We start from the raw sequence: 57,671 nt of genomic DNA, 5'->3' as shown, positions 1-57,671 counted from the left end.
GATCACGTACACCTTGTGTGGGGACTCCAGTGAACGCATGGTCATCTCTTTCTGCAAAGCCCTGATCTGATCGATCTTGATCGAGGCTCCATCCGGTCGGACCACGAATACGTCGGGATGATTGCCTCCTGAGATCCGCTGGCAGTTGACGCATTGCTCACATGCATCGTGGGAATGCTGGCGGCAAAAGATCGATTTGGCCAGGTGCATCGCAATGCGCATCTTGCCCGTCCCCCGCGGCCCTGTAAACAAATAGGCGTGGGCCAACCGATCGTTCGTCAGGCTTGCCTGCAGCAGATCCGTTACCCGCGGTTGTTCCGTGATTTGGCTCCAAGTCATATCCATTCACCTAAAAGTAGAGATTGATCAGCATTCCACGGATTTCGCCGATGCGAGCCAGGAGGTCGATTGTCGCACCCTGTTCCTCCAACAGCTCGTCCGCCAGCAGGAGCAACTGCTCGTCCACCTGTTTGACGATCTTGTACAGGCGGCTTCTCCCCCGACGGTTGACACCCCGGCGATCCTCCAACGCGACACCGTATTTCACCGCTTCTTCCATAAAGCGTTTGACCAGGTTTTTGTACGCGTAAAAGTCGCGGACAGAACGGGAGCGAGCAAGCAGTTGAGCCTGCTTGTCTATTTCTTGCAAAAGCTGGTTAAGCCGTTCTTGCGACAAACGTTGGTGTTCGCTTTTGACCAGGTCGCCAAACGAGAGTTTGTCCACCTGCGCCGCCTTCTTGAGATCCGCACCTTTGAACGTGTCAAATGTGGGCTGCAGCCGTTCCCCGATTTTCATCTCCATACCCCCGTCAGATGCTGCCTAATACGAATGGAATTGTTCCACATCCAGCACAAACACTGCCGCTCCGCCTACCTGTACTTCAACCGGATACGGTAAAAACGAGTCAACCGCACTGCCGAGCGGAGATACGGGTGTGACCATCTGCTTGCGCGACTTGCAGCTTTGTTTGATGATATCCATCACTTCGGACACCTGTTCATCCTCGGTACCGACCAGAAAGGTCGTGTTGCCTGCTCGCATAAAACCGCCGGTACTAGCCAGTTTCGTTGCACGAAAACCATTTTTGACCAACGCTTGCGACAGCCGTCCGCTGTCTTTGTCCTGCACCACCGCGACAATCATCTTCATCCCATCTCACCCTTTCTCCTTACATGATTTGCAATCTGCCATTCCCAAAAATCGGCCATAATCTCCTCATGAACTTCATCTATAGAGCGATCGGCATCAACCAGCCGAATTCTCTCAGGGTGCTGGCGTGCGATGTGCTGAAAGCCATCTCTGACACGTTGATGGTAATCCTCACCTTTTTGCTCGATCCGGTCCAGTCCGTCTCGCCGTCCCAGTCGCGAGCGCCCCTCTGATACGGAGAGATCTAATAGATACGTCCGATCGGGCTTTAATCCTGCTGTAGCAAACCGGTTGATCTCCGCGATTATGTCAACCGGCAGCCCCAGTCCATAGCCCTGGTAGGCGATACTGGCGTCGACAAAACGATCGCAGACCACGATCCTGCCGCTCTGCAGCGCCGGGATCACTTTTTCCTGCACGTGCTGGGCGCGTGAGGCGGCGTAGAGCAGCACCTCCGTCGCATCGGTCATCTCTGTATGTGCGGGGTCCAACAAAAGCGACCTGATTTTGTCACTGATCGGAGTACCGCCGGGTTCCCTCGTCACCAGTACATCGTACCCTTTTTGCCGCAATCCCCGGGAAAAGGCCTCTACCTGTGTCGTCTTTCCTGCTCCGTCTGGTCCTTCAAATGTAATAAACAATCCGGTCAAAAAGGTACCTCCTCAAGTGACGATCTGTATCGTTGTCAGTGACGGGTCGTGTACACCGTGAAAACGTATCTTCTGCCGCTTAAGCGCAAGCAGCCACTGCAGCGCCTGCTGATCGATCCGCTCACCCGGTACGAGCAGGGGGATGCCCGGTGGGTAAGGGATCACCATCTCACCGGCGATACGACCTTCCGATTCTTCGAGCGGGATCGGGAAGCGATCGGCGTCAAGCGCCTCGTGCATCGCCATCACCTGTTCCCGCAGGAACCAGGAGGATAGAACGCCCCCTGTCTGTCTTATCCGATATCCTCCGCTGGATGGCGGGAGGTCGATACTCTCAAGTACTTGCCATACTCTTTCGACGTCCTCCGGGGAAGTTCCTGTCGAAGCAGCTAGTAATACGTGTTGGGAGGAAGTCAGTTCCGGAAAAATCGCATACTGCTCCAAGATCTGCTGCAGTTGGTACCCGGTCAAGGCTTCCGTGCGCAGATCAAGCATTAGTTTTAGCGGATCGAGTGTGGTATAGACGCCGTTCTCGGTAAGCTGAGGCAGTGCAAGCCAGGCAAGTGAAGCCAACCGTTCCCTCAATCGCTTCAATAGCGGCAGTACCCGATCCAGTTCCTTCGCTCCCTCTATCAGCATATGCCTGCGGGCCAGATCAAGTGAAGCCAGCAGCGGATAAGAGGGGCTGGATGACTGAATCATCCCCAACGCCTGGTAGAGGCGACTGCGGTTAATCCGCTCCCCTCTCAGATGAAGCATCGAGCACATTGTCATCGCTGTCCCCATCTTGTGTGTGGATTGGACGGACGCGTCTGCTCCGCTGCCCATAGCCGAATCAGGCAATTCCGGGTGAAATCCAAAATGGCTGCCGTGAGCTTCGTCTACCAATAGCGGGATCCCGAACCGATGGACTACTGCCGCCATCCTGCGCAGGTCGATGCCCATGCCGTAATAGGTAGGGTTGGTCAAGAAAACAGCTTTGGCGTCGGGATGTTCCTGCAGCGTCCTCTCCACATCCTCCCGCCGCAGTCCGGCCGCGACACCTGTTGCCGGATCAACAGCAGGTACTACGTAGATCGGTTTGGCCCTGGCGAGAATGATTCCGTGATAGACTGACTTGTGGCAATTGCGCTGGATCACGATTTTTTCTCCTGGCCTGCAGACAGCGAGGATCAAGGCGATGTTGCCAGCAGTCGTACCGCCGACAAGAAAGCGGGTCTCTTCCGCTCCGTACGCCTCTGCCGCCAGTGCTTGTGCCTCTGCGATCACACCCTCCGGCTGGTGCAGGTCGTCCAATCCACTGATCTCTGTCAGATCGAGGGGGAGAAGCGGCAAATACTGTTGTTTTGCCTCCTGATCAAAGCTTCGCCCCATCTTGTGTCCGGGAACGTGGAAAGGATGCGGCCGCCGCTCGGCGTGTTGGATCAGCGCCTGATACAGCGGCGCACACCGTTGTCTCTCCCAAAAGGCATCTCCGCTCTGCAACCGTCGTTCACGTCCTTTTTTCATATATACCCTATTGTAACATGGATATCAAAAAGCAAAAGGGCATCTGCTATACGATAGCGGATGCCTCTTGTGGCGCTGCATGATCAGACAGGCAGCTTACGCATTCTGTTTTAGCCAGATCTGTCGCATTTGCTTGATGAAGAAGGGGTATTTCTCGTCCATAACGTCTGTCTTCACCATCTCCTGTTCACAGGGATAACAGATGAACTGCTGCCATATGGCGATGCCGACAGCCCGTTCTTCTCCACAGACGATGCAGCGCTGACTAGATCGGTCCATCGTTACGTCCACCCTTCCGTAATCTACCAACCATTATATCCTATTATAAGCAGTTGCATTCCAAACGTTCGTGTTTTGACCAAATGTTCGATACATCAGCCGATACGCTTCCGCCTCCGCAAGAGGATAACAGGCACACGTGTCGATTACTGTCGGCTCCTGCATCCGTCGGACCAGTTCTCCCAGGTCCAGCTCGCATACGGATGGGTCCGCTTCCAGGATCAGTAGCAGGTGGGCTTGATCCAGCGCTTCCAATGGGGTGGAAACTCTTTTCCATCCTGCCGGTAGATTGTTCGGCTTTTGTCGGGCAAGCCTATACGTGACATGTACCTGCTTCGTCTGCAGCAGTTGTTGGATCAACCGCGGATAGGGTGTTGGATCGCCCCAGATGGCGATGTGTGAGAGGTTCGTTTTCTGCCAAACTTGTTTCAACTGCCGCAGCAACCAGCGTTCCACCTGCAGCAACAACGCATCTGTACGGGAAAAGGAGGGCAGCAGCCACTGCTGACCTACACGGCGGTCCATCCCGATCCCCTGCGCTACCTGTTCAAAACGGGCACCTGTACGATCACAGTGCTGTGCCATTCGGTAGAAGAACCGCTGTTTTAGCGCCAAAAACTGCACGAGAGCACGAGATACCTCATCTGCTTCGACAAGTCGACAAACAAGAGATACGATACGGCAGTCAGCCAGCCGATGACGCAGCCGATGCAGCCAGACGCCGTAAGGATCGCCCCCGAGAACGGCACGGTCTCCGTCGGCCAGCAGAACCAGCCTCACCACTTCTACGGAATGCCCGGCAAAGCGCTCTGTCAGTTGGCTGGCAAAGCCATAAGGCACCATATCGCCCAGGACTAACAGCAGCAGCGGATGATTACCACTGCGCCCGGTATCCAATAAGTGCTTGACCGTGGCAAAGAGAACGGACTGATCCACCGGCTCGTCAATGAGTAGGCCAGCGACCGGCTCGTCCCACTTGGCTGCCGCCTGAAACAGCCCTTTCTCGATCAGCTGCTCTCGTATCGGTTCTGCACCTCGCCTTTCTTCTTGGTCACATAGCAGGAGAAGCTCGTTCACATACACGCTCTATCCCCCTCTTGATTCCGGCTTGACTCGTTTATCTTTCCCATAAACCGTCAACCCATCACATCATTGGCCCGACTCTCCCTATGTTCGACTCTATCAGCCAAACGTATAATATAGATTAGACTTAGGTGTGATCTGTATAACACAGAACAGGATCATCCTATGAAAAAAGTGCGTAACCTCGCTAGCTGCTGTCTAGTTCTCATCATAAAAAAGGAGGCCTGCCATGAAAGAGCAGACCATCTATAGCTATAAGCTGCTATCCCGTTTTCGCTGGCGGTGGCCCGGCGTTCTGCTGCAGCTTGCCGGACTGGCGGCAGGCCTGATCGTCTTTGCCCTGCCTGTGTCAGACTCTTGGGAGCTGTTATTTTCTCTGTCCATACTCGCCGTTCTCCCAATTGTCCATCACCTGCTGTTTCGCTTTTATGTCTACACGGCTTCAGAACAGGTAAAAACATCACCTGACGCTCTGTTTTCCGTCTGGTGGGGGGCTGGTACAACCTATCCTGTCTCGCTCTCCTTTTTTCGCCGTGCGGAAGCGACTGTCACGCTGGGGAGCGTCCTCACCTCAGCTTTCCTGTTTGCCTGGCTTCCCTTTTCTTATGGGGTTACACTGGCAATCGGATCTGTCGTCTTCATCATCCCGCGGTTGTCTGCGCTGTTGCTCACGTACCGTCAGCCTGGACACTGCCGGGTACGGTACGAACAAGGGAGCATCGCTTTTCTGCAAACAGACGGTTGACACCGTTGGGCATCACATCATAAACAGTTTGATCATCACCAACGCTGCCAATCCTGGCAGTCGCAGGAAGCCGGCAATCAAGGCTGTCACCGGGTTGATTGGAAGGTGGAACCCTGCCATCTCGCCGACTAGGTTGGCGAAAAACAGCAGCACCGCCCCGATTACCAAGTTTAATGCAGCCAACCCTACCCAGCGAAGCGGTGTTTTGACCGACTTGCTGGCCGCAACAATAAACAAAAAACCGGCGATAACGATGGCAATCACGTATTCAATCGGCATCCGGGAATCCCTCCTACGCTTGACGGCACATCTGATGATAGCGGCGGGCACAATCCAACAGGAACATGTACCGCTTCTCCGTCAACCGCAAATGGTAGATAGCTCGGTCAATCGCTTCCTTACCTTCCGACAAGCTGACGTGATGCTGCGCATAGTGCCAGTCCTTTCTGGCCTGTTCAATCGATTGCAGCAGGTCTGCCCACTCATCGGTTACCGCTGCTGGCTTCTTGTTCCGGATGAACCACTTCATCGCAACTCACTCCCGTTTTGATCTTGCCGCTGACAGCCACCCAGGAGTCTGCCCCAACCTAGAAATAATAATAGAGCACACTTGTCAGATTGTTCAGGCTGTGAAGCAGGATCGCTCCCCAGAGTGACTGGAACTGATGGCGAATCACACCCAGCCCCACTCCGATCACGAACAGCGGAACAAATAAGGCGACATCGATATGAATCAAGGCAAACCAAAAGCTGGTCAGCAAAATACCGACAACTGCACCCCATCGCTTCACCAGGTAGGTCTGGATGACACCGCGATACATCGTTTCCTCGGCAATCGGTACCATGATGCCTATGATCATCACAGCCCACAGGCCAGTCAGCCAGTGGTTCTCTTTCGCTTCCACAATCTCGCTCTCAATCCCCTGCTCCCGCTCCGATTCCAACGACAGCTGGAACAGATCGGCGATGGGATTGGTCAACAACGCATCAAGAGCAAACACGATGAAGAGAAACATGACCGCAAGCGTGACCAGCATACCGCGAATCTTCCGAGGCCGGCAAAAGCCGATGAGGGCTCCCCTTCCCCGAAACATGAAGAAGGCGATCAACAAGATAAACAGCTGCAAAGATGCCGACTCCAGCAAGCCTCCGACCGTCCCCTCGGGAAAGAGCGGATAGGGAAGGAAAAAACTGTATAGGAACAACATCACGGTGTTTATCAGATGAAGCCATGCCAGCATGTACAGCACATCGGATCCATCCAGTGTGGAGCGAAGCCGCAGACTCCTGCCGACAGCCTGTTCTCTGATAAAGGAACGGACGAATCCAAACCCCACAATCAAACTGAATGAACTTCCAACCAGCAGCAGCAAGGTCATCAGCGGTGTTGGTTCCTGGAGCGTGGAGGCAACCCAACGACCGTCAGACCCCGGCGTAAAGCGGATCAACGATAGTTCAAAGATGAGTTGATACAGGTATCCCACTACCAGCAATATGGCCCAGCCTCTCGATTGACGCAGCTCTGTCTCTTGATCCAAATAGATTTGTGGCCCTGTTTGCATCGCCTCACACTCCTATCTCCACTCTATGCCCTGTCCACCGGAAAAAGTCGCAAAACTTTTTGCGGAAGGGACAGAGTCGAAAAAAGACAGGATCTCTCCTGCCCTCCTCATCCGCACGATCATGGCCTTTATAGCTCCCGTCGCCCTTCCAGCGCTTTCGTCAGTGTTACCTCGTCCGCATATTCGAGATCGCCGCCGACCGGCAGCCCATGAGCGATCCGGGTGACCCGAATGCCAAACGGCTTGACCAGACGGGAGATGTACATGGCGGTCGCTTCTCCCTCAATATTGGGGTTGGTCGCCAGAATCACTTCCTGCACCTGCTCATCGCTCAGCCGTTTCAACAGGTTGGGAATCTTGATATCTTCCGGCCCGATTCCATCCATCGGCGAAATCGCCCCGTGCAAGACATGGTAGTACCCTTCGTACTCACGCGTCTTCTCCATCGCCACCACATCCTTCGGCTCTTGTACGACACAAATGACAGAGCCGTCACGCTGCTTGTCGCGGCAGATATGACAAGGGTCCACATCGGTAATATTGTTGCAAACCGAACAGTACTGAAGCTGCCGTTTGGCATTGACCAGCGCTTTGGCCAAGTCCAGCACGTCATCTTCTTTCATGCCCAAGACAAAAAACGCCAGGCGGCCCGCCGTTTTGGGACCGATGCCCGGCAACTTCATGAACCCCTCAATCAGCTTGGAAATAGGTTCGGGATAAAACATCTCTCTCTACTCCTTTGACGTCCGGTTAAAACAGGCCCGGGATGTTCATGCCACCTGTAAAACGTCCCATCTCTTTGTTCACCAGTTCGTCTACATTTTTCAAGGCATCATTGACAGCCGTCAGAACCAGGTCCTGCATCATTTCCACATCATCCGGGTCAATCACTTCCGGCTTGATTGCGATATCCACGATCTGCTTGTGCCCGTTCGCCTTGACGACAACGGCACCACCGCCTGCCGACCCCTCGATCACTTTCTCTTTCAGTTCTTCCTGCGCCTTTTGCATCTCCTGCTGCATCTTTTTCACTTGTTTCATCATCTGCTGCATGTTTTTCATCGGCGTACCCTCCTTGCGTTGTTCTGCTTATTCTTTCACTTCTACCAACTGTTCGCCTACCAGCTTGATCGCCTCGGAGACAAATGGATCCTCGGCCTCCTGCTGATCATCCGTTTCCGGGACGGCTGCATCCGCCTCAACGCTTTGCCACTGTTCTTCCATCACGGACAAGAGCTGCAGCGGTCTGCCAGTCAAGTCGTGCACAACCCGCTCGACCACACTTTTTAACTCTGGTTCCATCGTCTTTTCGCAGTGGATGGTGCTTTTAAAGGTGACAATCAGCGTATCGCCGCTGACGATGGCGGGTTGGCCGCTTACCAGCCAGGCTTGATACTGAATCTTTATTTTCTTCAATTCGGCGAGAATCTGTGCCCATGCTCCACGGATGCGCTGCGTCATCGCTTCATCGAGAGAGCTGGCCAGTCTCTGCAGTTTTTGCGTGGAGGCATGAGCAGGCCCTCCTGCAGCCCGAGGTCTCCGGGGTTCAGTCTGACGTGACTCGCCGTTACTTGCTTCGGCTTCCGTCTTTACCTGTCCCCTACTGATCAGCTCCAGCTTTTCTTCGAGTGAGCGCACGCGTTTGACCAGGATTTCCACCGCATCCGCACGCGCCGTCGGCTCCGATGTGGCCGCCGCTCCCGACTGCTGCGGGAGGCCGCCGCCTGCCATCTGGCACAACTTGACCAAACTCAGTTCTGCCAGTACTCGCGCGTAGCTGGACCACTTCAACTGCGTGAGCGACTGATTCAGCGATTCGATGATCTCGTACAGAACCGGCAGTTCATAAGACTCAGCAACCCCGGCAAACTGATCGTCAAGCAGGGTACGATCAACCGCTTCTTTTAGTCCGGGCGCAGTCTTTAGCAACAGCATATCACGATAATAGTGCATCAGATCCTGCAAAAAATGTTCCGGATCCTTCCCCTGGGCCATCACCTGGTTAAACTGCTCCAATACGTTGGCCACATCCTGCTCTGCAATCATCCGGGCTACCGTGGAGAAGTAGGTCTGCGCCACTGAACCGGTAATCTGCAGGATATCGCCTGTTGTAACGCGATCCCCACTGTAGCTGATCGCCTGATCCAACAGACTGAGCGCATCCCGCATCCCGCCTTCCGACATCTTGGCGACCAGCAGCAGCGCTTGCTCATCTGCTTCCACCTGCTGCTCCGTACAGATCTGCTGCAGGCGGCCTACAATCTCCGACAGCGCGATCCGGTGAAAATCAAAGCGCTGACAGCGGGAGATGATCGTCGCCGGCAGCTTGTGCGGCTCTGTCGTCGCCAGGATAAACATCACATGGGATGGTGGTTCCTCCAGAGTCTTCAACAGGGCGTTGAAGGCCTCCGTGGTCAGCATATGCACCTCATCGATGATGTACACCTTGTACTTCACGTCACTTGGAGCAAACTTCACCTTGTCCCGGATATCGCGGATCTCTTCCACCCCGCGATTGGAGGCGGCATCAATCTCCAGCACATCCGTAACGACACCCCCGCTGATCGCCTTGCATGAATTGCAGGCATTGCAAGGCTCCCCATCCTGTGGGTTTTCACAGTTCACTGCTTTGGCCAGAATCTTGGCCGCACTGGTCTTGCCGGTGCCGCGTGGTCCGTTAAATAGATAGGCATGGGAAAGCCGCCCCTCCCGCAGGGCATTGCGCAGCGTCGTTGTCACATGGGACTGCCCGACAATGTCTCCGAAGGTATCTGGTCTGTAAACACGATAAAGTGCCGTGTAAGCCATCCTTGCCAACTCCCAACCGATTGGGTCGCTTTCTGCTTCATCTGTATCCTGCTTATTATACTACATTGCCCTTTGCATTTCCAAAAGCATCGGTGAGAAAAACCGTCTGGGGAAAAGCCGAGCTGGATCTCCTGTGCCGGTGTGACGAACATAGTGGGGGGCGCAAAGAGAAAAACAGGTTCGCTCCGCTCGTGCCAGTGCCTGTGGGGAAGTTGGGATGACCGTCTCCTCTCCATGCCATCCCTTCCAACAGATCAATTGCTCTTCTTATGCTTTGGTACGAGAGCAGTCAGTTGTTGCTGATAAATCGAACAGAGGGGGATGGCAAGAAAAGCGCCCCTTGTCTTGACAGGAGCGCTTTCTCACAGATAGGGGAGCAAGATTTGAAACGTGGTACCGTATCCTTTGGACGAGACCCGGATTTGTCCGCCGATATCGTGGATGATTTTTTGGCAAACGGCTAGTCCCAATCCAGTCCCTTCTTCCTTGGTGGTAAAAAACGGATCAAAGATTTTGTCAATCACGTATGGGGGGATACCTGGACCGTTGTCGTGGATATCAATACTGATCAGGTCCCGTTCGATGTCGATGTGATGATGAATCGAAAGCACGCCCTCATTGCCCATTGCTTCAATTCCGTTTTTGCATATGTTCAGAAACACCTGTTTCAACAGTTCATTATCTCCCACCACCATCGGCAGTTGACCCCGGGAAGCGTAGTTGACGTCAATACCGTGAAGCAGTGCCTGACTTTCCACGATCGGCAGGATCTCTTCGAAGACAATGTTTAAATCAACGATCTGATACTGTACATCGCGCGGCTTGCTTAGGAGCAGGAATTCGCTGACCAGAGCGTTTATCCGGTTGATTTCGGTCAGCATGATCTCTGTGTAGGCACGCTCCCGTTCCATCCCGCTCTCTGTAAATGACTGTTGGAACATCTGTAAAAAGCCTTTGATGGAGGTAAGCGGATTGCGGATCTCGTGGGCTGTGCCGGCAGCAATCTGGCCGATCATGGCCAAGCGGTCGTTTCGCTCAATCTTTTGATCGAGGGAACGAAGATTGGTGACGTCTTTGAAGAGGATGTAGGCACCTGCCACTTGACCCGCCTCATTATAGACGGTTTCCGAATCGACCAGCAGTTCGTATCGTTGGCTGCTGTTCGTCCAAGACATGGCCTTGTTCTGCATCTTGACTCCTTCCAGCAGCTCCCGCTTCACCAAGCGGTGTTCTTCCGGAATGCCGGCAAACGCCTTGTCGATGTGCTGATTGATCACTTTGCCGCGTTCAAGACCGAGCAGTCTGCAGGCCATCTGGCTGATCTCGACGATGCACCCTCGCACATTGAGGACGACCACTCCCAGATTTGCTTCCGTGATCAACTGATCCACCACTTTTTCCATCAGGTTGTCATCCGTGCTCCTGTTCAGTTGAAACAGATTCACCATGTATAGCGGGGGATCTGATTGCGGAACGACGATCATCGCTTTTGTTTTGGCCAGCTTGCCTTCCTTGTTCCGGTATTCTACTTCAGCCGGAACGCTGCCCGTCTCTTCGATGGCGATCAACTCCGAATGAAGCTGCCCAATCGTTCCGCGATAGGGAAGTACTTGGAAAAACGGATGGTTCACCAATTCTTCACGTGTGTACCCAGTGGCCCGAATCAATGCTTCGTTTACTTCGACAATTCGTCCTGTTCGATCTGCTGCAAAAACGGCATGAGGCAAATACTGCATAAAATGCTTCAGTCGCTGGAATGAACCCCAAAGATCTAAAGGAAACGTTATTCCCACCGTTGTTCCCCCCTTATCTTCCGCATACGATCTGCCTTTTTCAAAAAGGTTCGGCAGACAGCGGGGGATGCCCTGCTCTTGCCTTCTACTTTTCCAAAAATATCTTTCGCTATCACTCGCCAGAATGCAACAAAACCCGCCAAGAATCGTCGGCCACCTATCTCGCTGCACAAAAAACGGCAGTCGCACCTAGGCGCGACTACCGCTTAAAACATACCTGATGGATCGTATATGTAATAGGATGCCGTGCACCTGTATTCGACACGTGCCATCCAAGCGTTACTTATGAGACCGGCTCCGCCCAGGCGATTCTGCGGCACACGCGAAAGTCCACTTATGGCTGCTTCCTTCCGGACCTGACCAGGTTCATGGGTTCACGTTGCGCAGGACCCAAGCATCAACACCGCTCTACATAAGGCAGCCTCACATGACAAGGCCTCGTACAGGAATTCAACCCTGCTGTTGCGGATTGCAGGTTACAGGGCACCGCAACCTCCCCGTCTAGCACGGCAAATTTTAAAAACGAATTGAAGGCAACCTCATCAGAAGTTGCCTACTTAGCATATCACATCGAAAAGAATGATCGCAAGTCACAAACCCCACCAACACAGGGAAACCCACCCTTTGCAGAGATCACTTGGTCAAAAACCGTCTGGCCTCGCTCCAGGATTCAGGTCACTTGGTAAACTTGTCAGCTATCGTGGAGGCGCCAAAAGAATCTGGCTTGACATGAGCCTCAAAATCGTTTGCTTTGGCCAACTGCATCAGCCGTTTGACGTACTTGTGTGTCGGTCCGTTATGACCAATGTCAAAATGTAAGCGGATCGGAATGGACAGCATGCGATCCTTCAGGTACTCCCTCAATTCCGCAGCCAAGCATACGGAATGGAACGCTTCCATGTACACCCGCTGCTGCAGCGAAGTAATGCGCTGCTCCTGAAACCGATAGTAAAAAAAAGTTCCTCCGCTGCCCGTCCGAATCACCGAGATCGCGATGACAAATGACGTGTGGCGATGCCGCACCTGAGAGTCGGTTCCTACGACGATCTCGTACGCTCCCGGCATCCAGGAGACGGCCTGTTCGATGTCTGCAAAGACCTGGCTTTTGTCCATCAACCCCTTGGTTGGGCTGCGAAAATAGACCGTTTGCTCCTCTTGCCTGGCTGTGGTACCTCCCACCTACATCCCTCCCTCTTCCCTAAAATATATGGGCAGGATCACAAGATAGAAGTGCTTACCACTACGATATACGATTGGACGGGGAAACGTTCGGAATCCACGAAAAATTTTCAGAAACTTTACCCTGCCGTCATATAGATTTCGATTGGCTCTCGCTGACGAACTGCTCGATTCTTCGCCTGATCGCATCTCGCACCGACCGAAAGCTCGTCATCACCTCTTCTTCTGTCCCCGTCGCTTTAGCCGGGTCCTCGAACCCCCAATGCCATTTGACGACGTTGGGATTAGTGATGACAGGACAGTGTTCATCAGCATGTCCGCAAAGCGTGATCACATAATCAGCCTTGTTCAACCATTCAGGATCCATCACATCAGAGCTCTGTCCGCTAATGTCTACCCCTGCTTCCTGCATCACGAGTACGGCACGCGGATTCAACCCGTGCGCTTCCAAGCCGGCGCTTCTCACCTCGTATTGATCATGACCCAACGCTTTCAGAAAACCTTCAGCCATCTGGCTGCGGCATGAATTGCCGGTACAGAGAAAATACACCCGTTTCTTCTCCATGGTTGATCCTCCTTTTTTATCCGGTTAGGATGTTCTCCCGTTCCTCAGCCAAGCAGGGTGAGCCATAGATACAACCCCGCTAGCGTGATCAACAGAGTGGGTACGGTCAATACGACGCCAATTCGGAAGTAGTACCCCCATGTGATCCGCACCCCTTTTTTGGAGAGCACATGCAGCCAGAGCAGGGTCGCAAGCGAGCCGATTGGCGTAATCTTGGGTCCCAGATCGGAACCGATCACATTGGCGTAGATGAGTGCTTCGCGGACGATTCCTTCCGTCTGTGTCCCCTGGATCGCCAGCGCATCGATCATCACCGTCGGCATATTGTTCATCACGGAGGAGAGTACAGCGGCCAAGAAGCCCATCCCCATCGTCGCCGCCAGCAGCCCCTGTTCGGCAAATGATTGAATCAGTTGTCCCAACAGATCGGTCAGACCGACATTGCGCAAGCCGTAGACGACTACGTACATCCCGATGGAAAAAACAACCACAGACCAGGGGGCTTCCCCCACGATGCGCATCGTGTGGATCACAGGGCTTCTGCGCGCGGCCAGGATGAAGATAAGTGCTGCTGTTCCCGCGATGAGCGATACCGGTACGGGCAGGATCTCGCTCAGCAGATAAGCCAGCAGCAGTACGGCCAGAATCACCCACGATACACGGAAAAGAGTCTCGTCTTTTATCACTTCATGCGGCTGTTTTAGTTGGGCCAAATCGTACTTACGCGGAATGTTCTTGCGAAAAAACAGGTAGAGAACAGCCAAGCTGGCCAGCAGCGCAAAGAGATTGGGCACGATCATCCGGCTGGCGTATTCAACGAAGCCGATCTGAAAGTAATCGGCTGAGACGATGTTGACCAGATTGCTGACGATCAGCGGGAGAGACGTCGTATCGGCGACAAAACCGCTGGCCATGACAAACGGCAGAACCATCTTCTCTTCAAACCGCAGGGCCCGGACTTGGGCCAAAACGATCGGAGTGAGGATCAATGCCGCCCCGTCATTGGCGAAGAAAGCCGACACCAGCGCGCCAAGCAGGATGACGTAGACAAACATGCGGCGGCCATCGCCTCTCGCCATTCTGACCATATGCAGCGCACACCATTCAAAAAAGCCAATCTCATCAAGAATCAACGAGATGAGGATGACCGCAACAAATGTAAGCGTCGCATTCCAAACCATGCCTGTGACCGTAAGTACATCCGAAAACGTAACGACGCCCAGCAGTAGAGCCAGCAAGGCACCCCCGGCAGCCGACCAGCCAATCCCCAGCCCTCGCGGCTGCCAGATGACGACTGCAAGTGTAACGACAAAAATTAAAAACGCACTCCACATAGCTGCATTCGATGCATCAACCATAATTGTCTATCCCATCCCTCTGTACGCTTTTCCCATTCATGACCCGGTCATTGGAGGCTGCTCACAGCTAACCAGCTTTCCTTGCTCGGCCAGCGCGGCAAACCGGTCGGAAACATCGGGCAGATTGTTCAATGATAATCCCACTTGTTCCAACTGCTTTCGGTTGAGCGCATAAAAGACCCATTGTCCCCGGCGTGTTTCTGTTACCAAACCGGCACTTTTCAGGCGGCTCAGGTGCTTGGAGATGGCCGGTTGCGAAATGTTGAAGATCGGGACCAGTTCGCAGACACAGCAGTCTCGATGATTGAGCAGTGCAATGATCGTCAGCCGGGTTGAATCTCCCAGCGCTTTCAGCACTTCAGCCAATCGTGGCAGGTCGAGCATGATATCCCCTCTTTTCATCCGATATCGCTATAGATTATATTATAACTATATGGTTATATGAATCAAGAAAAAGAGCCACTCCATTTCAAGGAGTAGCTCCCCGTGTCAGACACAGCCTTGGAACAAGCAGGAGAGTGTCCCTTTTCCGGAAGCAGAGACGGCAGGAAAAGGATGCTCACTCTCGCGTTAGCCTACACTCCTTCCGATACCAGCACCTTTCGCTCCCAGACTCTGCTCTTCCAGCGATAATACATGCAGATTCCCCGGAACCACTCATCGATCGTCAAAGCGATCCAAACTCCTGGAAGACCCAATTCCAACGAGATACCTAGGAGATAGGAAAGCGGCACACTAATCCCCCACATCGACAGAATCCCGATGAAGACAGGAAACGAAGCGTCGCCAGCGGCACGCAGCGAGCTGATCACCACCAGATTAAACGTACGGCCCGGTTCCAGGAGCAAACAGAGCAAAAGCAGCGTAGAGCCCATCGAGATGATCTGTGGATCCTCTGTAAAGATGGAAAACAGTGGTTCACGGCAGATGGCGACGATGACCGCCACCGAAGCGGTCACCATCAAACTGATTCGCAGGCTTTTCAACAGCTGGCGATAGGCCCGTTCATTCTCTTTGGCACCAACCATGTGACCGATCAGCACCTGCGTTCCCTGTCCGAGCGCCATGCCAAACAGCAGGATAAACGACATGAGGTTAATCGCGTAGATCCTCGTCGTCAGCGCCGCTGTCCCCAACAAAGCGATGAACGCCGTGATCGCGATCTGGCTGGTATGATAGGAAAGAGCTTCGCCAGCAGAGGGAATCCCGATCCGGAAAATCTGTTTAAGGTACTTCCACTTCACCTCTATGTAATCGCTCCATCTGATCGGCACCACCAGGCTGCGGTACAGCACAATCACAATGAACACCAAGGCAATCGCCCGACTGACGGCCGTCGAGATGGCTACTCCCGGCACACCCAACTGCGGTACTCCCCAAGCACCGAAGATAAACAAGTAATTGCCGACCACGTGGATTACATTCATGGCCAATGACACCAGCATCGCATCACGGGTATTCCCGTTCGCGCGCAAGATGGCGGAAACCGTCAGCAGCAGGGCCTGGGTAAACAAGCTGCCGCCAACAATCAACAAGTAAAGGTCAGCCAACTGCCTCACTTCATCTGCCAACGAAAAAAGCTGCAAAAAATGGCCTCTGAACATGATGACCAGCAGACTGACAAATATCCCAAACAGCAGATTGGCGGTGAGGGAGATCCCGGCAATCCGATTGGCTTCCAACGGCTTGCGTGCTCCCAGGTACTGGGAGATCGTCACCGACGCTCCAGTGGCTACAAAGCCAAACAACAAAATGGTAAATGTGACAAGTTGGTTAGCCACACCGACAGCAGCCACCGCTTCGTCAGACACGTGGGACAGCATAAACGTGTCGACGCTTCCCATCATCATGTGCAAAAACAACTCAACCAAGATTGGCCAAGTTAATGCAAACAGACGGAGCGTCTTTACTGACTTTGCGCTCGTGTACTGACGGTCCATCTCTTCCCTTCCTTTAGAGGTCATACCGCTGCCTAACAAAGAAGTCCGAGGATATATCCTCGGCACAGTGAGGCTGCAGCAGCCCTACATAATCAGATCGTAGTACCCATCTTTATTCGTGCTGCCTGGCCTTTTTTCCTTTTCGTTGAATAAGGAGAAAAAACGGGGTGCCGCAACCTTCGGAGAATATAAAGAAAGCACGCCCCTGCCCTACCGGCAAAGACATGCTCCCTGTCACACACATTATGTAGGTGGCGGAGAGAGTGGGATTCGAACCCACGCACGCCTCACGACGCCTAACGCATTTCGAGTGCGTCCCCTTATGACCACTTGGGTATCTCTCCACAAGAGTCAAGCAATACTTAATATAGCAAATCCGCCTTTTGAAAGCAAGTGGTACATTTGGCCAGTCCTTGATTTTCCATCACTCTTCCGTCAAGATGGGATTGATAGGTTTCACCAGATGTAACAGAAATGGGGATGGATCATGAAACGGGAACGCCTGGATAAAGTACTGGCCAACACGGGGTTGGGGACACGCAAAGAAGTAAAACAGTTGGTGAAGCAGGCGCTTGTCACCGTAAATGGAACGGTAGCGACCGATCCCGGCATGCACGTCATCCCGGAGCAGGATGAAATCGAAGTCGACGGGCATCCGCTGGACTACAGGCGCTGGATCTACGTGATGATGAACAAGCCGCCTGGTGTCATCTCCGCAACCGAAGACAGCCGTCACCGAACGGTCGTTGATCTGCTCCCGCTGGAATGGGCAGACAGAGTGCATCCCGTTGGCAGGCTTGACATCGATACGGAGGGTCTGCTGCTGCTGACCAATGACGGGCAACTCTCTCACAATCTTCTCTCTCCGAAAAAGAAGGTGGATAAGGAGTACTTCGCCCGTATCGAGGGGCAGGTACGTCCAGAACACGTGGGCCATTTTGCCGACGGTATAACGCTGGATGACGGATATACGACCAAGCCAGCGCAACTGGAGATCCTCTCCTCCGGTGAGGTGTCAGAGGCAAAGGTGACCATCACCGAAGGGAAGTTTCACCAAGTAAAACGAATGTTTGCCGCACTTGGCCTGGAGGTTGTTTATTTAAAACGGATTCGCATGGGGCCGCTTCTCCTCGATGATTCACTGGTGCCCGGCGAATACCGGGAACTGACAGACGACGAACTCGCTTCTCTCAAAGGATAAAGTTCATAAATCCGAAGCAGGCCGGCCCCTATGCAAAGGCTGGCCTGCTTACTTGCTGCGCAATCGGCGGAAAAACTGCTTTAACAACTGGCTGCTTTCTTCTGCCAAGACACCTGCCGTCACTGGAACCTGGTGATTAAATCTCGGTTCGGAACACAAATCCATCAAGGTGCCCGCACATCCCGCCTTCGGATCAGCCGCCCCGTACACCACCCGCTCGATTCTCGCCTGTACGATGGCACCTGCACACATCGGACAAGGTTCCAGCGTGACGTACAGCTCACAGCCGATCAGCCGCCAGCCGCCCAGACGGGCACTTGCCTGCCGAATCGCGATCATCTCCGCATGCAGGGTGGGATCTTTCTGTGTTTCCCTCAGATTAAAACCCCGTCCAACGATTTCATTGTCCCTGACCACAACTGCACCAATCGGCACTTCGCCGATCTCCATCGCTTTTTGCGCCTCTTCCAAGGCTGCCTGCATAAACTGTTCATCATGTGAATGTCCGGCTGACACCGCTACCGCCATCCTTCCTGCTGCCATTGGCTCCATTTTGTCTTACTTCAGTATACCGATCTCCGGTCCAAGCGCCAAACAGAAGAAAGGACAGAAACAAAGTATGTTTAACTTTTCTGATTTTTCTGTTGACAACACTTACATCATCTAGTATTTTGTTGGTAACCAAATATGGCAGAATATTAGTGTGGAGATGAGGAGATTCACAATATTCCAGGTTAGCTGTATCGGTATCGGTGCGGCTGGGAATAGTGTGGATTTTTTTATTTCTCTTCAATCCAAGTCAAGGAGGCGCATTATGAAAAAGTTTGTCCTATCTGTTCTCACTGCCTTGCTGCTGGTAACCGGTTCTGGAGGGATCGCCGGGGCAGCGCAAGAGAAGATTGTGGTCGCCCACCGCGGAGCGAGCGGTTACCTGCCGGAACACACCCTGGCGGCAAAAGCAATGGCCTATGCGATGGGTGCCGATTACATTGAACAAGATGTGGTGATGACCAAAGATGACAAACTGGTCGTCCTGCACGATCATTACCTGGATCGTGTCACAAACGTGGCGGAGGTTTACCCGGAGCGAAAGCGGGAAGATGGTCGATATTATGTGATTGACTTTACCTTAGACGAGATCAAGCAGTTGGAGATGACCGAAGGATTTGATGTACAGGATGGGGAGAGTGTTCCCAACTTTCCCGGCCGTTTCCCGCTTTGGCAGTCATCGTTTACCGTACATACACTGGAAGAAGAGCTGGAACTGATCCAAGGCTTAAACAAGAGTACAGGCCAAAATGTCGGCATTTACCCCGAGATAAAAGCGCCCTGGTTTCATCGACATGAAGGCAAAGACATCAGTCTGGCCGTACTGCAGGTATTGGAAAACTACGGTTACGACTCAAAAGACGACAAGGTGTACGTCCAGTGCTTCGATCCGAACGAGACGAAGCGAATCCGCACGGAACTATATCCACAATTACAGATGGACCCCAAACTGGTTCAGTTGATGGCAGAAACCAGTTGGAATGAGACGATGGTCTATGAAAACGGAAAGGCGGTCCCATACAACTACGACTGGATGTTTGAAAAAGGGGCGATGAAGGAGATTGCTACCTATGCAGATGGGGTCGGTCCCTGGCATCCAATGATCGTCAAAAGCGAATCGACCCGTGATCATCTAATCATTACCGACCTGGTCAAAGAAGCCCATGCAGCCGGAATGGAGGTTCACCCCTACACATTTAGGCTGGATAGCGGCCAGATACCAGCGTACGCAGCCAGCTTTGAAGAGTTGCTAGACATCTTCTATTATACAGCTGGGGTCGACGGGCTCTTTACCGACTTCCCGGATCGGGCCGTTGAATTCCTGAACCGCGCCCAGTATCACAGCAAAGGGTATGACAAGAAATAAGGATGCTGCTCGCTTGAGACCGAGATGCGTCACCGAAGCTCTGAACAGTAGACTGCATGCAAAAAGCCCTCTCCACAGTGGAGAGGGCTTGCCTGCTTTTTCTATAGAAACGATGGCGTCCCCGAGAGGATTCGAACCTCCGACCTAGCGTTTAGGAAACGCTTGCTCTATCCTGCTGAGCTACGGGGACACGGTTACACACGTCTGTTCCACCTGGGTGTTGTAAAAAAACCGACCTCTCTTATTATAATGAGATTTGCTGCTCTTCGCAAATGAAACCGTTGGATGGGGGAAGACTTCCCTTCCTTGCTTCCTGTTGCCGCTTACCTGCACAGGATAGACCTCTAGCTGTTTTATGCAAAACTCCCCTCCCTACACGGGGATATACTATCGGTGTAAGGAGGGGGTTCAGGGATGTGTTTAGATTCCTTTTTAACTCTTTGTCGTCTTCGTTCCTTGGTCCACTGCCTTAATCCATTCCTGGTACAGCTGTTCCAGCTCAGCCAGGATGTTCTCGCGATGCTGCTGCAGCTGCTGCAGTTTCCCAGCATCGCAGCTGTTTTCCGGAGCCGTCATCTGCTGGTCCAACTGCTTCAGCAGCTCCTCTCGTTCTATAATCTGCTGTTCCAGCACCGTTTGCATGGTTCCATTTGTTTGCAACTTTTGCATCGTTTCCTTGTTCCCTGTCTCGTGACCGCTCACGGTAACCGTACGCTTTGTGTGCTGGGCAAGCTGATCAACGACGGCTCCACTCCTTCTGTTTCCCTCCCGCTCGCTCCTGCTGTCCAGAGAGTCTGCAGACCTCGCCTTTTTCTCCTGGTAATCATCAAAGTTGCCCAGATGAACCGAGATCCCGTTTCGTTCCAACTGCCAAATCTTGTGTGCGATCCGATTGATAAAGTAGCGGTCATGGGAAACAGCGAAAATCGTACCCGGAAAGTCTTCCAACGCCGTCTCCAGCGCTTCTCTGGAATCGATGTCCAAATGGTTGGTCGGCTCGTCGAGCAACAGCAGATTTGGCTTCTGATGCATCAATACGGCCAACCGCAAACGGCTCCACTCCCCTCCGGACAAGTTCTGTACCGACTGGAAAACATCTGCTCCGTAAAAGAGGAAGCGGGCTAGTTGTCTACGCGCCTCTCCTTCTTCCATGCCTACTTCTTCACGGAAATAGTGAAGGACTGTTTTCTTTTCCCCCGGGGGTGCCGCTTCTTGCGCGAGATAACCGATCTCTACCCGCGCACCGAGGTGCAGGTTCCCCTCGTCAGGCTCGATTTCACCCAGGATGATCTTCAACAACGTGGTCTTCCCGGTGCCGTTAGCGCCGATCAGGACGACTCGTTCTCCATAACCCAACCGTCCGCTTCCTTCGCGAAACAACTTGCGCTCACCAAACGACTTGCCGATCCTCTCCAGCACCGGACGTTTCAGCTTCACCATTCGGTCTAATGCTTTTTGCATCGATGCCGCTCTGCGGTGAAAGCTGGGATTAGGAGGATGAGACCGATTTCCCCATTCGATCAGTCTTTTGATCGTTTCCTCCATTTTCTTGATCTTCTTCTGCTGTTCCTTGTAGGCGGCAAACTCCTGCAGCAAGCGCTCTTGCTTTTCCTGTTGGTACCCGGTGTAGTTGGTATGGTAGGTGACAGCTTCCCCGTCCTCCAACTCAATCACCTTGCTCACGACTTTGTCCAGGAAGTAACGATCATGAGAGATGACTACCACTGTTCCTCTGTAAGAAAGGAGGAAGGTCTCCAACCACTCTATCGCCGCCATGTCCAAGTGATTGGTCGGTTCGTCCAGCAGCAGCAGGTTTGGCTGTTCAATCAGAAGTGCAGCCAACCCAACTTTTGTCTTCTCGCCTCCAGAAAGGGAGGAAAACATCCTGCTGTAATCGCTGCGGGAAATCCCCAACCCGTCGGCTGTCCGGTGGATGTGGGCCTCCATCTCATAGCCGCCTGCCCTCTCAAAACGTTCGGTAAGCTGACCGTACTGCTGCAGCAGTTTGCTCATCACTTGTTGGTCGGCTGCCGACTCAGGCCTGGACATCGAGATTTCCAGCTCTTTTTGCTGTGCCTGCAATGCCTTGACTTCCCGGTATCCTCTGGCCAGCACGTCATAGACGCTGGTACCTTCTTCTTCAATAGGAATCTGCGCCAACAGACCAACTTTTGTGCCTTTTGGCAGCATAATCTCCCCTTTGTCCGGTTTGATCCCGCCCGCCAGCAGGTGGAAGACCGTCGTTTTCCCTGCACCATTTCGGCCAATGACCGCCACTTTTTCTCCATCTTGTATCTCAAATGACACGTCCGCCAACACCAGATTGGCCCCGTAATCTTTTTGTACGTGTTGAAACTGTATCATATTGGTTCTGCCTCCTTGGGTTTGCGACCCCCGGAACCAAGCAAAACCCAACAGCAATGATCGCTGGTCGTACCAGGCATGGCTAGAGATAACCATAAGTGAAAGGCACGTTTCCCGGAAACAAAAAAGACCGCAGGGAAACGTCCCTACGGCCCGAACCGTGCCATCAATCCGCTGCGGTTATGGTAGGAGAGTCGCTTCACATTTTTGAACATCCGTATCAGCAAAAATGGACATACTGATCCCGTTGTAGGCCACATCATGCACAATGCCAAACATTGCCATTGGCAGTTGGCTGATACGATCGTTCATGAGCGTGTGACTCATCCTACCTCACCTCCTTTGTCTTGTTACGGTAAAGTTTAGCACAGAGAGGTTTGAAACGCAAAGAAATGAACGATTGCGGGAAGCGATTGGTTGGCTATGTACATAGCAATAGCACAGAACTCGCATTTGGATGCACTTCCAATATTGCCATAATTTTAAAGAATACTGTAAACTATATGCAAACCAGATAATGGCAACCAAAACAAATCACGTAAGGAGGATGTTTATGCGCAAAACCATCTCTGTTCTTTCGTCAGCTGCCTTGTCCTTGTCTCTTCTGTTTTCAGCTCAAATCGTCCTAGCCTCTACAGACCTCCCTGTTACCGATCTTTCGTCTCAAGCGGAGAGCACTGTGATCACAGATGAGCAAAAAGTGGATCTAACCAACTTGTTGAAAGATGAAGATCGCAATATGTCGACCAATGCCATCCCTCCCACTCTGCAGGCAGCGACATACTACAACTTTTCCCCACGTGATTTCAGCCAATCTGTTCAGCAAACCGACGACGGCGGTTATGTATTTGTTGGATCCACTACCGCTTCCGGCAGTGAAGATATCTTGCTCGCCAAGACCGATGCTTCGCTCAATCTGCAGTGGGCGTATGCCATTGGCGGAACGGCGAGTGAATCAGGGGCGGAAGTGCGAAAGACCAGCGATGGCGGGTACATTGTCGCTGGGACAAGCTCTGCCAGCGGTTCCGCTGATATTTACTTGGTCAAAACAGACGCCGCCGGAGCGATTCAATGGTCCAAAACGATCGGCGGCCCTGGAAAGGAAGAAGCACAGGCGATGGAGATCGGGCATGACGGCGGGTATATCATTGTAGGCACAAAAGAGAGCAGCAGCAACAGCAATGACGCCTATATGCTCAAGGTAGATGCGAGCGGCAATGTGCAGTGGAGCAAAACGTTTGGCCAGGACATGCTGGAAGATCGGTTCTACGATGTCAGCCTGACGCCTGATGGCGGATATGTAGCGGCGGGATACAAAACGGTGGCTGACACCCCTAACTCCCAACGACTGTACGGCTTTATGGCGAAAGTATCCGGAACAGGCAGCCAGGTGTTTGCCGCTACCTTGGATCGGTATGCCTCGCTTAACGGAGTGGCCGCTTCATCCAACGGCTATATAACAACCGGCGCGATCTACACGGAAACATCGGCAGGCTACAATATTTACGTAGCCAGAGTAAATACCTCTGGAAGCATCGGTTGGACTCGTCAATTCCATGTCAGCAATGGCGATTTTGCCAACGACGTGATCCTGGCGAAAGACGGCAACTTTGTCGTCACCGGCTTTACTACTCCAGCGGTTCATCAGGAGGATCTTGCTCTGTTGAAGGTAGACCCCTCCGGAAATACACTGTGGGCCAATACCTTTGATTTTGGGGGTACTGGCGAGATCGGCCGAAGTGTGGCGACGACTAGTGATGGCGGTTATGTGGTGACGGGTTCCTTCCAGATGAGTACGAGCGAATATGATGCACTGCTGGTTAAGTTTTCCAGTGATTAAGTTTTGGATCGAGGTTTGATGGGAAAAACGTTTGGTAGGAAGCAGCATGATATATGGAAGTTTTATGGGGTCGCCCGGTTGGGTGGCCCTTTTACATTTGTCGTTTAAAACCTGCGCTCCTTGGATTGCAGGAGGGCTTTTCGTTTGTAACTAGTTAGCCTTTTTTCTAGCGAAAACGAAAAGGAACCCCAGATGAGTAGTTGGTACTCGTCTGGGGTATTGCACTAGTAAACCTTTCCGATTGGACCACGAAAAATGTTGATCAGGTAGTCTTGTAAGGTTTCTGCCTCCTTTATTATTGATTGGGAGTGATCTGAATGTTTTGCCTGATGTAACATGTACGTGTACAAAAAGAATAGCATACCCACCAATTCCCTTGGGAGAAATTCTCCCCTGCTCAGTTCTCCCATAAGAATTTCTCATGCTCCGTTATTTTTGTTATTCCTCCTGCGACCTTCGTATTTGGTTTGTATCGTGGTTTCGTTCCTTGTCGGGTAATATGATATGTCCTTGCTTTACACGTTGATACGGTTTGCGCTATAAGAGCGTGGGGCTGTATGGGTTATGTTCTTGGACTGCTTTGCCTTTCGCTCCCAGTACCTGCGCTCGTACTCTCTTTGCTTTTCTTTGTTTTCAGGTTTTTGCCGCTTTCGTACTGGCGGCGTGCTTCCCATGCTTCTTTGCTTAGTTGTGCCATTCGTCTTATCCTTCCAACTCTTCCAATTTCGACATTCGGGAGCTAATAGCTGTTCCGTTTCCTGTATTCATTCCTCTGCCCGCCGAATCATCGCCGCCGCTTCTTCCTTTGCTACTTCCAATTCCTTTTTCTGGCGGACTAACACTCTTTCGTTATGCGGTACAGTCTCCCTTAACCCAGATGCTTCACGTTGTAATTCTTCCAAACGGCGAATGGCTTCCAGTCTTGGGTATCCGTCCTTTTCGTCAGCCAACTGGTCAAAGTATTCCGCCTGTGCAATTAAACCTACCTTTTCCTGTGCTTGTTTTACCATTTACCTTCTCCTCCTTTGATTTTGAACATGCAAAAAAGCTCATTCCTCCTTATCGTTCAAGTTGGAATAAGCCTTTGAAAGTTGGTCTAAGCGTGTTTGTCAAGTATTTTTGTGTTTGGTTTGTTGGTTGTATTGTATGACTCTGCTTCTAAGAAGTAAATTCAGCAATAGTTTTTCCCTCTGGGTCAAAAAATACATCTTAAATCTTTTCACCCAATGTTGGTGATATTTTCCCTAGGGAATTAGAATCTAGCCCATGTACTGTTAATTGAGATTCAATCAAATCAAGTATATCAAAATATGCGAAATTTGAGCCCAATCTGAAAGATTTGTCCTCGGCGGACTCATCAGTAGGCACTATTAATGTTTCATTGTACTTTTCCTGAATAAGTGTAATCAAATCTTCCAAAAAACCCCTTAACTGTTCATCCATTTTCATCTACTCCTTAGAATGCCTTCAAGAATTTCTTTTTGCTCCAATTGTCTTTGAATGTCAGAGGGCCATTTTTTATTGATTAATGCTTCCTGTTGTCTTGGGTCTAAGTCCCTAAAGTTAGGTATATGTGCCTCAGGATTTTTAATTTTGTCCTGATGTTCCGCTATTTGTTTTTCGATTGATTGAATTCCTTTACGAATCTCATCATCAGACTTGTTAACATACTGTTTATAAAACCCTGAATGCTTTCCTCCGTTCTTGGCAAGCTCGAAAGCATTACCCATCCCCTAAGTTGTAATCTTAAACTTAGGAATAAAGAAGGTGGTAACTGGTTTTCCAATTACCACCATTATATCAGCTTGCTTGACGCTCTGTTAGAGTAGCCGCCGCCCTGTACTCCGTCTTGTTCTTCATCATACTGTAGATGATGTTGACGAGCCTTCTCCAATCGGCGTATATCTCCGATTTCGGCAACCAGTTCCGCCGCTGTGACGATGTTGATACCGTCCATCGATTCTAGTTTGTAGTCCGTTTCAGCCATCACCTGCCGAAGCTGTTCTTCCGTTTGCTTAATCAGTTCTCGACTTCTCCGCATGTCCTGAACCATGTTAACGATAAGGAAGTCTCGGGAGTCTTGGTAGTTCCGCTTTGTCTCCCCGTCCTTCTTCACCAATTCTAGTATTTCTTCTGCTTTCCGTGTAGAACAGGTGTTATGACTTGCCTTACGGAGATATTCAGCCAATTCTTCCGCCCCCACCGACTCCAAGTGATGCGGTGCAGGGTATTTCTCCCAAAAGGCAAGGGCGGCTTTCCCGTCAATGTCACAGAAGAACTTCTTGTATGACGGATAATGATAGCTTAATTGCTGATGCAGTTGATTTTTGAGCGATGCGGCATGTTTGACAATAGCGGTTCGCCTTGCTACCAGTTGCCCGATTGTCCAGTAAATATCCTGCGGATTTGCGTCCGGCAGTTCATCGAGCCTCGCAAGCAATACTTTAGCGATGCAGAAAGCATCCCAACTGTCGCTCTTTTGGGTGGTAGCGTTGCTCTTTCGCTCACTGTAAGACAGGGCGGAATTGACTTCCTTGACGATTTGTTTCTTATCGACTAGGTGAACGGCTAATGCTCTGCCGTTGCCGCCCGTATCTTCTAACCCGTACACAGGGGTAATTCCTTTTTTGCAGAATTTCTTGACGAACTTCATCAACTCAGCGAAGGCACTGGGCTTGTTTTCAATTTGAATATCACCCAATTTCGTATTCCAACAGTCGATGATGACCGCCGTGTGATGGGCTTTATGTAAGTCCACCCCCACGTAGACATGACGCATTTTGTAGTGCATAAAAAAAATCACCCCAGTGTACGCATAGTTTCAGTAGTGTGACGGGTATAGAATGGGGCAACCTCAGTTCAAGCGTTAACCTTTCGGTTCGCAATGGGACGCAAGCCTCTCCATTCATTTCCAATCATAGAATGGCTTCATGCAAGCCATTCGCTTGTATATTTCCATAGCGGTATATGCCGCTATAAAAATTACGTCTGTCCAAGATTCGTTTGATTTGCACTTTCGTAAATAATCTGCCTTGTTGGGTTGTAAAGCCTTCTTCATTCATCGCTTCGGCAATTTGGGTCAATGACCATAACGGATGTTCTTCCTTTAACTGAAATAATCTGCGGACGGTTTGGGCTTGTTTTTCGTCCACTTGAATATACTTCTGCCCTTTCTTTGCCCTGTATCCAAAAGTTGCTCTTCCTCCGGCATAACCGCCCTGCTCAGCTTTCTTATGCCGCCCACGACCTAACTTAAGGGCGACTTCGAGCCGTTGATACTGGTCAAGCAGTTCCATCAAACCGTTAATCAGAAAATCGTTCGGGTCTTTCTTGTAAATGCTGTAGGTTGGTTGTTCGATGCTCCGAACGTCTACCCCATACTTTTTGAACTCCCGATGTACCAACACTTTCACGATGTCAGACCGCCATAAATGGCTTGTGTTCAACACGACAACTGCATCAATGGTTTGGATAGACAGGGCGGCTAACATGCTTTGAAAGCCGATTCTGTCCACTTCAAGGGCTTCTTCATCTACCTTCGCCCCACTGATACCTTCATCGCTGAATATGTTCATCAGATTCCATCCTTGCTCCTGACAAAAAGAGCGGATTTCATCCTGTTGGTACGCTAGACTGTACCCATCCTTGGCTTGTCCACTCGTTGACACTCGAACGTAACCGATGACATTCATATTAATTCCTCCCCACCGTTACAGAAATCACAAATTATGTAACGGTACTCCGTATCATAGTTTAATTATATTACGGTATACCGTTGCATACAACCATTTTCCAGTGATAAGATGAAAGAAAATTAACATCGATGTACGTAACGGTAATGCGTTATTTTAGGAGGACAAAAATGCCTATTCGGTTACGATTAAAAGAAATTCTCGAAGAACGTGGGATTAGTCAACGAGAATTAGCAAGAAGAATGGACGTTCGTCCAAGTACAATCAGTCACCTTTGCTCCGATAAAGTCAATGCCGCTTACTTCGATACGTTAGAGCAGATTTGCAAAACCTTAAACATCAGCTTGCATGAACTCCTCGTACTGGAAGATGACTAACCTTGCCGCAGATTATAGCACATGGGACAGTTATTAACTCCGACCAATGCTGAGCAGCTAGTAGGTCAAAATCAATAGGTTGCTGCAAAGACATCATGTCCTTAATCGCCGCCCTGTGATGCTTTGTAAACTCACTCGGAGTCATCAATCCATGCTGTAAAGCCAACACGATGGCTCGTTTCTCCGGCTTGATACTTTCCAAGCTGTCAATGACGCTGACAGTGTAGTATTTATTAAACTTGGGCGGATATTGGACAATGTTCTCCATTGGTATTCTCTCGTCAGGTCTGTAAACCAGTTCTACCCTTGTTCGCTCCCCGTCTATTTCAATACCTTGCCGATTCAGTTCTGCCTTCTTGTCGTAAATTCGGCAATATGCGTGCTCCCTTCTTTGGCTTTTCCGCCCAAAATAATGTGTTCCCTCGTAAATGTTCAGATTTCGCCCTGTATTGGATGCTACAAACACATTATTCATGGGATACGGAAAATCATATGCCAACTCACAACGGAGAAAGTAAACATCTTTCGTATGCTTGTGGAGTGCATCAAGCAGACTTTGATACTTGTCCAAGTATTCGGGATGGGTTTCAATGCGAAGGTTATACTTCCTTGCCTTCTTCTGCCCCCAAGGTTGGTAGCAGAGATGAAGATAAGCGCTTTCGCTGCCTAAATTCCAATGGTAAACATACCCCTTGTGCCGGATGACTGGTCTAATGTCGTACCAATCGGAAAAAGATACAGCTAGCTTGTTGTAAAACTTGAGCGTTACGTTTTGATACTCCACCGCTATTTTGTCTACGGAAAGTTGAATGTCCATGCGTTCCCCCATCCGGCAAATTTTTGACGGATTTGCCGCTTGTATTATAGTGATGTGGGAGTCGGTGGCTAGCCTTTCACACATGACCTTCCCAATGCCAAGAATGTTCAGATACCTCCTGGCAATATAACCATCGGGGTATCCCTGCATTTTGTTGCGAAGTGGTTGAAGTTGTTTTCAACCTCCTCCACCTTCTATATCGAGGCAGCCCTTCTTACAGTTGCGATAATATTTGAGAAAACTGCAAGAAAACGAAGATAACAAAAAGCAGGTCAATCATGGTGGTATCTGACCATAATCGACCTGTTTCACGTAACGCTTTAGCGTTATATGAGACATAAAATTCAACATCGGATGTGCGTACATACGAATTGGAGAAATTTATATACGGGTATTACATGGGTTATATGTGTTATTGGTTGAATGATGGGTTCATTCGGCACTGGGTAGCCCCACCAAAAAAGAAACCTTGAAGGCGTTTAATCCTCCAAGGTCAAAAGTTTGGTTTTATACTTTTTCTAGTTTAATTCCCCTGCATTGAACTCGAAGCCATGGATTATCATAATCGATTGTGATAATTTCTAGATTTAGGAGATTTCTGGAATCCGTTTGTGCTGACTCTCTAAAATTTACCACTGTAAACCAACTAGGAGGATGAATTTCTTCCTTATCCAACTCAATCAAATTAGTACCTTGATTAAAGTTAGCACGGATACAATCAATGAATGTAAGTTTAAGTATCTTTGTTCCATATCCTTTAGTTGAAGTAGGGTCATCATCCAGATTCCACCAGTAATCAAGCGTCACTGATAAATCAAATAAATTGTTTTCCCATTTCACTTCCGTAATAATACTTTCTGTAAAATCGAAATTCTCAAATACATCTTGTATATTATCAGCTAAAACCATATATTCACCTACTTTCCAAATTCAAAATGTGTCAAGTCGCCAATTTCTTCTTTGGTTGCGTTACTAGGGAATTTTCCATCATCCCCTAGATAATTACCACCTTTATTTTGCACCCTAAAGTAAGGGTTTCCTTCTCCGGGTGTAGCATGTATCCGTACTTTTGTTCCAGTATTTGGGTCGGTTAGGATTGTGGCAGGTCCACTTTTTTTACCACCTGGTTCAATAGTCTTGGTCCATCCAGATTTCTCAAGATTACTTATCAGTTCTTCAGGGGACATACTTTTTCCTATTTGACTAAAGTTTTTACCAGTCCATTGGAAAGCATTACCCGTCCCCTATGTGGTAAAGCTAACTCCCGCTAAAAGGATGGTGGCAGTCAGATTTTCCAACTACCACCATTCTATCATTAGGCAACTTGTTCAGGGAGGGGCGGGGCGATGTACGGGGTCTTGTTCTTCATCATGCCGTAGATGATGTTAACCAGCCGCCGCATGATGCACACTAACGCTTGTCCTTTCGTTTTGCCTTCCTCTTGTTTTCGTTCATAGTAAGCTAGGAAAGCAGGATTGCGGGGGAGCTTGCTTCCTTTGGAGACTTGCACCTGCTGGACTGCAAGGTTATAGAAGATGCCATGCAGGGTGCGGTTGCCTTGCTTGCTCTTTTGTTCCTTGCCCTTCCCGCCCGAACTAAACTTTACAGGAGCTATCCCTGCAAAACGAGCCAGCTTGTCAGGGCAAGAAAATCGGTGAATGTCTCCGATCTCAGCGACTAGAGCCGATGCCGTGACAAGGTCAATGCCTGGCATGGTCTCTAGCTGGAAGCCCAATTGCTTCATCATGCGGCTTAGCTCTACTTCTACCTTCTGAACTTCTTCCTTCTTAAAACGGATGTCTCGGACATGGCTTTGAATTAGGAAATCTCTTGATTCTTGATGCTCCCGCTTCGTCTCGCCATCAGCCGCCACCAAAGCCATGGTTTCCTCGGCTTTCTTAGTCGAACAGGTGTTGTGACTGGATTTCAACAGCATCTCCCGCAAATCCTCCAAACTCACGCGATGGTGCGGGGCGGGATAGGTATGCCAGAACTCCAAGGCACACTTCCCATCTATATCGCTAAAGAATTTCTTGTAGCTTGGATAGTGATGGGACAACTGCATGTGAAGCTGGTTCTTGAGTGCGGTGTGCGCTTTAATCAGCGCATTTCGTGAAGCGACAAGCTGACCAATAGTCCAATAGATGTCTTGCGGATTCGCATCGGGTAGGATTTCGAGCTTGCCAACAAGTATCTTCGCCACACATTCTGCATCCCAGCTATCGCTTTTCTGCGTAGTTGGGTAGCTCTTGCGCTCAGCATACGAGAGAGCCGAATTGACTTCCTTCACCTTCTGTTTATTCTCGACAAGGAACACGGCTAATGACCGCCCATAGCCGCCCACATCCTCCAATCCATAGATCGGGGTCATGCCTCTTTTACAGAACTTCTTAACAAACGGAAGTAGCTCCTCGAAGGCGGCGGGCTTGTTCTCGAATTGGATTTCGCCCAGCTTCTCATTCCAGCAGTTGACGATTACAGCAGTATGAGTAGCCTTATGCAGGTCTACGCCTACGTAAATATGATTTAGTTTATAATGTTGGTTCAAAAGACATCACCTCGATCTACGAATTTATAAAATACAAAAGAAAGTCGGCAACCTCAGTTCGAGCGTTAGTCATTCGCATGACCCGCATTGGGACGCAAGCCTATCCATTCTTTTCTGGTTCAACCTTGTTAAATGGTACTTCTACTTGCTCTATACGATACGGATACATCGCAGTTAAATGATAATCGGCTGGTGTACACCTTTCGCTTCAATCTGTCCATAGCGATACATGCCCCGATAGAAGTCCTCACGGTCTAGGATTCGCTTCACTTGCACCTTCGTGAAGGGCTTGCCCTGAACGGTTCTATAGCCCGCCTGATTCAGTTCTGCCGCGATTTGAGACAATGACCAGGACGGATGCTCGGTCTTAATCTCGAACAACTTACGCACCGCTTTGGCCTGCTCAGGGTCAATGGAGAGCGTCTTTTGTCCTTTGGATGCTGAATAGCCGAATGCTACTCTGCCGCCCGCATAGCCGCCCTCCTGCGCCTTCTTACGCCGTCCTCGGCTTAGCTTCAAGGCGATCTCTAGCCGCTGGTATTGGTCTAATAGCTCCATCATGCCGTTTACTAAAAAATCGTTTGGATCATGGGCATAGATGCTGTATTGCGGCTGTTCAATCGCTTTGACATCGACTTGATGCCGCTTTAGTTCCCTCTGAATCAATACTTTCACGATGTCTGCCCGCCATAGGCGGGAAGTGTTCAGCACGACAATATGCTTCACATCCCGCCATTTCAGGTCGGACAACATTTCCTGCAAGCCCTCGCGTTCTATCGTTATTTCGTCCTCGTCCACCTTTGCCCCCGAAATGCCTTCATCTTTGTAAATGTCCAGCAGTTCGAGGTTATGACGGACACAGTACCGCTGAATCTCCTCCGTCTGATAGGCAAGCGAATAGCCATCCTTTACCTGCCCTTGCGTAGAGACGCGAACATAACCGACTACACGATTTTTCATGTAACCATCACCTCGTTTCAATAATTCCAGTTTTCGTAACGCCTTCGGAATCCTTAGCTCCCGCCACGCATCCTGCAAACGTCAATCAGGCGGGCGGCGGGGCAATTCACAGGCTTCTATATACGGTTGTCAAAGGGCGAAATCACCTTGCTGTGGGAAATACAGAACCATATCACGGGAAGCATGTAAAGGGGCACCGAAGCAAAATGAATATATATTTTTATTCGTTTCGGGGATTTAGGGCAGGGAAACCAAGAACCCTCCCAGTGTCTAGGAAAAGCAGGAACCGCCCTCGCGGGCGTAGGGGCGGCGTGATTCCTACGGAAAAATTTTTGGAGAAATTTGATGCGGTTCGCTTAACTCTATTCAATCCATATCGTATAGGGAAAGTAACAGGTCCAACAAGATATTGAATTGAATATCGAAGCTCAATCCGTGGTCGCAGAAGAACACGTTAAAAAATGCCTCGGCGTTCATCAGCCGATGTATGTCACTCGTTATAGGAGGATTGGCTAACATATGTCATCCCGACAGTGTTAGCTAAGTCCTACAAGTGATTCTTGTTAGGCAACCTCCCAGATTTTCCGTCGTAGTGTCCGAATGGACAGGGAACCTTGACAGAGTGATAGTTCCGACTATCCGCGCAGTAAAGCTACACCTGGGTGCGCCAGATGTCTTGTAGGCTCGGGATACCTCACCTTCACACAGCCTGGTCGTTCTCCCTCGCAAGAGGGGGAACGCTCTGTTGTCCTCCCTTCACACAAGCGAAATCCCCGCCTGCGGAGCCGGCGGGGGGTGAGACTGAAATGAACGCTGACACTGATACGAATAGATAATAGGGGAATAAGGACATGAGCGAGATAGAAATAAAGGGATAGGATAGCATAACAGAAAGAGAAGAAGTTCTAAGGGATGCTATCTGACAACGGAATAGACAGAGACAGCCGAATAACTCGAATCAGTAATCAATGAACCATGAATAGATATGTTGATGATTGAGATCGTGAAATAACCCCGCCCCATCCTCCCAACGAATAACAGTAAAAAGAAACCCCGCACAACGGCGGGGGATAAGTTAGCCAAACAACGGCAGATATTTTTTATAGTAGTCTTTATGATAGTCGGATAGATTCCATCCATACTGATTCAGGAACCGAGCTACCTTTGCTAAAACTTGATTTCGATGAACGACGTCCTTATACGTTGATTTGGCGAGGTAGTGAGCTAGGCTTAGTTCGGCTTCTCCTGTGACAGAGTATCGTTAACATGCTTGGCAAAGATACGGGAAAGTTCGTCCATATCAGAGCCATAACCGAGTACGTTTTCCCGTCGCATTAGGGTTAGGACTGTATCTAACGGCAGTCTTTTCATGCGTTAGCCCTCCCTTCCATCGCGGCGGCGGGGGTGTGTAGCTCTTGTTCGACTCTCCATTTCCGCCATACGAGATATTGACGCTGTACGTCCTGTTCATCGTAGCCATACTGTACCATGACATTCAGGATGGCGCGGGGGATGGAATCGGTGTAGCCATACAAGCAACTACGAAACCTTTCCCAAGGAATATCATGCAAAACAACAAACGCCCGATGAGTTAGCCCTAGCTTCTGAATGCATTCTTTAACGGGATGATTCATAAACGATTTCTCCTTTCGAGATGTTTTCCCTTATAGGTTAGACACTCGACAGGCAGGAATCACACCAGACATACAGAAGCATAGGGCAATTTTGAATCTTTAACTTGTCACATCGGATCAAGTCCACTCGTTAAGTAACAGGCTTACCCGTAACGGAAAAGCCCGAATGAATTTACAGTACGCTACCGCATCCCGTCACACTATTCGGCCAAGTTCAATTCAAGCAGTAACCATAGATTGCTGAATTGGCTTGGCTTCGTTATCTCCCACCGGCTAAATTGGCGGTGCGTGGTACGGGCGTTTAAAAAATTGACCTTGAAATAGCAAGCTATTCAAGATCAATGTAATGAATACTATTCTTCAATCTCTTTTGTTACCAAATCCAGAAGGAAATCTCCAAAGTCGTTAGCTACTGTCTCATACTTTTGAGCAGTCAGCGGTTGCCCAGGTATAAACGAAACAACCTTTGGTTCATTCATTTCATTCAGAGTGGAGAAGTCTAAGCAAAATAGCTCCTCACCACCAGTATCATAAATGACAAGTAAATTTTCAGGAAGATTAATTTCTTCACGTTCTGTTAGTGTGTACCAAATAGCGTCTGGGACTGAGGAATTTTCAAAATCCTCGTCGATAACCCCATAAACTTCCTGACTGCCGAAATTTCCTGCCCCATAATTCTTTATAAAATGACGGTAGATGGGAGAAAACTTATAGCCTATTGCTTCCTCTGCAAGGGAGATCAATTCTTCGGTTCGTGCCCCAGCAAAATGGCACATATTTTTGTTTCTGTTCATTAGTTCCAGAGCCTTATTATAACTATCCAAACTCATCGGAAGTCCCTCCTATTGGTCAATAAAATCGTTAGCTCTGTTCTTCCAATATGCCTTTCTCCACTTGTCAAATTCCGCTCGATTTATCCCTGATGGAATAGTGTTCGGGTTAATATGAATAATAGAGTGATTGTCTTTGTGGAATGTTTGGGTTACTTCTGCTATCGGACTGTCATTAGTCTGAATTGTGTGATGCAGATTTATAGATTTACCATCTGGGCCTATAGGTGCAAGTCCCTGCTTCATCCTTTCCAGATTAGTTCTTCCTAATTTGTCTGTCAAGTTAGGGTCAATTAGATCGTCACGTTGGTAAACCTTCGTTCCATTAAATTCTGTTGGTTTATTCCAGTATTTAAGGTTACCCGTCCCCTTAGACGTATTTTTCAACGTCCCCGCTAATGCACCGGTGGCAGGAGCTGACAACCCTAAATCGGGAGCATCCCCATGATTCATGCCAACCGCAGTATTAAATGTGACGATAGCGGTCGGAAGAACTTCCTCCTGTAACTTCGTCGGTACATACATTCTTACTGCATCTTCTGGTTCTATCCCCTCTTCGTATGCCTTCCTTGCCGCAACCCGTGCCCAATGCAGGTACTCTTCTTCTGGTGATGTAAAGCCACCAATTCCTCCCGTTCCTTCTGCCGCGATGTGACCACTAGGATCAACATACCTCAACGGATTATTCTCCACATACGTATACCGGTTGAGACTCAGCGGATTATCCACTTGCCCCTTATACGTATCCTCCGTGATAAACCGCCCCACACTCGGATCGTAATACCTCGCCCGCAGGTAGTACAGCTTCGTCTCCTCATCGTAGATTTCCCCGCTGTACTGGAACGGGTTGGACATCCCCTCCGTTGCGTCGATCACATTACCCCAGACATCGTACTCATACTGGTTCAACGTGTTCCCAGAGGCGTCCCGGATAGCTACCACATCTCCGTGGCTGTTGTGCTCGTAATACCCGCCTTTGTTGGCCGTTTCATCCTGGCGGTAGAGCAGTTGGTTGCCCCAGATGGTGCGAGCTTTCACGTTTCCTTCTCCGTCCAGCTCCTCGATCACGCGACCGTTGAGGTAGACGTAGCGGGTCATCTCCCCGTTTACGTCCTTGGTGGCCCGCAGTCCGCCGCTGTAGTAGGTGTACGCTGCGTTCGTTCCCGTTCTAATAGGCTAATTATAATTATCGGACTCTGTCCGTTTCAGGTTTGTTGAACGCAAAAAAGCACTTGTCACCCATTCCAGACAATCAAGTGCTCTAGAAGTTTACCAAGTTAACAGTATCCCCTGAATCACAATCGAATACTGTACGGTGATTATGACACATGCTTTGCTTGGAGTCTACAATAACGTATAAGCATATGTCAGGTTCGCTCTCGTTTGTTTCTCCCGTTATCGGTGTCATTTGTGGTAAACCTACATGGAAACGTCGTCTCACCCTGTTCCCGTTGCTCTGCTGCGGAGTATGCTTGTATCCTAGTCGAGTACACCTAATTCGCGGCGCGTCTGAATCTCTAGTTCACGTAACCGCTTTTGCTTGGTAACCACTTCCTCAAACCATTCCTTGTCCTTCATAGCTAGAGCCATGTCTATCATTTCGTCGTAGTCTTCTGAACACATCATCATCCGTTCTTTTTTATTTTCTCTAGCGGTGGCAATTCGTCCACTTTTCGTCCGTTCGTTGATAATCTTGCGTTCAAACTCTGCAAAAGAGCCGATCATTTGCAGGAACAGCATCCCTTGCGGTGTAGATGTCTCAAAGTTTTCGGACACGCTAATGAAGGCAATACGCTTCGGTTCCAGTTCGTCCTCAATTAGTTCCAGCAGATTTTTCAGCCGTCTATGGATGCAGTCTGCCTTTAGGACGACGATACCGCTGATCCCGTTTTCCGTTTGCTCAATGTATTGCATCGTATCACGGTAGCCGGCCACGTTCTGTCGTACTACCACTTTCGCCTTCGTCAATGAACATCTTTGCCAGTTTCCAGCCTTGGCTGATGCAGTACGCTTCAATCTTGTTGATCTGTTCGGACAGTTTGAACTCGTTTCCCACTTGTGTTGTCGGGTCAATTGATACTCTTGCATACAGTTGCCGTTCTTCGTCTGTCAGCGTATCCAGCCAGATCGTTTCATACAGCCGATGTTTCAGCGCGTTTTTGTTGCCTTATAATTTTGAACGGTCTTTCGGTCCAGTGAACTTTCCCCATGTAACCTATAGTGTCCATTCACTAATACGGCTTTTTTACAAGGCTCGCCGTTTCTTGTCTTTGCTCCGCATATCTTTTTCTCCATCCTTTTACCCCCAACCTCATTTCATGGGGTTCGTTTCCCCGACTGTGGGGAGGGCTACATACCCACAGCCCCTCAATCCATCTGTTTGTTTTCATTCAATGTTTCAACTCTAAGGCCTTGCTCCTACTTTCAAACTCTCTAAATGCTTCTGTTAATCCGTTCGCTTGTATAAATGCTCTGTGTAGGTCGAGTTTGTCAGCTAGTATTTCCATTCTGTCTAGTAGTCTGTGATTCGTTTGTAGCTGATTCCATAAGTGCTGTTCCAACTGCTGTTTATTCATGTGGTTTTTCCTCCTGTGGCCGTTATATTTGGTTTGTATCGTGGTTTCGTTCCTTGTCAGGTAAAATACCCTTGCCTTGATTGTTGATACGGTTTGCTTTACGAAATCGTAGGGCTGCATGTGTTATTGTACAGACTGCCTTGCCTTGCCTTACAATATCGCCGCTCGTACTCCCTTTGCTTCTCTTCGTTTTCCAGTTTTTGCCACCATTTCCGTCTGTACTCTCTTTCCTACTGGCGGCGTGCTTCCAATGCTTCTTTGCTTAATTGCTTCATTCATCCATCCCTCCAATTCTTCCAGTTTCGCCATTTGAAGAGCTAATGGTTGTTCCGTTTCCTGTATTCGTTCCTCTGCCCTCCGAATCATCGCCACCGCTTCTTCCTTTGCTACGTCTAATTCCCTTTTCTGACGGACTAACACACTTTCGTTATGCTGTACAGTCTCCCTTAATCCAGACGCTTCACGTTGTAGTTCTCCCAAACGGCGAATGGCTTCCAGTCTTGGGGGTCCGTCCTTTTTGTCTGCCAACTGGTCAAAGTACTCAGCCTGTGCAATTAGACCTGCGTTTCCTGTACTTGTTTCGCCATTTTCCTTTTCCTCCTTTGATTTTGGGCATGCAAAAAAGGCTCATTCCTCCTTATCAGTCAAGTTGGAATAAGCCTTTGAAAGCTGGTCTAAGCGTGTTTGTCAAGTTTTTTAGTGTTTGGTTTGTTGTGTGACCGCATTTAGAAGAAGTAAACCCTCTATGAAGTTGGAAAACCTTAGTTTTGCCAAACTACTGTTCCATCTTCTAAACTTATTTTGAATAAATTATCCTGCGCCGAAACCTCTATCAAACTTCCTACAGCATATTTTTCATTTTGCTGTAATGGTTCCTGCAAGATTGATTGGATTTTAACCAAAAGGGCAAAGTATTCTTCGTAACCATCATCGTCTAATTCTAGTCCGTTATCCGTTTCAAAAATTGTGTCAAGCCAGCCTTTGATCTTACTGCCATTCATCCATTCTATTACTAACACGGTTCCACTTGGATATCCACTTACCTTCTGAATTAAACTATCCATTTCCTACATTCTCCTTTACGGCCTTGCGGGTACAATATGCGCCCCATTTTTAGAATAGTGAATTATCCCTTTAGTTGTTTCAATAGCCTCACCCGTAACAGGGTCTACATATTTACCAATAATTTCACCAAAATCAACACGTTCTTTGTTTTGTCCAATCCATTCTCCTTTCCCCGCATATTTATCTAATAGCTTCTGTGCATCACCAGTAAAAATACTTTTACCTGGCTGATAGTTTGGATGTCCTGGAATATGTTTACTCTGTTTTCCAGCATGTACTGTTGCATCAAAACCATTAACAGCTTTTACCGTCCCCTTAGACGTATTTTTCAACGTCCCCGCTAATGCACCGGTGGCAGGAGCTGACAACCCTAAATCGGGAGCATCCCCATGATTCATGCCAACCGCAGTATTAAATGTGACGATAGCGGTCGGAAGAACTTCCTCCTGTAACTTCGTCGGTACATACATTCTTACTGCATCTTCTGGTTCTATCCCCTCTTCGTATGCCTTCCTTGCCGCAACCCGTGCCCAATGCAGGTACTCTTCTTCTGGTGATGTAAAGCCACCAATTCCTCCCGTTCCTTCTGCCGTGTGAACGGCACTGTTAAAATCCTCAATAACGGCACTTGAAAATTCCCCACTTTCGGCAGAAAATCTCTCCCTGGAGGAGAGAAATATGCTAAAGAATGGGGAGTTTTACTTGATTAAAGACATGAAACAAAGAGGAATGAGTACCACGCAAATTGCGAACGAATTAGGGAGGGATCGAAAAACAATCCGTAAGTGGCTGAAGAGAGATGAACCTTCGAAATACCAGCGAACCGTCAAAAAAGCAAGCATCCTCGATCCATTTAAACCCTATATCAAAGCGAGAATGGAAGAAGGCTGCTTAAATGCTGTTGTCTTGTTTGATGAAATTAGAGCCCAGGGATACTCAGGACAAATTAGACTCCTTCGTTCCTTCATGGAACCATTGCGCCCCGTCGTTACCTCCAAGGCAACGATCCGTTATGAAACCACACCTGGTAAGCAAGCGCAAGTAGACTGGGGACATTTCAAAGTGGAATGGAATGGTGGATATAAACGACTATACGCCTTTGTCATGGTTTTGGGATACTCGAGAATGTTGTATGTGGAATTTACGGAGAACGAACGGCTGGATACCCTCATCGGCTGTCACTTACGTGCCATGCAATACTTTGGAGGCAGACCGGATACATGCTTGTACGACAATATGAAAACCGTCATTGCAGGTTACGACGACCAAGGCCATGTATTGTGGAATGAACGTTTTTCTCAGTTTGCAAGTCATCACGGCTTTACCCTCCGGCGTTGTGCCCCCTACCGTGCACGAACAAAAGGGAAAGTAGAAAATGGTGTTGGCTATGTGCGAAAGAATTTTTGGCCTCGCGTACAGTCGTTTACCAGCCTGAGTGACTTGAATCAACAAGTACGCCATTGGTTGGATACGGTAGCCAATGTACGGATTCACGGCACCACACATGAAAAGCCGGTAGATCGATGGAAACATGAACAGTTGAAGCCGCTTAACCCGGTTCCGTTCGAAGAAGTAGAACGGCATACTCGAAGAGTATCCAACGATTTGCTCGTTTCTTACGGAGGAAGCAGGTATTCTGTACCCTATACCTATATTGGTCATACGGTACAGGTACAAGATCTCCAGAATGGTCATATCCGGATCTATCAGGGCAACACGATTATCGCTGAACATCAAAAAGCAGTTCGTTCCAAACAAGTCGTAACCAATAAAAAACACTTCGAGGGGATTCAAACCCAAAGTCGCGTGAAGGCTCCCCAACCTATGCCGCGTCTGGTTTCAAATCCAAGCCCTGAAGTGGTGGAACGTGATTTATCAGTCTACGAGCAGTTTGCTGACGAGGAGGTGATCGTACAATGATGCTCCAGTCCCGTTTAGAAGAAGCCTTTTCGCAAATGGGATGGGTACGAATCCCGGAAATTATTCACCACCACGCAGAAGAAGCTGCTGCTCAGAATATATCGTATTTGGAGTTCTTGGACAAGCTTTTGCAAGAGGAAATCAAGGCCAAGAGGGATCGATTTATTCGAATGAAGACACGATTGGCTCATTTACCCTACCATAAAACATTAGAGCAATTCGATTTCAGTTTCCAGCCTTCCGTAGATGAAAGACGGATTCGTGATTTGGCAACCCTCCGGTTTGTGCACCAACAGGAGAATCTCATTTTGCTGGGTCCGCCAGGAGTCGGAAAGACCCACTTGTCTGTTGCATTGGCTCTGGAAGCCATTAAGCAAGGTTTGACAGTTTACTTTACAACTGCTCACGATTTGGTTCAGACACTTCAGATTGCCCATCAAAACAATAGTATCAAACAAAAAATGCGGGCTTTTATTAAGCCGAATGTACTGATCATTGATGAAATCGGCTATCGCAAGATGGATGAAACGGCAGCTCATTTTTTCTTTCAAATCGTTTCGGAGCGTTATGAATCTGGTTCGATTATTCTTACCTCGAACAAGTCTTATGGTTCGTGGGGAGAGATATTTGGAGATACGGTACTTGCCACCGCCATCCTTGATCGATTATTGCATCACTCCCACACCATCAACATTAAAGGAGAAAGTTATCGCATAAAGGAGAAGAAAAAAGCTGGTTTCTTTCGACCAGAGACAATTGAAGATAAAACCGAATGAACGGAATTTTCCCGCCGCCAGCCCCCCTCGGGGGGCATTATTCAAACAAACCTATTGCCTAATATGGGGAAAATTCAAGTGCAGATAATGGGGAATTTTCATTTGCAGTTGACAGCCGCGATGTGACCGCTCGGATCAACATACCTCAACGGATTATTCTCCACATACGTATACCGGTTGAGACTCAGCGGATTATCCACTTGCCCCTTATACGTATCCTAGTTAATAAACCGTTACTTTCGTAGAGAGAAGGCGGCAACTGTTTTCCAATTACCGCCAGCTATTCTTATTCTATCATCCTGCTTGTTTCTCTGAAACAGTAGGCATCTCATACGCCGCCTTTGTTCGCATCAGGTAGTGTATGACGTTGACCAACTTCCTCATAATACAGACGATAGCCTGTTGCTTCGTTTTCCCCGCCTCCAGCTTCTGCTCATAATACGAGTAGAAATATGGGTTACGTGGCTCTTTCTTTCCTCTCGTAACCGCTATCTGGCGAATGGCTATGCCCTTGATGATCTCGTGCAGGACGCGATTTCCCTGCTTGCTCTTATAGTTCCTCCCCTTCCCGCCCGAACCTGCAAAGATGGGGGCGATTCCTGCAAAACGAGCCAGTTTTTCGGGGGTGGAGAAGCGGTGAATGTCGCCAATCTCCGCTACTAACTCTGCCGCTGTTACAAGGTCTATCCCCGTCATCGTTTCAAGTTGAAACCCTAGACCTGCCATCAATTCCTTGATTTCCCCTTCTATCCTCGCTAACTCAATCTGATTGAAACGGATGTTTCGGACAAGGCTTTGCACGATAAAATCCCGCTTCTCTTGGAAGTCCCTTGTTGTGTCGCCATCTTCTTTTATCAGCGCGAGAATTTGAGCCGCTTTTTTGTCGGATAGACAGTAATTGCTCCATTTCCGCAAGTATTGCGCTAATTCCTCTTCGGTCACGCCTGCCAAGTGGCGTGGGGAAGGGTACTTCTTCCAAAACGAAAGAGCAGTCTTTCCATCTACCTGTGAAAAGAACTGCTTATAACTTGGATAGTGATAGCTCAACTGCTGATGCAGTTTTTGATTTTGTGCCGTTTGGTTCTTCACCAGCGATCTCCGCTGAGTGACAAGCTGGCTGAGTGCCCAATACAAGTCCATGGGCTTGGCATCTGGCAACTTCTCTAACTCGTCTCGCAGTACCCGCGCTACACATTCAGCATCCCAGCTATCTGATTTCTGTACCGTCACATGGCTTTTCCGTCTAGCTGTAGAGAGGACTGGATTCACTTCTTTTACCCAGCAATTGCTTTCCGCCAAGAATACCGCTAACGCTCTGCCGTTCCCGCCGATGTCCTCCAATCCATAGACGGCTTTCATGCCTTTTTTCGTGTGCTTCTTCACTTCCTGTAAAAGTTTCGGAAAGGCGGCGGGCTTGTTCAGGAATTGAATCTCGCCCAACTTCCGATTCCGATCATCAATCATTACTGCCGTGTGATGCTCTTTGTGCAGGTCAACGCCCACATAGATCAAATTGTCTTGATAGTCCATATACAGACTCCTCTCCTGTATCGAATGGTTCCTGATGAGCTAGAGTTTGCATCCTCCGATCAAGTAGACATGCTACAAAGATACGCAAGCAAAAATCTAACCCATGAGAAACCATTCGATACCAATGGCATTGAAACGGTGTTTACAGTAAGGTTGCACCCTCAGTTCGAGCGGACAAGCCGCAAAGATACGCCAGCAATCTCTTACTACCGTCTTTACTTGCTCTATACGAGATCAATGGCTCTCCGTTAAGTAACGAAAAGCTAGATTATGGGCTGATGTACCCCCTTGGCTTCGATCTGACCATAGCGATATATCCCCCTGTAAAAGTCCTCGCGGTCTAGGATGCGCTTCACCTGTACTTTGCTGAACGGTTTTCCTTGTACCGTTTTGAAGCCTTGCTGATTAGTTCTGCGGCAATCTGCGCCAATGACCACATAGGATGCAGTTCTTTCAACTCAAAGACTCTACGGACAGTCTGTGCCTGTACAGGGTCAACAGAGAGGGTTTTCTGTCCTTTGGTGGCTTTGTATCCAAAGGCAACCCTTCCCCCCGCATAACCGCCCTGCTGGGCTTTCTTTCGCCGTCCTCTGCTCAGTTTGAGGGCAATCTCCAGCCGCTGATACTGGTCTAGCAGTTCCATCATGCCGTTGACTAGAAAATCGTTGGGGTCGTGAGCATAGATGCTGTAACTGGGTTGTTCGATGGCTTTGACATCCACTTGATGCCGCTTTAGCTCCCGATGAATCAGTACTTTGACCATATCTGCCCGCCATAGGCGACTAGTGTTTAGAACAACGATATACTTCACGTCCCGCCATTTCAGATCAGATAGCATTTCCTGCAAGCCCTCGCGTTCTATTGTTAGCTCGTCCTCGTCCACCTTAGCACCCGAAATCCCTTCATCCTTGTAGATGTCGAGCAATTCAAGGTTGTGGTGGGCGCAGAATCGCTGAATCTCCTCCACCTGATAGCCAAGGGAATAGCCTTCCTTGACTTGTCCCTGTGTAGATACACGGACATAACCGATTACTCTATCTCTCATTTTCACACCTCGTTTCAGTAATTCCAGTTTTCGTAACGCCTTCGGAATCATCCACTGCCGCCGCGCATTCCGTATAGTCGATCAAGTGGGTGGCGGGGCAGTTCACAGGCGTCTATATAAGGTTGTCAAAGGGCAAAGTCAAATTGCTGTGAGATTAGATAGACCATATGACAGTGCGGTATGTAAAGGGGGTTACAGGCCGTTTGGATTTATTTTCAAAATGAATCTGCGTTCATTTCTTATAACCGCCCCAGTACCTAGAGAAAGAAAGGACTTTCCTCTCGGACGCAGGGGCGGCGTGATTCCTACGGAAAATTTTTTGCGGAGAGCGGTGCGCGGCGGGGAGGGGCTTTGGGGAGGGGGAAAATAAAAAAGCCTACCGAATAGGGTAAGCTCCGCGCAACTACACCCCCGAGCCTAGGCGAGGGGATGATAGAATGGGTATTCTTCTATCTGGTTATTATTCTCTTAATATTATTCCGTTCTAAATTTTAGAATACGACGTTTCAAATTTTAGAACACGGCATTCTAATTTTTAGAACGTCGCGTTTCAAATTTTAGAACACGCCATGTTCTAAATTTTAGAATATGGAATCATTCCTTACAGAAAATATATCATTTCCCCCCTTAACCCCTTCCGATTCATCTCGTATAGAGAAAGTAACAGGTCTATCAAGATCGTGAAAATGAATATGCAAGCTGTACCCGTGGTCGCAGAAGAACACGTTAAAAAATGCCTCGGCGTTCATCAGCCGAATGTGGTCATGTAATTCCTTTCTATTACATGAACGAAGTCGCGTTAGAAGCGGAGGATTCGCCTTTGGCAAAGTAAGACGTGATGCCTTACTTCGATCTCCCAGATTTTCCGTCGTAGTGTCCGTTTGGACAGGGAACCTTGACAGAGTGATGTTTTCAACCATCCACGCAGTAAAGCTACACCTGGGTGCGTTTGATGTCTCGTAGGCTTCTGGATACCTCAACCTCACAGCCTAGTTCGTTCTCCCTCGTAAGAGGGGGAACGCTCTGTTGTCCTCCCCTCACATGGATGAACGCCCCGCTCTGCGGAGCGGGGCGGGGGGTGAGAAGCAGCAGGACTGCCAAGATGTACATAGAGAGAATCAATAGAGCATGAACAAGAGTAACGATCTTCCTTGATAATCAAGATAGAGTATGATCAATGACATAGGATGAATGAGACTGCCGCAGAATCAAACTTCCCCGCCCTCTGATTTAAAAACTGCCTCTACTCGCATAAAAAGCCCACAAAAAGAAAATCCCGCCAAGTGGCGGGGTTAGGTCAACGAAACAACGCATATTTCTTATAGTAGTCTTTGAAATCATCCGACAGATGCCAGCCGTACTGATTCATGAAGCGAACGACTTTCTTCAATACACTGTTCCTGTAAACGACATCGTTATGTTTTGCTTTAGAGAGATAACAGGCAAGAGCGTATTCCGCATCTTCCATAGATAACACGTCTTTAACATGCTTACTAAACAACGCGGCAAGTTGGTCAATCTCGTATTGATCGAGCACCTGCTCCCGCCTCATCAACGTGACGACAATATCCAGCGGTAGTCTATTCATTGTCTTCACCTCCCCCCTTGCGGGCGGCGGCGAGAAGTTCCTGCTCCGCTTTCCACTTCCGCCATTGTTGATACTGCTTCTGCGCTTCCTGTTCATCATAGCCATGCTGTACTAGAGCGTTTACGATTCTCGGCGGGATGGCGGGAGTGTGTCCATATAAACATGCCTTCAATCGTTGAAATGAAATGTCATGTAGCACGGCAAATGAAACCTGCGATACTCCCAGCATAGAGATGCACTCTTTGACAGGGTGATTCATCTGCATAGCCTCCTCATCTGATTTGTCTCTAATAGATTAGACGGCTACCGCCAGAGGCTAACATATATGCATACCCATCACCAGAGAGCAGAAAGCCAATCCGCCTTGATTTTGTCACATCGTTGCTATGAACGAATGAACCGCAGTTCTGCAAATCCTTATACAATTCTAGCGTCATAAATGGCTCTCTACAGCACCATGACACGCCATTCTGCAATGGGGCGGGCTGTGTTCTGGCATCCCCTGCTCCATCCTCAGAAATGCCTAGCTTCGCTTTCTCAGAAGCTTAAGAATGGCGGTGCGTGTTGCGCTTTGTTTTCCTTGCCTAGCGGGCGGGAATGTCCGAAAATATGAAAAGAAACCCCAGACGAGTAGTTGATTACCCGTTTGGGGTATGGAATAAGTTTCACTACTTCAAAACAAACTCTTGATTTTCGATACTTACCTTCTCAGCTTCAATCAACAGAATTGAGTTCCAAATCTCAATGCATATATTTGGAGTAGCACAATACTGGGAAGCAAATTCATCTCCAATAATACGTATAGCCGTATCGCTGACAGTGTCAAACGAGACTAGGTCAAGAAACTCCCATTTTGGAAGAATTCTCCGTGTTTCTCCACAATCGTTAATCCAAACGAATGAGAGAACATTTTTGAAAACTACTTCAAACTTTTCCTCTGTTCCATCGTAATTTCTAACTACATCTAAAGAAATGCTGTGCTGAAGCATGTCAATATTATAGCAATAGACTCTACAACCCCACAGCATCCCTATCATATCTTCAAATTTTGACAAGGGTTAACACTTCCTCGCTTCTATGGATTAATAAATCTCTCAATAATCCGTGAGATATCGTCAAATGAGTTTTCTGTAATGTTAATGTGCGTTGGTTTAATCTCATTTGAAAAATTCCCATTGATATCTACTGTACCTTTTGAACCTATTGATAGCCTCCAATAATTATCATTGTATTTACTTGAGTTCATTACTCTAAGAGAAATGACATCCTGCTTTCCATTCAATGTAACAGGAATCTTGACAGCCCATCCATCTCCTTTAGCAGTTTGAACAGTACCACCAAATTTTTGTGCAATACTATCGGCAAGCTGTTTGTTAGTGGCAGGAGTTGGTACAAATTTTGTTGGGTTTACTTGGTTAGTTTTAGGTGTTAATGCACGAGCAGCATTTATCGCCCCTGCTACTTCTATCGCTTCAACTCCCAAAGTAAAACCTGTCGCAAATCCAGTCACTGTATCCGAAAACCAATAATCCTTAACGGCTTGTCTCTTAAGATTATCGCTATAAGCCTTGAGCATAGCTTTTTGGTCTGAAGCGAGACTATCATAACTTACTCGTCCGCTTATAACATCATTCATAAGCTGTTCAATACTTTGCTTATTCCATCCCCCGTTACCATGTGCATCCGCAATTGAATGTCCACTGGGGTCTATAAATCTTAACGGGTTATTATGACCATACGTATACCGGTTGAGACTCAACGGATTATCCACTTGCCCCTTATACGTATCCTCCGTGATAAACCGCCCCACACTCGGATCGTAATACCTCGCCCGCAGGTAGTACAGCTTCGTCTCCTCATCGTAGATTTCCCCGCTGTACTGGAACGGGTTGGACATCCCCTCCGTTGCGTCGATCACATTACCCCAGACATCGTACTCATACTGGTTCAACGTGTTCCCAGAGGCGTCCCGGATAGCTACCACATCTCCGTGGCTGTTGTGCTCGTAATACCCGCCTTTGTTGGCCGTTTCATCCTGGCGGTAGAGCAGTTGGTTGCCCCAGATGGTGCGAGCTTTCACGTTTCCTTCTCCGTCCAGCTCCTCGATCACGCGACCGTTGAGGTAGACGTAGCGGGTCATCTCCCCGTTTACGTCCTTGGTGGCCCGCAGTCCGCCGCTGTAGTAGGTGTACGCTGCGTTCGTTCCGTCCTCGCCAGCAAAGGTGCGCAGTCGGTTGAGTACGTCATAGGTAAAGGTCCCGGACGGTTCTGCGATCTCGGCAATCTCAGATGCCTCTGCCCCTGCGGTAGACAGACTGTGCGTTTCTCGGTTGCCTCTCGCATCATAGGTGTACGCTTTGCTATCGGATGGCGTTTGCTCTTCCACCAAGCGGTTCACGCGGTCATAGCCAAAGACGGACTGCCTTCCGTTTGTCTCTTTGCTGACGATGTTGCCAAAGCCGTCGTGGCGCAGCGATTCTGTCCAGCCGGTGCTGTGCTGTACCTGCTCCACTTCTCCAAATGGGGTAATCGTCCGTTTGTTGTAGCTGCCGCCAGGATACGTTACCGTGTCGGTCTCACCTGTTGTATCAATGGTGTACTGGTAGGTGATGGTGCCGGTCAACGGGCTGGTTACGCTGGCTAACCGCTCCTGGTTGTCGTAGTTGTAGCGTACAGTCGTCCCGTCCGGGTAGACCAATCGATCTACCAGATCGTCCAGATCGTTGATGTTGGCAGGATCGATCTCACCGTCCGCCGTCTGATAGTGAACCTGGTAGGTGCGGCCAAAAGTGGTAAATTGATTCATCCGGTGAAACCCATCGTAGCCGTAGGTGATGGTGTGACCGTAGCTGTTGGTATCCTCCAACAGGTTGCGGCTGTCCGGATCGTAGGTTTTATTTTCCCAATAGTCTACCTCACCTGACGTTCCGAAGATATACAGACGCTCCAGTTCGTAGAAAGGCGTATACTGGTACCAGTGCCGGTTGCCGGCTTTATCCTTGTACACTTCCAGATCGCCGGTAACCGTGTAGCCGAAGAACTCTTCCTGATCGGCGGCGTTTTTCTCTTTCAGCTTCCACGACAACGTGTTAAACTGCTGCGTCCTGGTAAGCTGGCCGTTTTCGTAGACGTGCAGCAGATTGCCTAGTGCATCATAGTGATAAGCATACTCGTTCTGCTCCGGATCCGTCAGGGCAACGACATTTCCGCGCAGATCATGTAGATATTTCCACACGCGAGTCTGATTTTCCTGGTCGCTGACCTCTTTTTGCACGGGATAGCCAAAAGGGTTGCGCTGGTAGGTCGATTTCTGTTTTCGCTCGCCGACCAGTGTCTGTGCCACTTCGGTTTCGAGACGTCCGTACCGGTCCAGGTATGAGTAGGTTTGCAAACCGTTGGGGTACGTTGCCTGCTCGGCGGATACAGGCAAATAGCTGCCGGCTGCCGGATCGGTCTCTGCGTTTGCCCGGCGGTATTCGGTGATCCCTCGTGGGTTTACTTCAAACCATACACTGCCATCGGACCGGTAGTAGTATCTCGTTTTTCGCTCCTCGCTGGCATACGGGAAGGTCTCAGAGAGGTGCTTGCCATCGATCGTATAGGTGTTGTAGAGCAGCGGCCGTTTTTGTCTGTCGGTGCCGATCTGCTCCACGTATTCCACGTCGCCAAACGGTGTGTAGATGGTCGCCAGATAGCTGTCATCCGGGAGATGCTTCATAACCAGCCGCAGAGAATCAACGTAGTTGTACGTAGTCCGGCGGGTTTGTCTCTCGGACGTTACAAACTTGTCAGAAGTGATCCGATCCAGCAAATCATAGCTGTACTCTGCACGGCTTCCGTCCGGATACGTTTGCGAGACCAAGCGATCCAGAGCGTCGTATCGAAAGCCGAGCTGGATTGTCCGCATGCGATCAGGGGATGTCTCTACCTCCATAGAGAGATTGGTCACATGCAGTCCCTTTTCATCATGGGTGAGTTGGCTAACTTTTTCCTTTGTCCCATCCGCGCCAGATATCGTTTCTCGAATCGAGCGGAGCAATGTGGGGGTATTTGCATCATATGTGTACTCCCGCTTGATTTGGTCTGTCCCTTCCAAACCAGGGTAGGCTGCCGAGATGGTTTCTGTTTTGATCAGTCTGGTTGTCGGATTGTACGTGTACTGCTCACGCTGCTTGATCGTTTGATCGGCTGACATGCGTACCTTTTCCAGCAACAGACGATCCCAACTGATGGAGGTATCGTAGGTCCAGGTGGTCTTGTTGTTGAGCGGGTCCGTTTCTGAGGTCGCATCTCCATAGTCGTTATAGGTATACTCCGTCTCGTTGGCATATTTGGCTAGCTGACTGCTGTCTACATGGGAACGTTGATCAACTTCGGGCCATAAGAGATATTGATACACCTCTTGATTCCCCACGCCTTCCAAAAACTGATATGCGTAGGTCGGTTTGATATCGTCATCTCGGTAGGCATAGCTGGTGTACCCTACGTCAACGTAGTGATATTCTTTGCCTGATTCAGTAGAACTGAATCCTCCACTGGATGCCTTCTTTTTCACCAATCGAAGCAGTGGATTGCCATCCTCATTTACTTGGTAGGTTCGTTCAAACAGATAGGCGCTGCTTCCCGTAGGCCTCTCTTCTCTGACGACTTTGTCCCCGTCGCGTCCGACTACCTCTGCCAGTCGCGGGATTTCCGCTTTTGGCACCTGCCACATCTCGGTCGAAACACTATTGTAGGTACGATGATAAAATGTTTCTGTAACCGGTTCGTCCGGATCTACCGGATTGGGGCGCATCGGCGTATACGAGTAGCTAAACTTTGTCACCGGATGATAGCTCACGTACGACAGTGCATGGCTGTCCTGATACAACCTGACGACTCCCCGCTTCCATGGATTCGGCTCAGAGGCATTATAAGAGCTGTACCGGTAATGCAGCGTCAATCCCTGCACCGGGTATTGTGCCTGCTGGAGCAGCAGATACTTGATCCTTCTGTTCGAATTATCGTCGCGCCTGACATATTCGCTGGATTCGACTGCTTGACCGTTCTCATCCAGATAATCGATTACTTCCTTCCCTCTTACTTCCGGGAGGCGATAATCCTTGATCATATTAAACGGCGCTCTTCCATGCAGATTGGGGTCAAAATACGTGTAGGAGGCGACCGTTTTAGGTGAAGTCCCTTGATCAACGTTTACCGGGACTTCCTGTACACGATTCAACTGATAATAGTATTCAGGACCATCCTCCACTTTCTGGATATCATAGTGAAGATGTTTCAACAGCGTTTGTTTTGTCTCGTCTGCATATACCTTAACGTCTGTAATCACCCCAAGTTCCGGATCTTCCTCCAATACCACCAAGCGACCGATCGTGTCGACGATCTCTACCGGGCCGTCACCGTTGTCCGGCCAGCGGTATACAATCTGATCACCCTGCTGATTTATCTTGGTAACGGAGAGAATGTCTCGATTAAGTGTGTCGTATTTATATACGTAGGTTATTCCATTAATTTCAAGCCTAGCTGCGTTAAATCGATCCCAAATATTGATGCCATAATACGGATAGTTGCGCCATCCAAGGGCACCATCACCATCTAAATAGGTCCAGTCATCCAAGCGTATTCGATACGTTCGGTCACTGACGTCTTCCTCTTCTAAACGGTACACCCATTCGTCATCATCACTGTCAATCTCGTCACGGATCGCGTCAATGATCTTGTCCACTTTGACAAACTCCGGTACGTTGAACTTCCAACCATTTGCAAAGTCAATTTCCTGCCCCCGCGCGGACAGATATGTTTTGTTTTCTGTAAGACTTGCCAGTCCAGGGGATGTAATCTTGCTGTCCAGCGAGTTGTAGCGACGTTGGAGCACGAGATCCATCCCGTTCTTTCCCTTCAAAACCAAATCTGTCTCCAGAATGTTTGCCGTGTGGTACAGCTCATCTACCGGATTTTCCACCGTATTTCGCAGATAGGTGAACTTTTGGTTTTCTTCCGTATATTGCAGTTCGGACGGATCGGTGACGACATTTTCCACCACCTGATCGATACTCTCCTCTGCTTGACTTGCTGCTGCATCGGTAGCTTGCGATTTGTCTTGCTTGTCTGTTTGTTTCTTGTGTTGCTTCTGCGCTTGCATCTGTTTCCACGTCTCGTAAGCACAGGCTGCAGCTGGTGTGTACTCGGCGAGCAGCGCTTGTTGATCGGCAGGCAGTTGTTCGATTTGCTTCATGACGTCCTCGTCATCCCACTGGTAGGTTTTATTCACCTCCGCTTCGGTTAACAATTGATGCAGATCGGTATAGAAATAGGAGGCGAGTTGGATCGTCTTCCGTTGAAAGAGAGAAGCAATCTTCTTCCCCTTTTCAGCAGGTAGTTGTGTCCAGATCATTTCTTTGTTCTGTTTTGTTTCATCCTTGATCCGATTGGCTACCTGCGTTTCTTTTTCCTTAAGCTGTTGCAGTACCTGTTCTTTGGTATCCGATCTTGTCTTTGACGCGATCGCGAAAGCTGCTGGATTACTGTAGTCGGGTACGCCTTGCTTAGCGGCTACCGCAGAAGAAACCAGCGAAAAAAGGACTGTCAGCAAAAGAACTAGACTAATCGGCTTTTTATACCGTTGATTCATTTCAATCCCACCCTTTCTCCACCATTATTGATTTTGTCTTGTCCGGTTCAGCAGATTTCCGTTGTCATCGTAAGTAAACTGCGCGATCGTGACACCATCCTGTTGAACCGAAGAAAGCGTGCCGTCTGTACCGTACTGATACTCATATAAGGCAAATACCGGAGCAACAGTTAGGCTTCCCGCTGCGCTTTGTCCCTCGGCTCCACTTAGCTTCACGTAGTAAGAACTTCCTTTTCGCAGCAAACAGTTGATTTCCGGTGTTAACGTGCCGTTGGAGGCCGCATTGGTCGCGACCAGCTTGCTCAATGCAGCATCTTCGTACACCTGCAGTAGAATGTTGTTAGCCGAGCCCAAGTCCAAGCGGTATGTCCCGGACTGGCCGGGTGTAACCTCATAAGCAACTGCATCTCCCGCTGCCAGCGAGTAGCGGACCGTGCCGTCGTCTGTCCCGTCACCATATCCTTGTCCGATCGAGAACCAGACACTTACAGCCTGACCATTGGCTCCAGCTGCACGAATGTAATATTCTTTGCCTGCCAACAGGTGGTAGTTGATCGCCGACAAGCCTGTATCGGTGTCTGCGTCATCATTGGCGGCCAACTGATGAGACAACGTCAGGTCGTCGTAGAGGTGGAGCGTCGTGTCTGCCCCTCGCCCCGCATCCTGGTGATCGGTATAGAAGCGATAGTAGGCTGTTTTCACCGGCCTGAACCGGTAGTATGCGGCTTCGCCCTGAGCAGTCGACATGTCGACCGGGGAGTTCCAGGCAACAGTTGTCACTTCTGGATGACTATAAGAGACGGTCAACCTGGTGGAAAACGGCCCATCTTCCGTCAAACTGAACAGCAGCAGATAATATGTCTGTCCCGCTGCCAAGTCGGCTGTTACCTCAGAAAATGTGGTGCCGCCGCCAGCATCGTCATTATAGGCGATCATGTGCTTCGCATTTGGGTCGGCAACAAGCAGCAGCCAGGTATCATATTCGGGGCCAGTACCGCCAGCAGGACCGGTCTGAAAGGTGTATACTCCTGATTTGCTCGGCTGAAACTGAACCACGCTGATCTGGTCGGTCAACACTTCAAGATCAGCCGGCTCCATGCTAATGACCGGATATTGAACGGTTCCGATCTCAAGCAGATAGCGATCTTCTACGCTGTAATCGCTGTAGATAGAGAAAACCGCGATATGATAATGCTTGCGATCATCCAGGCTGATAGTTACCTGCTCAACGTTGCTGTCTGCATCACCGGATTGATCGATTAGATTGTACTGCTCGTCAAACACCGCTAAGTTGTAGCGCTTGCCAGATGGTTCCCGTAGTGTGATCATCACGGTGCCCTTACCAGCTGCCTGTAGGGTATAAAAGTCGGTATCGTTTGAATGGATCAGATAAGCGTCATAGTGGTTGCCAGACAAAACAGAAACCGCCGTATCGTACATCTCGCCTGTACCTGAAGTGCTATCCGCTTCCACCATACGGTTTTCTGCTGTCAACGCCTGTTGTTTTTTCATCTGAGAAATGGTTTCACGAAGTTTGGTTATATCCAGCCGTTCCTCTTTTTTTGCAAAAATGGTTTGGAGCCGACTGTCTGGGAGTCTGTTTGTGTTGGAATGACTCTTTTCTGCTGTGTGGATCATCGACGCTACCGGATTTGCAAAAACTAACGTGAACATCAGCAGCATCAACAGCAAGTAGGGAAACAAGTGATTGCGATTCATCCTTATAGCCTCCTTTTTTTATTGATCTGTTTTTTTGTATTCCCTGCTGTGGTCTACACGTGCCAGGCGGTGACCTTGCACCCGATCTGCGCATGTTCTCGAAAAACAATCGAATGATCATCTGTCTCCCTCCTTTTATGGAAAACAAAAAGGGCGCCAGAACATCCCCGTCTATGGGTGATGTCTCTGACGCCCTCCGCTTCTCGGTCAGGCTTTTTCAGTTTTACTGAGTAAGATGCCGGAATGAACCGGATAGTCATGATCTGTCTACAATGATCTGTCTACAGATGAAAATCTTCCTCAGCTATTCATCCAATCACATTTTGTGGTTGACACATGCCGCTTTCTTTTTATTTTAGTCACATTTTGTGATCTGTCAAGCTGGAACCGCGCCTTTACATCCGCTCTTCATGTTGACAGATCAGACATGTCACCTCAGCCAACACCCGCTGTCACGATGCCGAGAACTGCTCTTCCTCCGTCGATCCCGTCAGCGCCGTTGTCGACGAACTGCCGCCAGCGATCACTTGTGATACTTCATCAAAGTACCCCGTTCCCACTTCACGCTGATGCCGCGTAGCTGTATAGCCGTGCACTTCACTGGCGAACTCCGCCTGCTGCAGTTCAGAATAGGCTGCCATCCCGTAATCCTTATATTTGCGCGCCAGTTCAAACATGCTGTAGTTCAATGCATGGAACCCGGCCAGAGTCACAAACTGGAACTTGTAGCCCATCGACCCGATTTCCTCTTGGAATCTGGCAATCGTCTGTTGATCCAGCTTTTTCTTCCAGTTGAAGGAGGGAGAGCAGTTATAGGCCAAAAGTTTCCCAGGAAATTCTCTATGAATCGCCTCTGCAAAGCGTCTTGCTTCTTCCAGGTTTGGCTCAGATGTCTCGCACCAGATCAGATCAGCATAGGGAGCGTAGGCGAGTCCACGGGCGATCGCCGCATCCAGTCCACCCCGCATCCGGAAAAAGCCTTCCGAAGTACGCTCTCCCGTCAGGAATTGGCGGTCTCGCTCATCGATATCACTCGTTATCAGGTATGCTCCGTTGGCATCTGTTCTCGCTACGAGAACCGTCGGTACCCCCATCGTATCGGCGGCGAGTCTGGCAGCGATCAAGTTTCTCACTGCAGCCTGCGTGGGGATCAGGACCTTGCCCCCCATATGTCCGCACTTTTTCTCCGATGCCAGTTGATCCTCGAAATGAACCCCGGCAGCACCCGCTTCAATCATCGCTTTCATGAGTTCAAACACGTTCAACGGCCCGCCAAAACCTGCCTCTGCATCAGCTACGATTGGGGCAAACCAGTAGGTGTCTCCAGTGCCTTCCGATTGTTGGATCTGATCTGCTCGCTGCAGGGCCTGGTTAATCCGTTTTACAACATGCGGTACGCTGTTGGCCGGATAAAGGCTTTGGTCAGGATACATCTGTCCGGACAGATTAGCGTCCGCAGCAACTTGCCAGCCACTCAGGTAAATCGCTTTGAGACCCGCTTTTACCTGCTGAACCGCCTGATTTCCCGTCAGTGCTCCCAATGCCTTGATATGGTGTTCCGTCTGCAGCAGATGCCAGAGACGCTCTGCTCCCAACCGGGCCAATGTATGTTCAATCTGCACGGAACCGCGCAATTTGACGACATCTTCGGCAGAGTACGGCCGTTCAATTCCCTTCCATCGCTCAGACTTCCAACTCTCTTCTACTTTTAAGATCTCTTCTCTTTGTCCCATTTTGATTCCTCTCCTTTTTTTCTGGATTTGTGCGGTCGAAATCTTCCCTCTGCTTTTTCTGTTATGTAACTAAAATTATGTTAAATAACTGTAGTATAACAGAAAAAACAGCACAAAATAATCGCCCCCCTCTGTCACTCTGGGCGTCGGTCCAACCTATTCCAACAAACCGGTACCACTACAATGTGCGCAGAGCTGATGACCATCTCCGCCACAGTCAAGACAAGGACGACCACCTGCGTCATACCCCCTGCCGCGACAACCAGGACAGTCTGTCTCTCCGTTGCCGTTGCATCTGATGCAATTCATCTCCACTCCTCCTTTCCAGCCGCTGCTTCTCCCACTTCTGTCCTCCCTCTTTCTCTGTATTAATACATTTATTTATTTTGTGTTGTTATTATATAACACACTTCCAGGATTGTTCAACCTGTTTTTTGATTTTTTCCAATAAATAAAGAAAAGGCACAGAGAGACTCCGTACCTCAGATGGCAAACGACCACGTTCTTTCAGGGCAAGATCTTCTTTCAACTACCAGCCTTGTCTACTCTGGCTGATTTGGCGTTGCTCTCCCCACTTCAAATGGAGAATAGATACCCTCATATGCTAGATGCAGCGTCATCCCCAGCTTCGCATGATCAAGATTGTGACAGTGATCCATCCAGATTCCCGGATTGTCAGCCCGAAACGCAACCTCATATGTTTCACCTGGCGCAACATTTAGGGTGTCGGTCCACCAAGGGCTACCCGTTACTGCCCGACCGTTGCGACGTAAGACCAGCATGTGATGTCCGTGCAGGTGCATGGGGTGATCCATAAAACTGCGATTTACAAAGGTGGTTTTGGCTAGATCCCCTTCTTGTACCATCAACATTGGTGTATCAGGAAATACTTTCCCGTTAATCGTCCACAGCATGTCGAACTGGCCATCGTAAAAACCCGGTCGATTATCAAACACCATAAAAAACTCCCGGTCAAACTGGCTGTCGATGTTAAATGGAGTTGAAGCTAGGGCGCCGTAAGCAGCTGGGTCAAATACGGAAAGCTCCCCTACATCCGCCTTCTGGATGCTCCCATCCTGGCTAAACACCATGCCGATCTCGCCCACCGTATCACCCAAAGCAGTCAACTGGACAGGTGTCTCCGGCATGATAAAGGTGATATCATGCCGCCCTCCGCCAGCAACAAGCATTTTGGCGTTGCGCAAATCAGTTGGCTGCACAATGTCATTTCCGTCGATCGCCGCTACTTGAAACCTCGTACCTGTGAGAGCAAACCATTTGGACCAGTTGTCGGCATTAATCAGGCGCAGTCGGACAGGTGTACCCGGAGAAACTGCTTTGCCCTGCAGTCTATCGGCCGTCCCCAGGCTGGGTACCATCTTATTTTCTGTCGTGTCCCATTGGTGGAAAACAATAGGTATATCGAGCCATTCAACCGATGGCTTTGGCTTGTTTGGCTCAATGACCAAAGGGCCAAACAACCCCTTTCTGACCTGTTTCGACGATTGCTGGTGCGAGTGGTACCAATACGTCCCCACTTGATCGGCTACGAACCGGTAGGTGTACGATTCACCCGGTTTGACAGCATTTTGGGTCACTCCTGCGACACCATCTTCGCCATTGGGAATATTGAGGCCATGCCAGTGAACCGTAACCCCGTCCTCAATGTCCTCATTAACCAACGTTATCTCTACCAACTCACCCTGTCTGATGCGCAGCTCGGGTCCAGGTATTTTTCCATTAAATGTCCACGCCTCCACCCCCGCGCCCGAATCAAGGTACAATGTTTCCTTACGTGCCGTAAGCGTGAAGCGTCGATCCGGAACCCCGCCGCGGGGGCCGGTCAATTCCGTCACACTGATCAGCGATTGGACCGTTGAGGAGTGTGGAGTTCCATCATGCTGGTGACCGCTATGGGAGATCGGTGTTCCTCCCCCTTCGTCGTTCGCCTCTCCCATCATCCACATGCGATCGGGAAGCCGACTGTCCTGCATAGACCAGTACACCGCAGACGATAAGCCAATACTGATAACAAACAGGACGGCGACGCCGCGCAAAACCCGGGTTTTTACCCCTGAGACTACCATCGTCCCTTCGAAAAAGGCGTCGCTTCGTCGCGCTTGCCGCATCAGCAGGCAGAGCGTACCTGCCGCGAACAGACCAAGGAACGTAAGAAACGCACCCCAAACAGGAGGAGTGATTTGGTAGAAAACAGTAGAGATACCGAACAGACTGGCCAGTGTCGCAGCCTGCACGGGTACAATCAACGAAGGAGCGGACAGCTTGCCG

The 57,671-nt window shown here is 49.4% G+C and carries 56 protein-coding genes, 2 tRNA genes, 1 other RNA gene and 2 pseudogenes (2 of these 61 running past the window's edge); 7 read left to right on the top strand and 54 right to left on the bottom strand.

All coding sequences use genetic code 11. The annotated features are described in order from the left end of the window. The 7 genes from holB to LOK74_RS21210 all read right to left on the bottom strand — a co-directional run. Positions 1-339: the 5' end (the start) of a DNA polymerase III subunit delta' gene (gene holB, locus LOK74_RS21240; protein WP_230043970.1), read on the bottom strand. It extends 642 nt beyond the left edge of the window; 339 of the gene's 981 nt are visible here — the first part of the coding sequence; the start codon lies at positions 337-339; the stop codon falls past the left edge of the window. Positions 340-349: 10 nt separating this feature from the next. Then, a complete protein-coding gene (locus LOK74_RS21235) occupies positions 350-796 on the bottom strand; it encodes a YaaR family protein (protein ID WP_230043969.1) in 447 nt (148 codons plus the stop codon). Positions 797-820: 24 nt separating this feature from the next. After that, positions 821-1,150, bottom strand: a complete 330-nt coding sequence (locus tag LOK74_RS21230) for a cyclic-di-AMP receptor (RefSeq protein WP_230043968.1) — start codon at positions 1,148-1,150, stop codon at positions 821-823. Further along, positions 1,147-1,800: a dTMP kinase gene (gene tmk, locus LOK74_RS21225; RefSeq protein ID WP_230043967.1), complete on the bottom strand. Its 654-nt coding sequence runs from the start codon at positions 1,798-1,800 to the stop codon at positions 1,147-1,149. The genes LOK74_RS21230 and tmk overlap by 4 nt, the downstream gene beginning before the upstream one ends. A gap of 12 nt (positions 1,801-1,812) precedes the next feature. Next, positions 1,813-3,309 (bottom strand): aminotransferase class I/II-fold pyridoxal phosphate-dependent enzyme, encoded by a 1,497-nt coding sequence (locus tag LOK74_RS21220; protein ID WP_230043966.1) that lies wholly within the window; start codon positions 3,307-3,309, stop codon positions 1,813-1,815. Between the two features lie 96 nt (positions 3,310-3,405). Beyond that, entirely contained in the window at positions 3,406-3,588 is a 183-nt protein-coding gene (locus LOK74_RS21215; RefSeq protein WP_230043965.1) for a sigma factor G inhibitor Gin, read from the bottom strand. 33 nt (positions 3,589-3,621) lie between these two features. Next, the gene (locus tag LOK74_RS21210; RefSeq protein WP_230043964.1) at positions 3,622-4,671 is read right to left on the bottom strand and encodes a hypothetical protein; all 1,050 of its coding nucleotides are present in this window, start codon (positions 4,669-4,671) and stop codon (positions 3,622-3,624) included. A gap of 229 nt (positions 4,672-4,900) precedes the next feature. Between LOK74_RS21210 and LOK74_RS21205 the strand changes: the two genes are divergently transcribed. Next, positions 4,901-5,416: a hypothetical protein gene (locus LOK74_RS21205; RefSeq protein ID WP_230043963.1), complete on the top strand. Its 516-nt coding sequence runs from the start codon at positions 4,901-4,903 to the stop codon at positions 5,414-5,416. A gap of 12 nt (positions 5,417-5,428) precedes the next feature. Here the strand turns inward: LOK74_RS21205 and LOK74_RS21200 are convergent, their stop codons facing one another. The 14 genes from LOK74_RS21200 to LOK74_RS21135 form a co-directional block, all read right to left on the bottom strand. Further along, positions 5,429-5,695, bottom strand: coding sequence for a pro-sigmaK processing inhibitor BofA family protein (locus LOK74_RS21200; RefSeq protein WP_230043962.1), 267 nt, complete (start codon positions 5,693-5,695; stop codon positions 5,429-5,431). 13 nt (positions 5,696-5,708) lie between these two features. Continuing rightward, on the bottom strand, positions 5,709-5,945 hold the full coding sequence (locus LOK74_RS21195; RefSeq protein ID WP_230043961.1) for a YaaL family protein: 237 nt from the start codon (positions 5,943-5,945) through the stop codon (positions 5,709-5,711). Between the two features lie 58 nt (positions 5,946-6,003). Next, positions 6,004-6,978, bottom strand: a complete 975-nt coding sequence (locus tag LOK74_RS21190) for a CPBP family intramembrane glutamic endopeptidase (RefSeq protein WP_230043960.1) — start codon at positions 6,976-6,978, stop codon at positions 6,004-6,006. Between the two features lie 128 nt (positions 6,979-7,106). Next, positions 7,107-7,703, bottom strand: a complete 597-nt coding sequence (gene recR, locus LOK74_RS21185; protein ID WP_230043959.1) for a recombination mediator RecR — start codon at positions 7,701-7,703, stop codon at positions 7,107-7,109. Positions 7,704-7,728: 25 nt separating this feature from the next. Further along, positions 7,729-8,040, bottom strand: coding sequence for a YbaB/EbfC family nucleoid-associated protein (locus LOK74_RS21180; protein WP_230043958.1), 312 nt, complete (start codon positions 8,038-8,040; stop codon positions 7,729-7,731). Positions 8,041-8,067: 27 nt separating this feature from the next. Further along, positions 8,068-9,786 carry a DNA polymerase III subunit gamma/tau gene (dnaX, locus tag LOK74_RS21175; protein WP_230043957.1) on the bottom strand — a complete coding sequence of 573 codons (1,719 nt, stop codon included), beginning with the start codon at positions 9,784-9,786 and terminating at the stop codon, positions 8,068-8,070. 362 nt (positions 9,787-10,148) lie between these two features. Beyond that, positions 10,149-11,579: an ATP-binding protein gene (locus tag LOK74_RS21170; protein WP_255679476.1), complete on the bottom strand. Its 1,431-nt coding sequence runs from the start codon at positions 11,577-11,579 to the stop codon at positions 10,149-10,151. A 244-nt stretch (positions 11,580-11,823) separates the two neighbouring features. Then, an RNA gene (gene ffs / locus LOK74_RS21165) (signal recognition particle sRNA large type) lies at positions 11,824-12,089 on the bottom strand. A gap of 165 nt (positions 12,090-12,254) precedes the next feature. Further along, positions 12,255-12,758, bottom strand: coding sequence for a ribonuclease H-like YkuK family protein (locus tag LOK74_RS21160; protein WP_230043956.1), 504 nt, complete (start codon positions 12,756-12,758; stop codon positions 12,255-12,257). Between the two features lie 130 nt (positions 12,759-12,888). Next, entirely contained in the window at positions 12,889-13,323 is a 435-nt protein-coding gene (arsC, locus tag LOK74_RS21155; protein WP_230043955.1) for an arsenate reductase (thioredoxin), read from the bottom strand. A 44-nt stretch (positions 13,324-13,367) separates the two neighbouring features. Then, complete coding sequence (locus tag LOK74_RS21150) at positions 13,368-14,681, bottom strand: arsenic transporter (protein ID WP_277613403.1); 1,314 nt, start codon at positions 14,679-14,681, stop codon at positions 13,368-13,370. 36 nt (positions 14,682-14,717) lie between these two features. Next, positions 14,718-15,065: an ArsR/SmtB family transcription factor gene (locus LOK74_RS21145; protein ID WP_230043954.1), complete on the bottom strand. Its 348-nt coding sequence runs from the start codon at positions 15,063-15,065 to the stop codon at positions 14,718-14,720. Between the two features lie 191 nt (positions 15,066-15,256). Further along, complete coding sequence (locus LOK74_RS21140; RefSeq protein WP_230043953.1) at positions 15,257-16,621, bottom strand: MATE family efflux transporter; 1,365 nt, start codon at positions 16,619-16,621, stop codon at positions 15,257-15,259. 252 nt (positions 16,622-16,873) lie between these two features. Continuing rightward, a tRNA-Ser gene (locus LOK74_RS21135) sits at positions 16,874-16,965 on the bottom strand. A gap of 143 nt (positions 16,966-17,108) precedes the next feature. Here LOK74_RS21135 and LOK74_RS21130 point away from each other — a divergent pair. Continuing rightward, entirely contained in the window at positions 17,109-17,822 is a 714-nt protein-coding gene (locus LOK74_RS21130) for a pseudouridine synthase (RefSeq protein WP_230043952.1), read from the top strand. 48 nt (positions 17,823-17,870) lie between these two features. Here the strand turns inward: LOK74_RS21130 and tadA are convergent, their stop codons facing one another. Continuing rightward, positions 17,871-18,305: a tRNA adenosine(34) deaminase TadA gene (gene tadA / locus LOK74_RS21125; RefSeq protein WP_230047080.1), complete on the bottom strand. Its 435-nt coding sequence runs from the start codon at positions 18,303-18,305 to the stop codon at positions 17,871-17,873. A 331-nt stretch (positions 18,306-18,636) separates the two neighbouring features. Here tadA and glpQ point away from each other — a divergent pair, with 331 nt between their 5' ends. Continuing rightward, a complete protein-coding gene (glpQ, locus tag LOK74_RS21120; protein ID WP_230043951.1) occupies positions 18,637-19,737 on the top strand; it encodes a glycerophosphodiester phosphodiesterase in 1,101 nt (366 codons plus the stop codon). 113 nt (positions 19,738-19,850) lie between these two features. On the opposite strand, the gene LOK74_RS21115 is transcribed toward glpQ, so the two are convergent. From LOK74_RS21115 to LOK74_RS21105, 3 genes are all read right to left on the bottom strand, one after another. Beyond that, a tRNA-Arg gene (locus LOK74_RS21115) sits at positions 19,851-19,927 on the bottom strand. A 242-nt stretch (positions 19,928-20,169) separates the two neighbouring features. Next, entirely contained in the window at positions 20,170-22,101 is a 1,932-nt protein-coding gene (locus LOK74_RS21110; RefSeq protein ID WP_230043950.1) for an ABC-F family ATP-binding cassette domain-containing protein, read from the bottom strand. Between the two features lie 180 nt (positions 22,102-22,281). Then, positions 22,282-22,428, bottom strand: a complete 147-nt coding sequence (locus LOK74_RS21105) for an RAxF-45 family protein (protein ID WP_230043949.1) — start codon at positions 22,426-22,428, stop codon at positions 22,282-22,284. A 226-nt stretch (positions 22,429-22,654) separates the two neighbouring features. Here LOK74_RS21105 and LOK74_RS21100 point away from each other — a divergent pair, with 226 nt between their 5' ends. Beyond that, complete coding sequence (locus LOK74_RS21100; RefSeq protein WP_230043948.1) at positions 22,655-23,941, top strand: hypothetical protein; 1,287 nt, start codon at positions 22,655-22,657, stop codon at positions 23,939-23,941. Between the two features lie 764 nt (positions 23,942-24,705). Here the strand turns inward: LOK74_RS21100 and LOK74_RS21095 are convergent. From LOK74_RS21095 to LOK74_RS21075, 5 genes are all read right to left on the bottom strand, one after another. Beyond that, a complete protein-coding gene (locus tag LOK74_RS21095; RefSeq protein WP_230043947.1) occupies positions 24,706-24,951 on the bottom strand; it encodes a hypothetical protein in 246 nt (81 codons plus the stop codon). Positions 24,952-25,150: 199 nt separating this feature from the next. Further along, positions 25,151-25,384: a hypothetical protein gene (locus LOK74_RS21090; RefSeq protein ID WP_230043946.1), complete on the bottom strand. Its 234-nt coding sequence runs from the start codon at positions 25,382-25,384 to the stop codon at positions 25,151-25,153. A gap of 2 nt (positions 25,385-25,386) precedes the next feature. Further along, positions 25,387-25,671: a hypothetical protein gene (locus tag LOK74_RS21085; RefSeq protein WP_230043945.1), complete on the bottom strand. Its 285-nt coding sequence runs from the start codon at positions 25,669-25,671 to the stop codon at positions 25,387-25,389. Positions 25,672-25,736: 65 nt separating this feature from the next. Further along, the gene (locus LOK74_RS21080; RefSeq protein WP_230043944.1) at positions 25,737-26,732 is read right to left on the bottom strand and encodes an IS110 family transposase; all 996 of its coding nucleotides are present in this window, start codon (positions 26,730-26,732) and stop codon (positions 25,737-25,739) included. A 124-nt stretch (positions 26,733-26,856) separates the two neighbouring features. Further along, positions 26,857-27,633 (bottom strand): recombinase family protein, encoded by a 777-nt coding sequence (locus LOK74_RS21075; RefSeq protein WP_230043943.1) that lies wholly within the window; start codon positions 27,631-27,633, stop codon positions 26,857-26,859. 170 nt (positions 27,634-27,803) lie between these two features. Between LOK74_RS21075 and LOK74_RS21070 the strand changes: the two genes are divergently transcribed. Then, entirely contained in the window at positions 27,804-28,010 is a 207-nt protein-coding gene (locus LOK74_RS21070) for a helix-turn-helix domain-containing protein (RefSeq protein WP_230043942.1), read from the top strand. Here the strand turns inward: LOK74_RS21070 and LOK74_RS21065 are convergent. From LOK74_RS21065 to LOK74_RS21000, 15 genes and pseudogenes are all read right to left on the bottom strand, one after another. Next, the gene (locus tag LOK74_RS21065) at positions 27,973-28,827 is read right to left on the bottom strand and encodes a replication initiation factor family protein (RefSeq protein ID WP_230043941.1); all 855 of its coding nucleotides are present in this window, start codon (positions 28,825-28,827) and stop codon (positions 27,973-27,975) included. The two genes, LOK74_RS21070 and LOK74_RS21065, sit on opposite strands and share 38 nt — an antisense overlap. Positions 28,828-29,334: 507 nt before the next feature. Then, positions 29,335-29,736 (bottom strand): hypothetical protein, encoded by a 402-nt coding sequence (locus tag LOK74_RS21060; protein WP_230043940.1) that lies wholly within the window; start codon positions 29,734-29,736, stop codon positions 29,335-29,337. Positions 29,737-29,744: 8 nt separating this feature from the next. Then, a complete protein-coding gene (locus LOK74_RS21055; RefSeq protein WP_230043939.1) occupies positions 29,745-30,014 on the bottom strand; it encodes a hypothetical protein in 270 nt (89 codons plus the stop codon). Between the two features lie 128 nt (positions 30,015-30,142). Further along, positions 30,143-31,375, bottom strand: coding sequence for an IS110 family RNA-guided transposase (locus tag LOK74_RS21050; protein ID WP_230043938.1), 1,233 nt, complete (start codon positions 31,373-31,375; stop codon positions 30,143-30,145). Positions 31,376-31,549: 174 nt separating this feature from the next. Then, positions 31,550-32,335 carry a recombinase family protein gene (locus LOK74_RS21045; protein WP_230043937.1) on the bottom strand — a complete coding sequence of 262 codons (786 nt, stop codon included), beginning with the start codon at positions 32,333-32,335 and terminating at the stop codon, positions 31,550-31,552. Between the two features lie 1,367 nt (positions 32,336-33,702). Beyond that, positions 33,703-33,969, bottom strand: coding sequence for a preprotein translocase subunit TatA (locus LOK74_RS21040; RefSeq protein ID WP_230043936.1), 267 nt, complete (start codon positions 33,967-33,969; stop codon positions 33,703-33,705). Positions 33,970-34,322: 353 nt separating this feature from the next. Beyond that, positions 34,323-34,799, bottom strand: a complete 477-nt coding sequence (locus tag LOK74_RS21035) for an SMI1/KNR4 family protein (RefSeq protein WP_230043935.1) — start codon at positions 34,797-34,799, stop codon at positions 34,323-34,325. Between the two features lie 12 nt (positions 34,800-34,811). Next, a complete protein-coding gene (locus LOK74_RS24445; RefSeq protein WP_230047079.1) occupies positions 34,812-35,045 on the bottom strand; it encodes an HNH/ENDO VII family nuclease in 234 nt (77 codons plus the stop codon). 405 nt (positions 35,046-35,450) lie between these two features. After that, a pseudogene (locus tag LOK74_RS21025) lies at positions 35,451-35,954 on the bottom strand (RHS repeat-associated core domain-containing protein); the annotation flags it as partial. A gap of 324 nt (positions 35,955-36,278) precedes the next feature. Then, on the bottom strand, positions 36,279-36,752 hold the full coding sequence (locus LOK74_RS21020) for a recombinase family protein (protein WP_255679474.1): 474 nt from the start codon (positions 36,750-36,752) through the stop codon (positions 36,279-36,281). After that, a complete protein-coding gene (locus LOK74_RS24440) occupies positions 36,718-36,855 on the bottom strand; it encodes a recombinase family protein (protein WP_420908702.1) in 138 nt (45 codons plus the stop codon). The genes LOK74_RS21020 and LOK74_RS24440 overlap by 35 nt, the downstream gene beginning before the upstream one ends. Before the next feature lie 334 nt (positions 36,856-37,189). After that, a complete protein-coding gene (locus LOK74_RS21015; protein ID WP_230043934.1) occupies positions 37,190-37,375 on the bottom strand; it encodes a hypothetical protein in 186 nt (61 codons plus the stop codon). A gap of 150 nt (positions 37,376-37,525) precedes the next feature. Next, positions 37,526-37,855, bottom strand: coding sequence for a hypothetical protein (locus LOK74_RS21010; RefSeq protein WP_230043933.1), 330 nt, complete (start codon positions 37,853-37,855; stop codon positions 37,526-37,528). Between the two features lie 281 nt (positions 37,856-38,136). Further along, the gene (locus LOK74_RS21005) at positions 38,137-38,439 is read right to left on the bottom strand and encodes a hypothetical protein (RefSeq protein WP_230043932.1); all 303 of its coding nucleotides are present in this window, start codon (positions 38,437-38,439) and stop codon (positions 38,137-38,139) included. 15 nt (positions 38,440-38,454) lie between these two features. Next, complete coding sequence (locus LOK74_RS21000) at positions 38,455-38,910, bottom strand: polymorphic toxin type 50 domain-containing protein (protein ID WP_230043931.1); 456 nt, start codon at positions 38,908-38,910, stop codon at positions 38,455-38,457. A gap of 208 nt (positions 38,911-39,118) precedes the next feature. Between LOK74_RS21000 and istA the strand changes: the two genes are divergently transcribed. Next, positions 39,119-40,360 (top strand): IS21 family transposase, encoded by a 1,242-nt coding sequence (istA, locus tag LOK74_RS20995; protein WP_230042329.1) that lies wholly within the window; start codon positions 39,119-39,121, stop codon positions 40,358-40,360. Beyond that, entirely contained in the window at positions 40,357-41,136 is a 780-nt protein-coding gene (gene istB, locus LOK74_RS20990; protein WP_230042330.1) for an IS21-like element helper ATPase IstB, read from the top strand. The genes istA and istB overlap by 4 nt, the downstream gene beginning before the upstream one ends. A gap of 294 nt (positions 41,137-41,430) precedes the next feature. Here istB and LOK74_RS20985 read toward each other — a convergent pair whose 3' ends face one another. The 9 genes and pseudogenes from LOK74_RS20985 to LOK74_RS20945 all read right to left on the bottom strand — a co-directional run. Further along, positions 41,431-42,666 (bottom strand): IS110 family RNA-guided transposase, encoded by a 1,236-nt coding sequence (locus tag LOK74_RS20985; protein ID WP_005826991.1) that lies wholly within the window; start codon positions 42,664-42,666, stop codon positions 41,431-41,433. A 263-nt stretch (positions 42,667-42,929) separates the two neighbouring features. After that, positions 42,930-43,711 (bottom strand): annotated as a pseudogene (locus tag LOK74_RS20980) (recombinase family protein). 1,297 nt (positions 43,712-45,008) lie between these two features. Continuing rightward, complete coding sequence (locus LOK74_RS20975) at positions 45,009-45,299, bottom strand: hypothetical protein (RefSeq protein ID WP_230043930.1); 291 nt, start codon at positions 45,297-45,299, stop codon at positions 45,009-45,011. Continuing rightward, positions 45,292-45,558, bottom strand: a complete 267-nt coding sequence (locus LOK74_RS20970) for a preprotein translocase subunit TatA (protein ID WP_230043929.1) — start codon at positions 45,556-45,558, stop codon at positions 45,292-45,294. Before LOK74_RS20970 ends, LOK74_RS20975 begins: the two co-directional genes overlap by 8 nt. 409 nt (positions 45,559-45,967) lie before the next feature. Further along, a complete protein-coding gene (locus tag LOK74_RS20965; protein ID WP_230043928.1) occupies positions 45,968-46,354 on the bottom strand; it encodes a YxiG family protein in 387 nt (128 codons plus the stop codon). Positions 46,355-46,374: 20 nt separating this feature from the next. Further along, positions 46,375-51,930 (bottom strand): RHS repeat domain-containing protein, encoded by a 5,556-nt coding sequence (locus tag LOK74_RS20960; protein ID WP_230043927.1) that lies wholly within the window; start codon positions 51,928-51,930, stop codon positions 46,375-46,377. Positions 51,931-51,954: 24 nt separating this feature from the next. Beyond that, the gene (locus LOK74_RS20955; RefSeq protein ID WP_230043926.1) at positions 51,955-53,649 is read right to left on the bottom strand and encodes a hypothetical protein; all 1,695 of its coding nucleotides are present in this window, start codon (positions 53,647-53,649) and stop codon (positions 51,955-51,957) included. 452 nt (positions 53,650-54,101) lie between these two features. Next, on the bottom strand, positions 54,102-55,382 hold the full coding sequence (gene aceA, locus LOK74_RS20950; RefSeq protein WP_230043925.1) for an isocitrate lyase: 1,281 nt from the start codon (positions 55,380-55,382) through the stop codon (positions 54,102-54,104). 542 nt (positions 55,383-55,924) lie between these two features. Further along, positions 55,925-57,671 carry the 3' portion of a multicopper oxidase family protein gene (locus LOK74_RS20945; RefSeq protein WP_230043924.1) on the bottom strand. It continues 365 nt past the right edge of the window, so 1,747 of the gene's 2,112 nt are visible here — the last part of the coding sequence; its start codon lies off the right edge, out of view; it ends in the stop codon at positions 55,925-55,927.

The sequence above is a fragment of the Brevibacillus humidisoli genome (assembly GCF_020923435.1).
In the GTDB taxonomy this organism is placed as follows: domain Bacteria; phylum Bacillota; class Bacilli; order Brevibacillales; family Brevibacillaceae; genus Brevibacillus_E; species Brevibacillus_E humidisoli.
The sequence above is the reverse complement of the archived record's forward strand: the minus strand, read 5'-3'. Positions and strand labels throughout refer to the sequence as shown.

Coding starts and splice junctions, on each gene's coding strand:
- LOK74_RS21235 (WP_230043969.1), bottom strand. CDS start 796: ATGAAAATCGGGGAACGGCTGCAGCCCACATTTGACACGTTCAAAGGT.
- LOK74_RS21230 (WP_230043968.1), bottom strand. CDS start 1,150: ATGAAGATGATTGTCGCGGTGGTGCAGGACAAAGACAGCGGACGGCTG.
- LOK74_RS21220 (WP_230043966.1), bottom strand. CDS start 3,309: ATGAAAAAAGGACGTGAACGACGGTTGCAGAGCGGAGATGCCTTTTGG.
- LOK74_RS21215 (WP_230043965.1), bottom strand. CDS start 3,588: ATGGACCGATCTAGTCAGCGCTGCATCGTCTGTGGAGAAGAACGGGCT.
- LOK74_RS21205 (WP_230043963.1), top strand. CDS start 4,901: ATGAAAGAGCAGACCATCTATAGCTATAAGCTGCTATCCCGTTTTCGC.
- LOK74_RS21200 (WP_230043962.1), bottom strand. CDS start 5,695: ATGCCGATTGAATACGTGATTGCCATCGTTATCGCCGGTTTTTTGTTT.
- LOK74_RS21195 (WP_230043961.1), bottom strand. CDS start 5,945: ATGAAGTGGTTCATCCGGAACAAGAAGCCAGCAGCGGTAACCGATGAG.
- LOK74_RS21190 (WP_230043960.1), bottom strand. CDS start 6,978: ATGCAAACAGGGCCACAAATCTATTTGGATCAAGAGACAGAGCTGCGT.
- recR (WP_230043959.1), bottom strand. CDS start 7,703: ATGTTTTATCCCGAACCTATTTCCAAGCTGATTGAGGGGTTCATGAAG.
- LOK74_RS21180 (WP_230043958.1), bottom strand. CDS start 8,040: ATGAAAAACATGCAGCAGATGATGAAACAAGTGAAAAAGATGCAGCAG.
- dnaX (WP_230043957.1), bottom strand. CDS start 9,786: ATGGCTTACACGGCACTTTATCGTGTTTACAGACCAGATACCTTCGGA.
- arsC (WP_230043955.1), bottom strand. CDS start 13,323: ATGGAGAAGAAACGGGTGTATTTTCTCTGTACCGGCAATTCATGCCGC.
- LOK74_RS21150 (WP_277613403.1), bottom strand. CDS start 14,681: ATGGTTGATGCATCGAATGCAGCTATGTGGAGTGCGTTTTTAATTTTT.
- LOK74_RS21145 (WP_230043954.1), bottom strand. CDS start 15,065: ATGCTCGACCTGCCACGATTGGCTGAAGTGCTGAAAGCGCTGGGAGAT.
- LOK74_RS21140 (WP_230043953.1), bottom strand. CDS start 16,621: ATGGACCGTCAGTACACGAGCGCAAAGTCAGTAAAGACGCTCCGTCTG.
- LOK74_RS21130 (WP_230043952.1), top strand. CDS start 17,109: ATGAAACGGGAACGCCTGGATAAAGTACTGGCCAACACGGGGTTGGGG.
- tadA (WP_230047080.1), bottom strand. CDS start 18,305: ATGCAGGCAGCCTTGGAAGAGGCGCAAAAAGCGATGGAGATCGGCGAA.
- glpQ (WP_230043951.1), top strand. CDS start 18,637: ATGAAAAAGTTTGTCCTATCTGTTCTCACTGCCTTGCTGCTGGTAACC.
- LOK74_RS21110 (WP_230043950.1), bottom strand. CDS start 22,101: ATGATACAGTTTCAACACGTACAAAAAGATTACGGGGCCAATCTGGTG.
- LOK74_RS21105 (WP_230043949.1), bottom strand. CDS start 22,428: ATGAGTCACACGCTCATGAACGATCGTATCAGCCAACTGCCAATGGCA.
- LOK74_RS21100 (WP_230043948.1), top strand. CDS start 22,655: ATGCGCAAAACCATCTCTGTTCTTTCGTCAGCTGCCTTGTCCTTGTCT.
- LOK74_RS21095 (WP_230043947.1), bottom strand. CDS start 24,951: ATGGTAAAACAAGCACAGGAAAAGGTAGGTTTAATTGCACAGGCGGAA.
- LOK74_RS21090 (WP_230043946.1), bottom strand. CDS start 25,384: ATGGATGAACAGTTAAGGGGTTTTTTGGAAGATTTGATTACACTTATT.
- LOK74_RS21085 (WP_230043945.1), bottom strand. CDS start 25,671: ATGGGTAATGCTTTCGAGCTTGCCAAGAACGGAGGAAAGCATTCAGGG.
- LOK74_RS21080 (WP_230043944.1), bottom strand. CDS start 26,732: ATGCACTACAAAATGCGTCATGTCTACGTGGGGGTGGACTTACATAAA.
- LOK74_RS21075 (WP_230043943.1), bottom strand. CDS start 27,633: ATGAATGTCATCGGTTACGTTCGAGTGTCAACGAGTGGACAAGCCAAG.
- LOK74_RS21070 (WP_230043942.1), top strand. CDS start 27,804: ATGCCTATTCGGTTACGATTAAAAGAAATTCTCGAAGAACGTGGGATT.
- LOK74_RS21065 (WP_230043941.1), bottom strand. CDS start 28,827: ATGGACATTCAACTTTCCGTAGACAAAATAGCGGTGGAGTATCAAAAC.
- LOK74_RS21060 (WP_230043940.1), bottom strand. CDS start 29,736: ATGGTTTTAGCTGATAATATACAAGATGTATTTGAGAATTTCGATTTT.
- LOK74_RS21055 (WP_230043939.1), bottom strand. CDS start 30,014: ATGTCCCCTGAAGAACTGATAAGTAATCTTGAGAAATCTGGATGGACC.
- LOK74_RS21045 (WP_230043937.1), bottom strand. CDS start 32,335: ATGAAAAATCGTGTAGTCGGTTATGTTCGCGTCTCTACGCAAGGGCAG.
- LOK74_RS21040 (WP_230043936.1), bottom strand. CDS start 33,969: ATGAATCATCCCGTTAAAGAATGCATTCAGAAGCTAGGGCTAACTCAT.
- LOK74_RS21035 (WP_230043935.1), bottom strand. CDS start 34,799: ATGAGTTTGGATAGTTATAATAAGGCTCTGGAACTAATGAACAGAAAC.
- LOK74_RS24445 (WP_230047079.1), bottom strand. CDS start 35,045: ATGAAGCAGGGACTTGCACCTATAGGCCCAGATGGTAAATCTATAAAT.
- LOK74_RS21015 (WP_230043934.1), bottom strand. CDS start 37,375: ATGAATAAACAGCAGTTGGAACAGCACTTATGGAATCAGCTACAAACG.
- LOK74_RS21005 (WP_230043932.1), bottom strand. CDS start 38,439: ATGGATAGTTTAATTCAGAAGGTAAGTGGATATCCAAGTGGAACCGTG.
- LOK74_RS21000 (WP_230043931.1), bottom strand. CDS start 38,910: ATGTATGTACCGACGAAGTTACAGGAGGAAGTTCTTCCGACCGCTATC.
- istA (WP_230042329.1), top strand. CDS start 39,119: ATGCTAAAGAATGGGGAGTTTTACTTGATTAAAGACATGAAACAAAGA.
- istB (WP_230042330.1), top strand. CDS start 40,357: ATGATGCTCCAGTCCCGTTTAGAAGAAGCCTTTTCGCAAATGGGATGG.
- LOK74_RS20985 (WP_005826991.1), bottom strand. CDS start 42,666: ATGGACTATCAAGACAATTTGATCTATGTGGGCGTTGACCTGCACAAA.
- LOK74_RS20975 (WP_230043930.1), bottom strand. CDS start 45,299: ATGAATAGACTACCGCTGGATATTGTCGTCACGTTGATGAGGCGGGAG.
- LOK74_RS20970 (WP_230043929.1), bottom strand. CDS start 45,558: ATGAATCACCCTGTCAAAGAGTGCATCTCTATGCTGGGAGTATCGCAG.
- LOK74_RS20960 (WP_230043927.1), bottom strand. CDS start 51,930: ATGAATCAACGGTATAAAAAGCCGATTAGTCTAGTTCTTTTGCTGACA.
- LOK74_RS20955 (WP_230043926.1), bottom strand. CDS start 53,649: ATGAATCGCAATCACTTGTTTCCCTACTTGCTGTTGATGCTGCTGATG.
- aceA (WP_230043925.1), bottom strand. CDS start 55,382: ATGGGACAAAGAGAAGAGATCTTAAAAGTAGAAGAGAGTTGGAAGTCT.